This window comes from Streptomyces sp. NPDC051567, from assembly GCF_044454165.1.
Classification (GTDB): domain Bacteria; phylum Actinomycetota; class Actinomycetes; order Streptomycetales; family Streptomycetaceae; genus Streptomyces.
In genome coordinates, this window is sequence record NZ_JBITDK010000004.1 from 106319 (window position 1) to 162387 (window position 56069).

At 75.4% G+C, this 56069-nt stretch carries 49 protein-coding genes (2 of these 49 running past the window's edge); 17 read left to right on the forward strand and 32 right to left on the reverse strand.

The genetic code is table 11. The features are described 5' to 3' along the window. Positions 1-893: the 3' portion of an aldo/keto reductase gene (locus tag ACIA5F_RS06460; RefSeq protein ID WP_399349775.1), read on the forward strand. The gene continues 88 nt to the left of window position 1, outside the view; the window shows 893 of its 981 coding nt (coding positions 89-981); its start codon lies off the left edge, out of view; its stop codon occupies positions 891-893. A gap of 71 nt (positions 894-964) precedes the next feature. On the opposite strand, the gene ACIA5F_RS06465 is transcribed toward ACIA5F_RS06460, so the two are convergent. After that, a complete protein-coding gene (locus ACIA5F_RS06465) occupies positions 965-3103 on the reverse strand; it encodes a tetratricopeptide repeat protein (protein WP_399349777.1) in 2139 nt (712 codons plus the stop codon). Between the two features lie 344 nt (positions 3104-3447). On the opposite strand from ACIA5F_RS06465, the gene ACIA5F_RS06470 reads away from it, so the two are divergent. Together ACIA5F_RS06470 and ACIA5F_RS06475 are read left to right on the forward strand one after the other, a co-directional pair. Further along, positions 3448-5223, forward strand: a complete 1776-nt coding sequence (locus ACIA5F_RS06470) for a sigma-70 family RNA polymerase sigma factor (RefSeq protein WP_399349779.1) — start codon at positions 3448-3450, stop codon at positions 5221-5223. Positions 5224-5351: 128 nt separating this feature from the next. Beyond that, the gene (locus ACIA5F_RS06475) at positions 5352-7841 is read left to right on the forward strand and encodes a Helicase associated domain protein (protein WP_399349781.1); all 2490 of its coding nucleotides are present in this window, start codon (positions 5352-5354) and stop codon (positions 7839-7841) included. Between the two features lie 68 nt (positions 7842-7909). Here the strand turns inward: ACIA5F_RS06475 and ACIA5F_RS06480 are convergent, their stop codons facing one another. The 3 genes from ACIA5F_RS06480 to ACIA5F_RS06490 form a co-directional block, all read right to left on the reverse strand. Continuing rightward, a complete protein-coding gene (locus ACIA5F_RS06480) occupies positions 7910-9301 on the reverse strand; it encodes a glutamate decarboxylase (protein ID WP_399349783.1) in 1392 nt (463 codons plus the stop codon). Between the two features lie 115 nt (positions 9302-9416). Next, entirely contained in the window at positions 9417-10124 is a 708-nt protein-coding gene (locus tag ACIA5F_RS06485) for a response regulator (protein WP_399349785.1), read from the reverse strand. Beyond that, complete coding sequence (locus tag ACIA5F_RS06490; protein WP_399349787.1) at positions 10121-11845, reverse strand: ATP-binding protein; 1725 nt, start codon at positions 11843-11845, stop codon at positions 10121-10123. The genes ACIA5F_RS06485 and ACIA5F_RS06490 overlap by 4 nt, the downstream gene beginning before the upstream one ends. A gap of 105 nt (positions 11846-11950) precedes the next feature. Between ACIA5F_RS06490 and ACIA5F_RS06495 the strand changes: the two genes are divergently transcribed. Continuing rightward, on the forward strand, positions 11951-13396 hold the full coding sequence (locus ACIA5F_RS06495; protein WP_399349789.1) for a cation:dicarboxylate symporter family transporter: 1446 nt from the start codon (positions 11951-11953) through the stop codon (positions 13394-13396). Positions 13397-13662: 266 nt separating this feature from the next. Then, positions 13663-15438 carry a S8 family serine peptidase gene (locus ACIA5F_RS06500; RefSeq protein ID WP_399349791.1) on the forward strand — a complete coding sequence of 592 codons (1776 nt, stop codon included), beginning with the start codon at positions 13663-13665 and terminating at the stop codon, positions 15436-15438. 281 nt (positions 15439-15719) lie between these two features. Here the strand turns inward: ACIA5F_RS06500 and ACIA5F_RS06505 are convergent, their stop codons facing one another. Both ACIA5F_RS06505 and ACIA5F_RS06510 read right to left on the reverse strand, forming a co-directional pair. Next, the gene (locus ACIA5F_RS06505; RefSeq protein ID WP_399349793.1) at positions 15720-16394 is read right to left on the reverse strand and encodes a (2Fe-2S)-binding protein; all 675 of its coding nucleotides are present in this window, start codon (positions 16392-16394) and stop codon (positions 15720-15722) included. A gap of 77 nt (positions 16395-16471) precedes the next feature. After that, positions 16472-16651: a hypothetical protein gene (locus ACIA5F_RS06510; protein ID WP_399349795.1), complete on the reverse strand. Its 180-nt coding sequence runs from the start codon at positions 16649-16651 to the stop codon at positions 16472-16474. Positions 16652-16791: 140 nt separating this feature from the next. Between ACIA5F_RS06510 and ACIA5F_RS06515 the strand changes: the two genes are divergently transcribed. Together ACIA5F_RS06515 and ACIA5F_RS06520 are read left to right on the forward strand one after the other, a co-directional pair. Further along, positions 16792-17478, forward strand: a complete 687-nt coding sequence (locus ACIA5F_RS06515) for a GNAT family N-acetyltransferase (protein ID WP_399349797.1) — start codon at positions 16792-16794, stop codon at positions 17476-17478. A 299-nt stretch (positions 17479-17777) separates the two neighbouring features. Then, the gene (locus tag ACIA5F_RS06520; protein ID WP_399349799.1) at positions 17778-18917 is read left to right on the forward strand and encodes an alpha/beta hydrolase; all 1140 of its coding nucleotides are present in this window, start codon (positions 17778-17780) and stop codon (positions 18915-18917) included. On the opposite strand, the gene ACIA5F_RS06525 is transcribed toward ACIA5F_RS06520, so the two are convergent. Beyond that, complete coding sequence (locus tag ACIA5F_RS06525) at positions 18895-20400, reverse strand: carboxylesterase/lipase family protein (protein WP_399349801.1); 1506 nt, start codon at positions 20398-20400, stop codon at positions 18895-18897. The genes ACIA5F_RS06520 and ACIA5F_RS06525 overlap by 23 nt on opposite strands. A gap of 148 nt (positions 20401-20548) precedes the next feature. Here ACIA5F_RS06525 and ACIA5F_RS06530 point away from each other — a divergent pair, with 148 nt between their 5' ends. Together ACIA5F_RS06530 and ACIA5F_RS06535 are read left to right on the forward strand one after the other, a co-directional pair. Continuing rightward, positions 20549-20905, forward strand: a complete 357-nt coding sequence (locus ACIA5F_RS06530; protein ID WP_399349802.1) for a hypothetical protein — start codon at positions 20549-20551, stop codon at positions 20903-20905. Between the two features lie 94 nt (positions 20906-20999). Continuing rightward, positions 21000-21275: a chaplin gene (locus ACIA5F_RS06535; protein WP_399349804.1), complete on the forward strand. Its 276-nt coding sequence runs from the start codon at positions 21000-21002 to the stop codon at positions 21273-21275. A gap of 114 nt (positions 21276-21389) precedes the next feature. Here the strand turns inward: ACIA5F_RS06535 and ACIA5F_RS06540 are convergent, their stop codons facing one another. From ACIA5F_RS06540 to ACIA5F_RS06575, 8 genes are all read right to left on the reverse strand, one after another. After that, positions 21390-22247 (reverse strand): tyrosinase family protein, encoded by an 858-nt coding sequence (locus tag ACIA5F_RS06540; protein WP_399349806.1) that lies wholly within the window; start codon positions 22245-22247, stop codon positions 21390-21392. A gap of 13 nt (positions 22248-22260) precedes the next feature. Beyond that, a complete protein-coding gene (locus ACIA5F_RS06545; RefSeq protein ID WP_399349808.1) occupies positions 22261-22629 on the reverse strand; it encodes a tyrosinase family oxidase copper chaperone in 369 nt (122 codons plus the stop codon). Between the two features lie 59 nt (positions 22630-22688). Further along, positions 22689-23216: a GNAT family N-acetyltransferase gene (locus ACIA5F_RS06550; protein ID WP_399349810.1), complete on the reverse strand. Its 528-nt coding sequence runs from the start codon at positions 23214-23216 to the stop codon at positions 22689-22691. Between the two features lie 160 nt (positions 23217-23376). After that, positions 23377-24495, reverse strand: a complete 1119-nt coding sequence (locus ACIA5F_RS06555; protein WP_399349812.1) for an acyl-CoA dehydrogenase family protein — start codon at positions 24493-24495, stop codon at positions 23377-23379. After that, positions 24492-25682 carry an acyl-CoA dehydrogenase family protein gene (locus tag ACIA5F_RS06560; protein ID WP_399349814.1) on the reverse strand — a complete coding sequence of 397 codons (1191 nt, stop codon included), beginning with the start codon at positions 25680-25682 and terminating at the stop codon, positions 24492-24494. The genes ACIA5F_RS06555 and ACIA5F_RS06560 overlap by 4 nt, the downstream gene beginning before the upstream one ends. 253 nt (positions 25683-25935) lie before the next feature. Continuing rightward, entirely contained in the window at positions 25936-26700 is a 765-nt protein-coding gene (locus ACIA5F_RS06565; RefSeq protein ID WP_399349816.1) for a PIG-L deacetylase family protein, read from the reverse strand. Between the two features lie 90 nt (positions 26701-26790). Next, positions 26791-28101, reverse strand: coding sequence for an alpha/beta fold hydrolase (locus ACIA5F_RS06570; protein ID WP_399349818.1), 1311 nt, complete (start codon positions 28099-28101; stop codon positions 26791-26793). Positions 28102-28487: 386 nt separating this feature from the next. Then, the gene (locus ACIA5F_RS06575) at positions 28488-29573 is read right to left on the reverse strand and encodes an S-(hydroxymethyl)mycothiol dehydrogenase (protein ID WP_399349820.1); all 1086 of its coding nucleotides are present in this window, start codon (positions 29571-29573) and stop codon (positions 28488-28490) included. 166 nt (positions 29574-29739) lie between these two features. Here ACIA5F_RS06575 and ACIA5F_RS06580 point away from each other — a divergent pair, with 166 nt between their 5' ends. Continuing rightward, a complete protein-coding gene (locus ACIA5F_RS06580) occupies positions 29740-30759 on the forward strand; it encodes a DUF5954 family protein (protein ID WP_399349822.1) in 1020 nt (339 codons plus the stop codon). Positions 30760-31153: 394 nt separating this feature from the next. Beyond that, positions 31154-31684 (forward strand): transglycosylase SLT domain-containing protein, encoded by a 531-nt coding sequence (locus tag ACIA5F_RS06585; protein ID WP_399349824.1) that lies wholly within the window; start codon positions 31154-31156, stop codon positions 31682-31684. A gap of 99 nt (positions 31685-31783) precedes the next feature. Here the strand turns inward: ACIA5F_RS06585 and ACIA5F_RS06590 are convergent, their stop codons facing one another. Then, positions 31784-33424 (reverse strand): peptide-N4-asparagine amidase, encoded by a 1641-nt coding sequence (locus ACIA5F_RS06590; RefSeq protein ID WP_399350235.1) that lies wholly within the window; start codon positions 33422-33424, stop codon positions 31784-31786. A gap of 366 nt (positions 33425-33790) precedes the next feature. Here ACIA5F_RS06590 and ACIA5F_RS06595 point away from each other — a divergent pair, with 366 nt between their 5' ends. Continuing rightward, the gene (locus ACIA5F_RS06595) at positions 33791-34384 is read left to right on the forward strand and encodes a response regulator transcription factor (protein WP_399349826.1); all 594 of its coding nucleotides are present in this window, start codon (positions 33791-33793) and stop codon (positions 34382-34384) included. A gap of 27 nt (positions 34385-34411) precedes the next feature. On the opposite strand, the gene ACIA5F_RS06600 is transcribed toward ACIA5F_RS06595, so the two are convergent. The 7 genes from ACIA5F_RS06600 to ACIA5F_RS06630 form a co-directional block, all read right to left on the reverse strand. Next, a complete protein-coding gene (locus ACIA5F_RS06600; RefSeq protein ID WP_399349828.1) occupies positions 34412-36295 on the reverse strand; it encodes an ATP-binding cassette domain-containing protein in 1884 nt (627 codons plus the stop codon). After that, entirely contained in the window at positions 36292-38262 is a 1971-nt protein-coding gene (locus tag ACIA5F_RS06605; RefSeq protein ID WP_399349830.1) for an ATP-binding cassette domain-containing protein, read from the reverse strand. The genes ACIA5F_RS06600 and ACIA5F_RS06605 overlap by 4 nt, the downstream gene beginning before the upstream one ends. Positions 38263-38328: 66 nt before the next feature. Beyond that, positions 38329-38460, reverse strand: a complete 132-nt coding sequence (locus ACIA5F_RS06610) for a SapB/AmfS family lanthipeptide (protein ID WP_399349832.1) — start codon at positions 38458-38460, stop codon at positions 38329-38331. After that, positions 38457-41144 (reverse strand): class III lanthionine synthetase LanKC, encoded by a 2688-nt coding sequence (gene lanKC, locus ACIA5F_RS06615; protein ID WP_399349834.1) that lies wholly within the window; start codon positions 41142-41144, stop codon positions 38457-38459. The genes ACIA5F_RS06610 and lanKC overlap by 4 nt, the downstream gene beginning before the upstream one ends. Positions 41145-41299: 155 nt before the next feature. Then, positions 41300-41566: a GlsB/YeaQ/YmgE family stress response membrane protein gene (locus tag ACIA5F_RS06620; RefSeq protein WP_399349836.1), complete on the reverse strand. Its 267-nt coding sequence runs from the start codon at positions 41564-41566 to the stop codon at positions 41300-41302. Positions 41567-41607: 41 nt separating this feature from the next. Further along, positions 41608-42579 carry a DMT family transporter gene (locus tag ACIA5F_RS06625; RefSeq protein ID WP_399349838.1) on the reverse strand — a complete coding sequence of 324 codons (972 nt, stop codon included), beginning with the start codon at positions 42577-42579 and terminating at the stop codon, positions 41608-41610. Beyond that, entirely contained in the window at positions 42576-42770 is a 195-nt protein-coding gene (locus ACIA5F_RS06630) for a hypothetical protein (protein WP_399349840.1), read from the reverse strand. The genes ACIA5F_RS06625 and ACIA5F_RS06630 overlap by 4 nt, the downstream gene beginning before the upstream one ends. A 192-nt stretch (positions 42771-42962) precedes the next feature. Here ACIA5F_RS06630 and ACIA5F_RS06635 point away from each other — a divergent pair, with 192 nt between their 5' ends. After that, positions 42963-43565: a TetR/AcrR family transcriptional regulator gene (locus ACIA5F_RS06635; protein ID WP_399349842.1), complete on the forward strand. Its 603-nt coding sequence runs from the start codon at positions 42963-42965 to the stop codon at positions 43563-43565. Between the two features lie 265 nt (positions 43566-43830). Here the strand turns inward: ACIA5F_RS06635 and ACIA5F_RS06640 are convergent, their stop codons facing one another. Continuing rightward, positions 43831-44382, reverse strand: coding sequence for a TerD family protein (locus tag ACIA5F_RS06640; RefSeq protein WP_399349844.1), 552 nt, complete (start codon positions 44380-44382; stop codon positions 43831-43833). 349 nt (positions 44383-44731) lie between these two features. Here ACIA5F_RS06640 and ACIA5F_RS06645 point away from each other — a divergent pair, with 349 nt between their 5' ends. Then, positions 44732-45550, forward strand: coding sequence for a glutamate ABC transporter substrate-binding protein (locus tag ACIA5F_RS06645; protein WP_399349846.1), 819 nt, complete (start codon positions 44732-44734; stop codon positions 45548-45550). A gap of 169 nt (positions 45551-45719) precedes the next feature. Here the strand turns inward: ACIA5F_RS06645 and ACIA5F_RS06650 are convergent, their stop codons facing one another. Next, positions 45720-46286 carry a DJ-1/PfpI family protein gene (locus ACIA5F_RS06650; RefSeq protein WP_399349848.1) on the reverse strand — a complete coding sequence of 189 codons (567 nt, stop codon included), beginning with the start codon at positions 46284-46286 and terminating at the stop codon, positions 45720-45722. Between the two features lie 257 nt (positions 46287-46543). Here ACIA5F_RS06650 and ACIA5F_RS06655 point away from each other — a divergent pair, with 257 nt between their 5' ends. Beyond that, positions 46544-47362, forward strand: a complete 819-nt coding sequence (locus ACIA5F_RS06655; protein ID WP_399349850.1) for an endonuclease I family protein — start codon at positions 46544-46546, stop codon at positions 47360-47362. Between the two features lie 60 nt (positions 47363-47422). On the opposite strand, the gene ACIA5F_RS06660 is transcribed toward ACIA5F_RS06655, so the two are convergent. The 5 genes from ACIA5F_RS06660 to ACIA5F_RS06680 form a co-directional block, all read right to left on the reverse strand. Next, on the reverse strand, positions 47423-49027 hold the full coding sequence (locus tag ACIA5F_RS06660; protein ID WP_399349852.1) for a glycoside hydrolase family 20 protein: 1605 nt from the start codon (positions 49025-49027) through the stop codon (positions 47423-47425). Positions 49028-49355: 328 nt separating this feature from the next. Further along, positions 49356-49904: a hypothetical protein gene (locus ACIA5F_RS06665; RefSeq protein ID WP_399349853.1), complete on the reverse strand. Its 549-nt coding sequence runs from the start codon at positions 49902-49904 to the stop codon at positions 49356-49358. Next, on the reverse strand, positions 49901-50575 hold the full coding sequence (locus tag ACIA5F_RS06670) for an RNA polymerase sigma factor (RefSeq protein WP_399349855.1): 675 nt from the start codon (positions 50573-50575) through the stop codon (positions 49901-49903). The genes ACIA5F_RS06665 and ACIA5F_RS06670 overlap by 4 nt, the downstream gene beginning before the upstream one ends. A gap of 8 nt (positions 50576-50583) precedes the next feature. Continuing rightward, positions 50584-51024, reverse strand: coding sequence for an LAETG motif-containing sortase-dependent surface protein (locus ACIA5F_RS06675; RefSeq protein WP_399349857.1), 441 nt, complete (start codon positions 51022-51024; stop codon positions 50584-50586). 244 nt (positions 51025-51268) lie between these two features. Next, positions 51269-52858: a PLP-dependent aminotransferase family protein gene (locus ACIA5F_RS06680; RefSeq protein WP_399349859.1), complete on the reverse strand. Its 1590-nt coding sequence runs from the start codon at positions 52856-52858 to the stop codon at positions 51269-51271. Positions 52859-52971: 113 nt separating this feature from the next. On the opposite strand from ACIA5F_RS06680, the gene ACIA5F_RS06685 reads away from it, so the two are divergent. After that, positions 52972-53847 carry an EamA family transporter gene (locus tag ACIA5F_RS06685; RefSeq protein ID WP_399349861.1) on the forward strand — a complete coding sequence of 292 codons (876 nt, stop codon included), beginning with the start codon at positions 52972-52974 and terminating at the stop codon, positions 53845-53847. Positions 53848-53869: 22 nt separating this feature from the next. Here the strand turns inward: ACIA5F_RS06685 and ACIA5F_RS06690 are convergent, their stop codons facing one another. Continuing rightward, the gene (locus ACIA5F_RS06690) at positions 53870-54244 is read right to left on the reverse strand and encodes a YbjQ family protein (protein ID WP_399349863.1); all 375 of its coding nucleotides are present in this window, start codon (positions 54242-54244) and stop codon (positions 53870-53872) included. A 432-nt stretch (positions 54245-54676) separates the two neighbouring features. On the opposite strand from ACIA5F_RS06690, the gene ACIA5F_RS06695 reads away from it, so the two are divergent. Beyond that, entirely contained in the window at positions 54677-55495 is an 819-nt protein-coding gene (locus ACIA5F_RS06695; RefSeq protein WP_399349865.1) for an SAM-dependent methyltransferase, read from the forward strand. A gap of 63 nt (positions 55496-55558) precedes the next feature. Here ACIA5F_RS06695 and ACIA5F_RS06700 read toward each other — a convergent pair whose 3' ends face one another. After that, on the reverse strand, positions 55559-56069 hold the 3' portion of the coding sequence (locus ACIA5F_RS06700) for an arylamine N-acetyltransferase (RefSeq protein ID WP_399349867.1). It continues 488 nt past the right edge of the window; only the last 511 of its 999 coding nucleotides appear in the window; its start codon lies beyond the right edge, outside the window; its stop codon occupies positions 55559-55561.

Sequence of the window (56069 nt, forward strand, 5' to 3'; positions counted from 1 at the left end):
CGGTCACCGCGGCCGTCGCGGGTACGTGGCGGCTCGGCGACCTGACCGTCAACCGGATCGGCCTCGGCACGATGCGGCTGACCCGTCGCGCCGACGGTTCGCCCAGCGACCGCGAGCGGATGACGGGCCTGCTGCGCCGGGCCGTCGAGCGGGGCGTGAACCACATCGACACCGCCGCGTTCTACTTCTCCGCCCTCCGCTCCGCCAACGAACTGATCAACCGGGCCCTCGCCCCGTACGCCGACGAGCTCGTCATCACCACCAAGGTCGGGCCGGGACGCGACCCAGCCGGGGAGTGGTGGTGGGCCGGGCCGGGGCAGTTGCGGGGGCAGGTGGAGGAGAACCTGCGCCAGTTGGGCCGGGACCACCTGGACGTCGTCAACCTGCGCGTCCCGCGCCGGGAGACGACCGGTTCGGTCGCCGAGCACTTCGGGGCGCTGGCCGAACTCCGCGCGGCCGGACTGATCCGGCACCTGGGAATCTCCAACGCCCGGCCCGACCACCTCGCCGAGGCCCTGGCCATCGCGCCCGTGGTGTGCGTGCAGAACCCTTACGGGATCGGTTCCCCGGCCGAGGACCACGCCTTCGTGGACGCGTGCGCGCGGCAGCGGATCGCCTTCGTCCCCTTCTACGCCATCGCGGGCGCGGGCGAGGACGCGGGCGTGGTCGCGCCGGACGGGGCACGGGTGCGGGCCGTGGCCGAGGCCCACGGGGTGTCGACGGCGCAGGTGCGCCTCGCGTGGACGCTGAGCCGGGGACCGCACGTCCTGGCGATCCCGGGCACCGGGAACCCGGACCACCTGGACGAGAACATCGCCGCCGGTGCGCTACGGCTGTCGGCGCGGGAGATCGCCCTGCTGGGCAGCACGGCCGGGGAGGCGGCGGCCCCGTAGCGCGTGGCCGCGCCGGCGGACCCCGGCCGCCCCCCGGCTTCCCTCCGGCCGGCCGGTCGTCCGTCCGGCCGTCACCGCCGGGGCCGGGCGGGCCCCGGGTCGGGCGCCCGGAACGCGGCGTCGAGTTCGCGGGCGAGGCGCAGGTGGGGGTGGCCCGGTTCGAGGAACGGCGTGGCCTCGGCGAGGACACGGGCCGCCAGCGCGCCGGCTTCCGCGCGCCGTCCCCCGGCGGCCAGGGCCCGGGCCCGTTCCAGCCGGGTGTGGACGACGTGCGGGTGGTCGGGGCCGAGGACCCGGGTCCGGTCGGCCACCAGAGCGGCCCAGGCCCGTTCGGCCTCGGCGGCCCGGCCCGTGCGCGCCACGAGGGCGGCCCGGCTGCCACGGACCGCCAGGGTGTGCGGGTCGTCGGGGCCGAGCGCGCGTTCGGTGTCCGCGAGCAGCCCGGCCAACTGCCGCTCCAGCTCCGTGGAGTCGGCGGGGTCCGCGGGCCGGAACCAGAGCAGGCCGCGCCGGACGGCCAGGCTCTGCGGGTGGGACGGGCCCTGGAGGCGGAGCCGGTCGCTCAGCAGCGCCTCCAGTTGCCGGGCGGCCGACCGGCGGTCGCCCGCCTGGCCGGTGAAGTACGCCAACTGGTGGCGGGCGGCGAGGGTGTCGGGGTGGCCGGGTCCCAGCGCGGCCACGGCATCGGCCGCCAGGGCGGTGAACCGGGCGGCGGCGGCCCGGGCGCTGCCCGCCTCACCGGTGAAGAAGGCGAGGTGGTGGCGGGCGGCGAGGGTGTCGGGGTGGTGGGGGCCGAGCCGGACCTCGCGCCGCCGGGCGATCCCGGCGAGGTCGGCGGCGGCCCGGCGCGGGTGTCCGGCGTCGCCGACCGCGACGGCCAGCGGCAGTTCCGCGCCGGTCAGGCCGGAGCGCCGGGCCCGGGCGAGGGCCTCGGCGGCGCGGGCCAGCCGCCCTTCCCGGTGGGCGGCGAGCCCCATCTCGTAGGCGTCCTCGGGGTCCGTCCGGGCCAGCAGGGACCGCCACAGGTGGTCGGGAACCGGGGCGAGGCCCGGCGCGTTGAGCAAGTGACCGAGGGCGGTGTACCCGCAGGCACGGTCCCCGGTCAGCAGCCCCGGCCGGGCGTACGCCGCCGCGCACGCCCAGTCCATCGCCTCCGCGAAGGGTTCCGGGCGCAGCTCCGCGCCACCGCGCCCGGACAGGTAGCGCGGGTGGAGTTCGCCCAGCCACTCGCGGCGGACCGGGCGGCGCAGCCCCGCCCGGCGGCAGTCCACGGCCGCGGCGACCACGGCCGCGCCGCGCGGGTGCGTGCCCGGGGCCCAGCCGCTCTCCCAGGCGGCCAGCGACCGGGGCCCCTCGGCGAGGAGTTCGGCGATTCCGGACCGGGTGCCGGACCGGGTGCCGGAGCGCAGGGCCCTGGCGATCCTCGGGTCCTCCCGGTGGGCCTCGGCCCGGCGGCGTTCCTCCGGTGACCAGCGCCGGGCGAGGTGGACGACGGCCGCGCGCCGGAGCAGGTCGCGCTGGGCCCGCCAGACGTCCCCGTCGGAGCCGGTGAGCCGGCTGCCCTCACGGGCGGTGTAACGGCGGTACTCCTCGGCGCGCATGGTGGCGACCACGACGGCGGCGCGCGCCCCGGCCAGCCGGGCCTCCGTCAGGCCGTCCGCGCCGAGGTGTTCCTCCAGGTCGTCCAGCCACAGGACGGCGCGCCGCCGCCGCGCGGCGGCCCGTACCGCCCCGGGCAGGGCGGCCCGGGTCAGCGGGTGGACGAAGGCGTGCCGGGGGTGGAGGGCACGGGTCACCTCGTAGGCGAGCCGGGTGCGGCCCGCGCCGGGCTCCCCCACGACCAGGACGAACCGGGAGCCCCCGGTCAGGGCCGCGCGGAGCCGGGGTGCGGCGTCCCGTTCGATGTACGCGGGTGGCGGGTCCGGGCCCTCGGCCGGGCCGGGACCGTGCGTCTGCCCGAGCACCGGAATCCGCCCGTCCGGGGTGCGCAGCAGTCCGTCGTCCGGCCGTGCGCGCCGGAGCCGTCCGGCCACGGTCCCGGCCGGTGCGCACAGCCCCGCGGCGGTCACGAGCACGGCGGTCACGAGCAGGACGGTCACGAGCAGGGCGACGCCCACGCCCACCGCCCCGGCCACGCCCACCGCCGTGCCGATCTCGGTGGCCTCGACCCCGCAGGCCCACAGGGCGGCCGACAGCAGTGCGCCGGTCACCGGTCCGGGCGCCAGTGGCCCCCTGGTCCGGCCCCGCGCACGGCGGGATTCCCGCAAGAGCAACGTCGCCATGCCGCCCCCAACACGCCCCGGAGTGGCCCCCCATTGTCACCCCGCGCGCCCGTACGGGCACCCCTGCGGAACCGGACAGACCCGGAGCGCGCCGGGCCCCGCGCCGGCCGCTGGGGAGAGCGGTGCGGCCGGGTGTCGCGGCGGGTCCCCGCACCGCCTTCCGGATCATCGTTCTTCGGAAAGTGTTTTCGGATAAGTGTTATCGGGGGCGCCCTCGACGGTCTCCCAGGTATCGGGCATCATCGGCCGCCGGTACGAACAGGGATCATCACATGAGTACTCAGCACACCGCAGCTCTGGTGGCAGCGGCCCGCGCGGGCGACCCCCGCGCACAGGACGAACTCGTCGGCGCCCACCTGCCGCTCGTCTACAACATCGTCGGGCGGGCCCTGAACGGCTCCTGCGACGTGGACGACGTGGTGCAGGAGACGATGCTGCGGGCACTCGACGGGCTGGGCGGTCTGCGCGCGGACGAGAGTTTCCGGTCCTGGCTGGTGGCGATCGCGATGAACCGGATACGGGCGCACCGGCAGCCCCGGTGGGACGGCTCCGGCGTCGCTCCGGAGGGGGCGCGGGACGTCGCCGACCCGGGCGCCGACTTCGTCGACCTGACCGTCATCCGCCTGGGCCTGGCCGGGCAGCGGCGCGAGACGGCCCGCGCCACGCGCTGGCTGGACCCCGACGACCGGGCGCTGCTGTCGCTGTGGTGGCTGGAGTGCACCGGGGAGCTGACCCGGGCGGAGACGGCGGCGGCGCTGGAGCTGTCGCCGCAGCACACCGCGGTGCGGGTGCAGCGGATGAAGGCCCGGCTGGACGCGGCGCGGGTGGTGGAACGGGCCCTGGACGCGCGGCCGCCGTGCGGGGAGCTGCGGGCGCTGACGGCGGGCTGGGACGGCGGCCCCTCGGTCCTGTGGCGCAAGCGGATCGCCCGGCACGCGCGGGAGTGCGTACGGTGCTCCGGGCTGTGGAGCGCTCTGGTCCCGGCGGAGGGGCTGCTGGCCGGGCTGGCCCTGGTGCCCGTCTCGGCGGCCCTGCCGGCGGGGGCGCGGACGGCGGCGGCGGCCGGTCCCGCCCCCACGGGCGCGGCCTCGGCGGGCGGCCCGGCGGGCGGGGCCGCCGGGCCCGCGTCGGCCGGATTCACCGGCGGGAGCCCGGCCTTCGCCGACGGGGCCGCGGCGCGGGCGGCGGCTCCCGCCGGGCCCGGTCCGGGGCGGGCCGCGCTCCGGCGCGCGGGCGGGGAGCGGGCCGGGGGGCCGGGGGTGGGCGGCCGGGGCGCGTCGCGCAGGCGGCGGCGCGCCCGGCGCCGGGTGATCGGCGGCGCGGTCGTCGCGGTGTGCGCCGTGGGGGGCGGCCTGTTCCACCTCGGCGCGCTCCCCGGTTCCGGGGGCCCCGGGACGGGTGGCGCGGTGGCGGCCTCGCCGCTGGGAGCGCTCTCGGCGACGCGCTCCACGGGGAATCGCCCCTCGCCGTCCCCTTCTTCCCCGGCCTCGCCGTCCGCCCCGTCGTCCGTACCGGCCTCCGCGTCCGTACCGGCTTCCGCCCCGCCCGGCCCGTCCACCCCGGGCAAGGCCACCGCGGGTCCCGGTACGGGTACGGGTGCTCCGCGGAAGCAGGCGGCCTCCCCGGCGCCGCGTGCTTCCCCGCCCGCCGCGCGGTCCGTCCCGCAGGGTGCGGCGGGCCAGGTCCTGGCCCTGGTCAACGCCGAGCGGGCGGCGGGCGGATGCGGCCCGCTCAAGGAGGACTCGCGGCTGCGTGCAGCGGCCCAGGGACATTCCGAGGACATGGCGCGGCGGGACTTCTTCTCGCACACCTCTCCCGACGGCACGGACCCCGGCCGGCGCACGACCGACGCCGGGTACCGCTGGTCGGCGTACGGGGAGAACATAGCGAAGGGGCAGCGGACCGCCGAGCAGGTCATGGACGCCTGGATGAAGAGCCCCGGCCACCGCGCGAACATCCTCAACTGCGCCTTCGAGGACCTCGGCGTGGGCATGCACACGGGTGCGGGCGGCCCCTGGTGGACGCAGAACTTCGGGGCGCGGGGGTAGCCGGGGGGCGGCCGGGCTCCCGCCGGGCCCGCGCGCCCGGTCGCGCCGCTGGTTCATTGTCCGGGCAGGATGGAGACTGGAACGGAACGGGCAGATCACAGCGGGCGGAACGGCGGGACGGCGGCGGCATGACGCGCAGAGCGAAGAAGGAACTCCGGCCGCACCAGCGCGAAGCCGTCGACGCCGTCGTGCGGGCGCTGGAGCTGCCCGCCGGGGGCCGGGTGCCCGGGAGCGGGCTGCGCACCCAGGTGATCATGGCGACGGGGTCCGGGAAGTCCCTGGTCGCCGTGGCCTCGGCCGAAGAACTGCGGGCCGGGCGGGTGCTGGTGCTGGTGCCCTCGCTGGACCTGCTGACGCAGACCGTCACGGCCTGGCGGGAGGGCGGCCGGGCCGGCCGGTACCTCGCCGTGTGCTCGTTGCGCGGTACGGACGCGGGCGTGCCCACCACCACCGATCCGGCCGAGCTGGCCGACTGGGCCGGGGCGGCGGAGCGGGTGACGGTGTTCGCCACGTACGCCTCGCTGGGGCTGGGCACCGTCGAGGAAGCGCACCGGGCGGGGCTGCCGGGCTGGGACCTGGTCGTGGTCGACGAGGCGCACCGCACGTCCGGGCGGATCGGCAAGCCCTGGGCCGTGGTGCACGACAACACCCGGGTGCCCTCGCTCCGGCGGCTGTACCTGACGGCGACGCCCCGGGTCTGGCAGGACGGCGAGGAGGGTGAGGAGGGCGGTCCGCGGCGGGGCGGGCTGGTGGCGTCGATGGAGGACGACCCGCGGGGGCCGTTCGGGGCGCGCTGCTACACGCTGTCCCTGTCCGAGGCCATCGACCGGGGGATCTGCGCCCCGTACCGGGTGGTGTGCGTGGACGTCACCGACCCGGGGTTCCGGGCGGCCGTACTACTGGGTCCGGACGGGCGTTCGGACGCGGTGCGCGGGGCCCGGCTCGCGGCCCTGCAGACGGCGCTGGTGAAGGCCGCCGCAGACCAGGGTTTCCGGCGGACCCTGGTCTTCCACCAGCTGACCCGGGAGGCCGAGGCGTTCGCCGCCGGGCTGCCCGCGGTGGCGGCGCGGCTGCGGCTGACCAGCCGGAGTCCGCTGCCCGTGTACCCGCGCACCGTCTGGGCGGACTGGCTCTGCGGGCAGCACCCGGCGGCCCACCGGCGGCGGGTGCTGGACGCGTTCGCCTCCGCCCGGGTGGCCGAGAACGCCTTCCTCGGCAGTGTCCGGGTGCTGGGCGAGGGGGTGGACACCAAGGAGTGCGACTCCGTCTACTGGGCCGACGTACGGGGCTCCATGCCCGACCTGGTGCAGGCGGTCGGGCGGGCGCTGCGCATCCGGCCCGGGGAGGGCAAGGTGGCCTCTCTGGTGGTGCCGGTGCTGCTGGGGCCGGGTGAGACCCCGGAGACGATGCTGACCTCGCGGGCGTACGGGGACCTGGCGCGGCTGCTGGAGGCGTTGCGGGCGCACGACACCCGCCTGGTCGAGGCCCTGGCCCAGCCGCAGGCGCCGGGAGGTCCGTCCGGGGCAGGGGCCCCGGGTGCGCGGGGCGGCGCCGAGGCGCTGCTCAGCTTCTCCACGCCCAGGGACCCGGCGCTGCTGGCGGCCTTCGTGCGGCTGCGGGTGCTGCACCCGGAGCGCGAGCACTGGCGGCGCGGGGTGGAGGCGGCGCGGATCTACGCGGCCACGGCCGGGGACCTGAGGGTGCCGTTCGCCTACCGGGTGCCCGGGGCCGCGGCGGCGGACGGCCCGGTGGACGGCGGTGCGGAAGGCGCGGCGGACGGCGGTGCGGCGGACGAAGGCGCGGGCGGCGGTGCGGGGTGGCCGCCCGGGCCGGCCCGGTTCCCGCTCGGCCAGTGGATCGCGGACGTGCGGCGCACCCACCGCCGGGGCGCCCTCGGCCAGGAGCGGACGGCGCAGCTGGAGGCGCTCGGCATGGTCTGGAGCCACTTCGACGTGGCCTTCGAGGAGGGGCTCGCGGCGGCCCGTGGCTGGGCGGCGGCCCACGGTCACCTGCTGCCGCCGGTGGATGCCACCTGGCACGGCGCGCCGGTCGGGGTGTGGGTGAAGAACCAGCGGGCCGCGGCCCGCCGCGAGGGTCCGGGGGCGCTGCCGGAGGAGCGCCGGCTGGCACTGGAGGAGATCGACCCGGCCTGGTGCCCGGCCTGGAGCATCGCCTGGCAGCGGGCCTTCCACCTGACCCGGCTGCGGCTGGACGCGGGCGGCACTCTCCCGCTCGGGCCCGGCGGGGCGGTGGTGCAGGGCGAGGACCTGGGCGGGTGGGTCCGTCACCAGCGGCTGTCCTGGGAGCGGTTGTCCTGGGCCCAGCGCTGGCTGCTGGAGCACGTCCTCGGGGTGACCCCGGCGACCGGGGAGGAGGGGGACGGGCGGGCGCGCGGGAGCCATGCCGCCGCCTGGGCGGCCCATCTGGAGGCGGCCCGGCGGTTCCGGGACCGCGAACGGCACCTGCGGGTGCCCCGTACCCATGTGGAGCGGGTCGACGGCCGGGAGGTGCGGCTGGGTTCCTGGATCGCCAACCAGCGGGCCCGCGCCGCCTCCCTCGCCCCGGAGCGGGTCGAGGCGCTGACGGCGCTGGGCATGCGCTGGCCGGGTTCCGCCTGACGGCCCGCCGGACCGGCGGTTCAGTAGACCGGGCGTTCAGCGGACCGGGCGTTCAGCGGACCGGCGGTTCAGTGGTGGAAGCCGGAGCAGGGTGTGGTGGCCGGGACCGGCGGGGGCGCGGCCGTGAGGTGTTCCACGGCCCGGCGCAGGTCGGTGACGAGCAGGGCGATCTGGTCGCGGGTCACCCCGTGCCGGATCAGGACGCGCTGGACGACGGTGTCGTCGCGGTCGGCGGGCAGCGGGTACGAGGGGACCTGCCAGCCGCGCATCCGCAGCCGGTCGGAGAGGTCGTAGAGGCTGAACCCGGCCGCGGCCGGGTCGGTGAGCGTGTAGGAGACCGCGGGCAGGGCGCCCTCCCCGTCGTAGAGCAGGGTGAAGGGGCCCATCGCGGCGATCTGGCCCGCCAGGTAGCGGGCGGTGTCGGCGCAGGCCTGCTGGACTCGCCGGTAGCCGCCGCGGCCGAGGCGCAGGAAGAGGTAGTACTGGGCGACGACCTCGCCGCCGGGCCGGGAGAAGTTGAGGGCGAAGGTCGGCATGTCGCCGCCCAGGTAGTCCACGTCGAAGACGAGCTCGGCGGGGAGCAGGTCGGCGGTGCGCCAGACGATCCAGCCGACGCCGAGGGGTGCGAGCCCGTACTTGTGGCCGGAGGTGTTGACGGAGGCGACGCGCGGCAGCCGGAAGTCCCACACCGCTTCGGGGTGGAGGAAGGGGGCGACGAAGCCGCCGCTGGCCGCGTCCACGTGGACGGGGACGTCCCAGCCGTGCTCGGCCTGGACGCGGTCGAGGGCGGCGGCGATCTCGGCGACGGGTTCGTAGTCGCAGGTGTAGGTGACGCCGAGGATGGCGACGACGCCGATGGTGTTCTCGTCCACGTACGCGGCGAGCTGGTGGGGGCGCAGGCCGGTGGCGCCGGGTTCCAGGGGGACCTGGCGCAGCTCGACGTCGAAGTACCGGGCGAACTTCTCCCAGCAGATCTGGACGGGGCCGCAGACCAGGTTGGGCCGGTCGGCGGCCAGGCCCTGGGCGTGGCGTCGGGCGCGCCAGCGCCATTTGAGGGCGAGGCCGCCGAGCATGGCCGCCTCGCTGGAGCCGGTGGTGGAACAGCCTGTGGCCGTGGTGCCGGGCGGCGCGTTCCAGAGGTCGGCGAGGATGTTGACGCAGCGGGCCTCGATCTCGGCCGTCTGCGGGTACTCGTCCTTGTCGATCATGTTCTTGTCGAGGCACTCGTTCATCAGGCGGTGCACGCCGTCGTCCGACCAGGTGGTGCAGAAGGTCGCCAGGTTCTGGGCGGCGTTGCCGTCGAGGAGCAGTTCGTTGTGGATGAGGGAGTAGACGACCTCGGTGGGCGAGTGGTCCTCCGGCATCCGGTACTTGGGCAGGACCTGGCCGCTCAGGGCGGACGCGAAGATGTCCGTCCCGGGGTCGTCGACGGGTGCTTCCTTCGTCTTATGGAGAGCCATATTCGGACTATAAGTGACATATCATCCCGAAGCCGGTCCAGAAACCTGACGAACGGCGGTCCGGAAACCTCATGGACGGTGGTCCGGGAAGGTCACGGACGGTGGTCCGGGAACGTCACGGACGGCGCGCCCCCGGACCGGCCTGTCCCGCCAGCCAGCGGTAGCGCAGTTCGGGGCGGCCGACCTGGCCGTACCGGGGGGTGCGGTCCGCGCGCCCGGTGTCCACCAGGTGTTCCAGGTAGCGGCGGGCGGTGATCCGGGAGATCCCGGCCGCTCCGGCCGCCCCGGCGGCGGTCAGCCCCCCGGCCGCCGCCCGCAGCAGCGCGGCGACCCGGTCCAGGGTCGGCGCGCTCAGCCCCTTCGGCAGCGCGGCGGGGCCGGGCGCGCGCAGGGCGGCCACGGCCCGGTCCACGTCGTCCTGCCCGGCCGCCTCCCCCGCCGCCGCGCGGAACTCCGCGTAACGCAGCAGCCGTTCGCGCAGCGTGGGGAAGGCGAAGGGCTTCAGCACGTACTGGACCACGCCGAGCGAGACGCTCTCGCGGACCATGGCCAGGTCCCGCGCCGAGGTCACCGCGATGACGTCGACGGGGTGTCCGGCGGCCCGCAGCCCGCGCGCGAAACGCAGCCCGTGGCCGTCCGGCAGGCCGAGGTCGAGCAGGAGCAGGTCGACGCGGGTGCGCTCCAGGGCCCGGGTCGCCCCGGCGAGCGAGTGGACCGTCCCGGCGACGGCGAAACCGGGCACCCGGCCGACGTACAGCGCGTGCGCGTCGGCGGCGACGGGGTCGTCCTCGACGACGAGGACCCGTACCTCGGCGGCGCTCACGCCGGCCCGCCCACGGCGGACCCGCCCGGCGCGCCCGGCCCGGCGACGGCGCCCTCGCCGACCTGACCGCCACCGCCCGGCACCTCGCCGCCCGGGCCACCCGGGCCCTCCTGTCCCCCGGCCTCCGGCCGCCGCCGCGCAGGCAGCCGTACGGTGAACTCCGCGCCGCCGCCCGCCGCCGGGGCGGCCTCCGCGCTGCCGCCGTGCCGGTGGGCCACCTGGCGGACCAGCGCGAGGCCGAGGCCGCGCCCCTCCCCCTTGCCGGACCAGCCGCGCCGGAAGACCTCGGCCCCGGCCCCTTCCGGCAGCCCGGGGCCGTTGTCGGCGACGCGGAGCAGCACCCCGTCCCCCTCGGGCCGGACGGTGACGGCGATCCGGCCGCCCGGGAGGCCGGTGAGCGCCTCGACGGCGTTGTCGACGAGGTTGCCGAGCACGGTGACCAGGTCCCGGGCCGGCGGGGCCCCCGGCCCGGTGTCGACGGCGCGGCTGTCGGGGGTGACGACCAGTTCGACGCCCCGCTCGTGCGCCTGGGCGGTCTTGCCGAGCAGCAGGGCCACCAGGACGGGTTCCCCGACCGAGGCGACCACCTCGTCGGTCAGGGCCTGGGCCAGTTCCAGTTCGGCGGTGGCGAAGTCCACCGCCTCCTGGGCGCGGCCGAGTTCGATGAGCGAGACCACGGTGTGCAGCCGGTTGGCCGCCTCGTGGGCCTGGGCGCGCAGCGCCTGGGTGAAACCGCGCTCGTGGTCCAGTTCCCCGGTCAGGGACTGGAGTTCGGTGTGGTCGCGCAGGGTGACCACGGTGCCCCGGCGTCCGCCGCCCGCGACGGGCGAGCTGTTGACGACGAGCACCCGGTCGGCGGTGAGGTGCACCTCGTCCACCCGGGGCCGGTCGGCGAGCAGGGCGCCGGTGAGCGGCGCGGGCAGTCCGAGGCCGGCGACCGGGGCGCCCCTGATCTCGCCGCGCAGGCCCAGGAGTTCCCGTCCCGCGTCGTTGACCAGGGTGATCCTGTGGCGTCCGTCGAGCATCAGCAGCCCCTCCCGGACCCCGTGCAGGGCCGCCTGGTGGTAGTCGTACATCCGGCTGAGCTCGGCCGCGTTCATACCGTGAGTGTGACGGCGCAGCCGGGCGTTGACGACGTACGTGCCCACACCGCCGAGGACGAGGGCGCCCGCCGCGACCCAGCCGAGGGCGGAGAGCTGCGCCGCGAGCCGGTCGCTGATCGCGCGGACGGTGATGCCCGCGCTGACCATGCCGACGACCCGGCCCTCGTCGGTCAGCGGGGTGACCACGCGGATCGAGGGGCCGAGGGTGCCGGTGTAGGTCTCGCTGAAGGTCTCGCCGCGCAGCGCGGGGGCGGTGTTGCCGAGGAAGGGCTCGCCGATGTGGCGCGGGTCGGGGTGGGTCCAGCGCCGCCCGTCGGGGGCCATGATCGTCACGAAGTCCACCCCGGAGTCGGCCCGGACCCGTTCCGCGTAGGGCTGGAGCGCGGCCGAGGGGTCGGCCCCGCGCGCCTGTCCCCGTACCGCCTCGTGCACGGAGGGCGAGTCGGCGACGGTGCGGGCGACGGCGCCGGCCTGGCGGCGGGCGGCCTCCTCGGCCTGGCCGCGGGCGGTCGCGTAGGCGTAGACGGCGCATCCGGCGACGACCACGGCGACCAGCAGCACCTGCATGGCGAAGAGCTGGCCGGCGAGGCTGCGCGGCGGCCGGGGGAAGCGGAACATGGCGCTCAGTGTGCACCGGCGCGTGAACTCAATGAACGCAAGGGTGACCGGGGTCACAGAGTTGGCGATGGTCTCCCGGAACGCATTTCACCAGCAGGAGGCATCGTGGCCGCCAGACGCGACAGAACCCACTATCTCTACATCGCGGTGATCGCCGCGGTCGTCCTCGGCATCGCCACCGGCTTCGCCGCGCCCGGCGTGGCCGTGGAGCTCAAGCCGCTCGGCACCGGCTTCGTGAACCTCATCAAGATGATGATCTCGCCGGTGATCTTCTGCACGATCGTGCTGGGCATCGGTTCGGTCCGCAAGGCCGCCAAGGTGGGCGCGGTGGGCGGTCTCGCCCTCGGCTACTTCATGGTGATGTCCACGGTGGCGCTGGCCATCGGACTGCTGGTCGGGAACCTGCTGGAGCCGGGCAGCGGGCTCCAGCTGACCGAGGCGGCGCGCAGCGCGGGCGAGGCGCAGGCCAAGGCGGGCGGGGCCGAGAGCACGGTGGACTTCCTGCTCGGGATCGTCCCGACCACGCTGGTCTCCGCCTTCACCGGGGGCGAGGTGCTCCAGACGCTGCTGGTGGCGCTGCTCTGCGGGTTCGCGCTCCAGGCCATGGGGCGGGCGGGCGAGCCGCTGCTGCGCGGGATCGGGCACACCCAGAAGCTGGTGTTCCGGGTCCTGGCGATGATCATGTGGGTGGCGCCGGTGGGCGCGTTCGGGGCCATCGCGGCGGTGGTCGGGGCGACCGGCATCGACGCCCTGACCTCGCTCGCGGTCATCATGATCGGTTTCTACGCGACCTGTGTGCTCTTCGTCTTCGTGGTCCTGGGCACCTTGCTGCGGGTCTGTACGGGGATCAGCGTCTTCGCGCTGCTGCGCTACCTGGGCCGGGAGTTCCTGCTGATCCTGTCCACCTCCTCGTCCGAGTCGGCGCTGCCGCGGCTGATCGCGAAGATGGAGCACCTGGGGGTGTCGCGCCCGGTCACCGGGATCACGGTGCCGACCGGGTACTCCTTCAACCTGGACGGGACCGCGATCTACCTGACGATGTCCTCGCTGTTCGTCGCGGAGGCGATGGGCACGCCGCTCGCCCTGGGCGAGCAGATCTCCCTGCTCCTGTTCATGGTCATCGCCTCGAAGGGCGCGGCCGGCGTGACCGGCGCGGGTCTCGCCACGCTCGCCGGGGGGCTCCAGTCGCACCGGCCGGAACTCGTGGACGGGGTCGGTCTGATCGTGGGCATCGACCGGTTCATGAGCGAGGCGCGGGCGCTGACCAACTTCGCGGGCAACGCCGTCGCGACCGTGCTCATCGGGTCCTGGACGAAGGAGCTCGACCGGGAGCAGGCCACCGAAGTCCTCGCGGGACGGCGGCCGTTCGACGAGAGCACGCTGACCGACGACGGGCACGGAGCCCACTCGGCGGACCCCGGCGAAGGCCCGGACGCACCCGCCGACGGGGGCTCGGGCACGGGCGGGGACCGGCCCGGCGCCACAGCACCCTCCGCACCGGCCGCGGTGCCGCTCCCGGCGGGCGGCGGCAAGGACGGCGTGCCGGTCTGACCGGTGGGCCCCACGAGTTCCGGCCGGACCGGGCGCGCCCCCGCGGTGCCCGGTCCGGCCGGTTTCCACACCTGCGGCGAGGGGCGTTTTCCAGCCATCCTCAGGGGAACTGGCGTGCGGTAAAAGGTACTTCCCTACCGGCGTACACGTCTGACATCTTGCGTCCACCACTCGTTTCGTACGACCCGGCAGGTGCCGACCGCCCCACCGGGTCATCGGAGGACGCATTGATACCCCACATATCCAGCCGACCCCGACGCACCCTCGTGCTGGCCGCCGCACTCGGCGCCGCGCTGACCCTCGGGGCGCCCGCCGCACTCGCCGGCACCGTCCCGGTCCCTCCGGCCGGCTCCTTCCCCGCCGCCACACCCAAGGCGGCGGCGCCCGTCCCGGCGGCCCCGGACGCGGCCTGGGCCGCCGGGACCCGCGCCTACCTGGTGATCACCGCCCCCGGTGACAGCTCGGCGGTGCGCGCGGCCGTCGCCGCCAACGGCGGCACGGTCTTCTCGTCCTACGACGCGATCGGCGTGATCGTCGCCCACTCCTCCTCCAGTGGCTTCGCCGCCGCCCTGCGCGCGGTCGGCGGGGTCCAGCAGGTCGGCGCCACCCGTACCTCGGACGTCCCGGCCGACGCCTACAACCCGGCGCTGCCCGCCAGCCCGGCGCAGTCCACGACCCCGGCGGGCGAGCCCGTCCGCGTCGACATGACCCAGATCAAGGCCGACCAGGCCTGGGCCGTCACCACCGGCTCCGCCTCCGTCAAGGTCGGCATCCTCGACACCGGCGTGGACGACCAGCACCAGGACCTGGCCCCGAACTTCAACGCGGCCGACTCCGTCTCCTGCGCCTACGGCAAGCCGGACACCCGGGCCGGCGCCTGGCGGGACGTGGACACCCACGGCACGCACGTGGCCGGAACCGTCGCGGCGGCCAAGAACGGCAAGGGCGTCATCGGGGTGGCCCCCGGCGTGAAGATCTCCTCGGTCCGCATCGCCGAGCCGGGCTCGAACCTGTTCTTCGCCGAGAACACCGTCTGCGGCTTCATGTGGGCCGGTGACCGCGGCTTCAAGGTCACCAACAACAGCTACTACACGGACCCGTGGCAGTTCAACTGCCCGGACAACGTGGACCAGGCCGCCATCATCGAGGGCGTCCGGCGGGCCCAGGAGTACGCGCAGAGCAAGGGCTCCCTCCAGGTCGCGGCGGCCGGCAACTCCAACCTGGACCTGGCCAACAAGACGACCGACTCGGCGAGCCCGAACGACTCGACCCCGGTCACCCGCCCCCTCACCAACGCCTGCCTGGACATCCCGACCGAGCTGCCGGGCGTCGTCACCGTCTCGGCCATGGGCACGGCCACCTCGAAGGCGTCCTACTCCAACTACGGCCGGGACGTCATCGACATCGCCGCCCCGGGCGGCGACAGCACGGGCATCTACAGCACCCTGCCGGGCGGCAAGTACGGCAGCATGAGCGGCACCTCGATGGCCTCCCCGCACGTCGCGGGCGTGGCCGCGCTCCTCGCGAGCACCAACCCGGGCATCACCCCGGCGCAGCTCCGCGACAAGCTGGCCGTCCAGGCCACCGACATCGCCTGCCCCTCGGACACCCGCTGCACCGGTACCGCCGCCAAGAACGGCTTCTTCGGCGAGGGCCGCACCGACGCGCTCAAGGCGGTCGGCGGCTCCACCCCGCAGCCCGGCACATACTTCGAGAACCTCGGTGACTTCGCCATCGGCGACAACGCCACCGTGGAGAGCCCCCTCGCCGTCACCGGCGTGACCGGCAACGCGCCGGCCACCCTCAAGGTCGGCGTGACCGTCGCGCACACCTACATCGGTGACCTCAAGGTGGACCTGGTCGCCCCGGACGGCACCGTCTACACGCTGCACAACCGGACCGGCGCCGGCGCGGACAACATCAGCCAGGTGTACACGGTGAACGCCTCCTCCGAGGTCGCGGCCGGCACCTGGAAGCTGCGGGTCAACGACAACGCGGGCGGGGACACCGGCAAGATCGACGCCTGGAACCTCACCTTCTAGTTCCCGCCGGTTCCCGCGCCGAAGGAGCGTCCTCCCTCCGGCACGGCCGGGGCGGACGGGGCGGGTGGGGGTGGACGGACGGGCCGGACCGGCGGGTCCGGCCGGGACGTCCGCCCCCGCCCGCCCCGCCGGTCGGCCGGAGAGGACGTCCGGGCACCACCAGGGGCCACCGGGGAGCGGCACGACCGCGCCCCGGTGGCCCCCACCCGTTCCCGCCGCCGCCCGTTCCCGCGTCCGCGCGGGACCGGGCGGCGGGCCGTACGCGCGGGCGCGCCCCGGACCTACCGGGTGCGCAGCACGCAGTCCCCGCAGAAGCCGCCCCCGGGCACCCGGTAGTAGAGGCAGCAGCTGCGCCGGACGAAGGCCGTGCCGAGCCCCTCCTCGTGGACGAAGGTGCCGGTGCGGGCCAGGGGCCCGTCGTCGGCCAGCAGCTCCGCCGCCCGTAGCACGGCCACCCCGCCCCCGGGCCGGTCGGCCAGCGTCCGCGCCGCGGCGGCCAGCGCCGAGGCCGAATTGCCGCGCAGGACCTTCGGCGACACCCCGAACCGCTCCCGCAGGGCCGCGTCGAGCGGGGCCAGACTGCCCAGCACGGTCGGCGCCAGCGCCCCGGCCGGCAGCCCGGCGGGCTCGGGCAGCCACAGTTGCAGCGAGCCCCCGGCGGGCATCCGCCACCACAGCCGGTCGGGGGCCAGGTCCGGCACCCGGCCGCCCAGCGCGACGCAGCCGAGGCCGAGCGACCACAGCCGCGCGGCGATCCCGAACTGCGCGGTCGAGGCGGCCACCCGCCCCGGCCCGCTGTCGGTGCGCCGCCCCACCTCCGCGACGTACGGCCCGAGGTGCTCCCCGTGGAGCGTGGTCAGCGGCCGGAAACCGGGCCCCGGCGGACCGGCGCCGAGGGCGACGGTGAAGAACGGCCCGGCGGAGGCGAGCCGGCCCAGCAGGTCGTCCATGTCCATGCACGGATGATCGCAGGCGCCGCCCCGCACCCGGCGCCCCGGGTGGGGCGCACCAGCGGGCCGGGCTGGTGACCGCCCTACCGTCCGCGCAGGTCAGAGGTGATCGCACGGGCCGGTGAGGTCCGTGCCACCACCGCCCGGAAGGCCTCGACGGCGCGGTCGCGGGGGCATCCGCCGGTCAGGAGGGCGGGAGCCGTGCCGCGGGCACCCGGCCCGTCGGAAATCCGTGCCGCGTCGTTGCCCTCAAGGGGGTTCATCAGATCTCCCCGAGGAGCTGCATCGAGCCACTCGCGTTCATCTGACCGCCTATTGCCTTTCACCCGCGTTCTGCTCGGGGGGCGACGTCACGAGCGCAGACTGTGCAACCACCCCACCGCCCAGAAGGACCGAAGGCTCCGTGCCCGTACCCGTACTCCTCGCCGGCCGCACCGTGCGGCTCGAACCCCTCGCCCCCCACCACGCCGAGGCCCTGGCCACGGCCGGGGCCGAGGATCGTAGGACTTACGCCTTCACTCCCGTGCCCCACGGTGTGCGGGCGGCCCACGCGTACATCGACCGCGCCCTCTTTGATCAGGCGGCGGGCCGGTCCCTCCCGTTCGCGGTGGTCAGGGCCACCGACGGACGGGTCGTCGGGTCGACCCGGTTCCTGGATCTCGACTACTGGCAGGGGCCGCTGGTGTGGCCCGCCGTGCCGGGGGTCCCGTTCGGCGATCCCACGACGGCCGTCCCCGACGCCGCCGAGATCGGCAACACCTGGCTGTCCCCGGCCGCCCAGGGCACCGGCATCAACACCGAGGCGAAGCTGCTGCTGCTCCGCCACGCCTTCGACACCTGGGGCGTCCGGCGGATCTCGCTGCGCGCCGATGCCCGCAACGGCCGTTCGCGGGCGGCGATGGAACGGCTGGGATTCACCTGTGAAGGGGTCCGCCGGGCTCATTCGCGGGGGCTCGACGGGGCGGTCCGCAGCACCGCCTTCTACTCGGTCCTCGACGAGGAGTGGCCCGCCGTGCGGTCGGTCATCGAGCTGAGGATGTCGGCGGGCGCGCAGCGCAAGCGGCGCCGCAGGACACTGGTCCCGGCATAGGGCCCTGTCGCGGAAGCGGCCCCCGGCCCGGGCCTGGGGCCGGGGCGATGAACCGGACGGGGGGAATCCGGGCGGGCGCGACCGCACCGTACCGGCTTCGCGTGCGGGGACCGGGGATACTCGGCGCACAGGACACGAACGCCGCGGACCTTCCCCGTACCGGGCAACGAATGCCTCTCAAACGGCCCAAGAGAAGGGAAAACGCGGAACCCGGGCATTCTTCCGTTCATCCTCCGAATGGCAAGGACCAGTCGTCGGACGCCCCCCACGGGGCAGTACCAGCCGGAGAGCCACCGCAGATGTCGTACGCACCCGACAGGCAGCAGTACCCGCCGTACCGTGAGCCGGACCGGGAGGAGGAGGGCCGGGACCCCGGCCCCCGGCGGCCGGGGCGGCTCCGGCGCCTGGCGCTCTCGGGGGTCTGCGTGCTCGCGCTCGCGGGGGTCGCCGCGCTCGTGATGAACCACTACGAGATACCCCCCTTCACCGACAAGGGCGAGGCCGTGTCCTTCGGGAAGGCTCCCGGCGTCGAGCAGGGCACGGGCGCCGGGAGCGCGCGGGCGGCGACCTCGAAGATGCTGATGCCCACGGGACCGGCGGCCGACTTCAAGAACGCGATGACCCTGCCCGACGGCACGCACGTCGCCGTCGCCACGCTGGACGGCCCGAAGTCCGGTTTCAAGGGCAAGGTCTGGGTGTGGGCGCCCAAGGAGTACGACGACCCCCGGTTCGCCAGGAGCGGCTTCCCGGTGATGATCGCGCTCCCGGGCGGCGCCGGATACCCGAACAACTACTGGATGGGCACCGACCTGGGACTCCAGAACAGCATCAGCACCTGGTACGGCGAGGGGAAGAGCAAGCCCTTCATCCTGGCCATGCCGGTGCTGAACCCCGGCCCGGACGACAAGGGCGTCTACTGGGACGGCTCCGACATCCCCGGCCAGCCCCGGATGGGCACCTGGCTGACCGACGACGTCCCGGACTTCGTGCGGGCCAACTTCCGTACCGTCAAAGCCCGTGACGGCTGGGCCTTCATGGGCTCCTCCACCGGCGGTTTCGCGGGCCTGAAGGCCGTACTGAAGTACCCGGAGAAGTTCAAGGCCGTGATCGCCTCGGGCCCGGACATCGCCCCGGACTCCCCGCTGTGGAAGGGCCACGACAAGGAGAAGGCCGAGAACGACCCCGGGGTGCTGGCCCAGCGGCTCATCGCACGCAAGGGGCCGGAGGTGTACCTCGCCTTCCAGGTCGGCACCGCCGAGAGCGACAGGAACACCCTGCCGAACGTGCGGAAGTTCATCGCCACCTACGGCAAGGGGCCGGTCCACACCGAACTGAAGGTCATCCAGGGCGGCCGGCACAACGCCAAGACCTACGTCCCGAACATGGGCCAGGGGCCGATCCAGTACATCAGCCAGGTCATGACCGGACCGGTCGAGTGAGCGGCCTCGGCCCCGTGTCCCGGTGCTCCGGCCCGCCGAACGCCTTCGGCGGGCCGGAGCCGTCCCAGGGCGCCCAGCCCGGGTCCCCGGTCACGGCGAAGGAGACCCAGGCCGCGTGCATCTCCCCGGCCAGCGCCCGCGGGGCGTGCGGACCGGCCAGCCAGGACGTCTCGGGCGCGTCCAGCGTGTCGAACACGAAGCCCAGTTCCAGGGCGTGGCAGGCGCCCAGGCCCGGGACCCCGGAGGGCCAGCCGAACTCGTAGAGGAAGCTCGGCGCTCCCCGCCGCGCCCCGGCGAGCCTGCGCAGCGGGTCGCGCAGCAGCCGGTCGGTGAGCAGTTGCCCGGCGAGTTCGGCCGGGCTCGCCCCGGGGAGCGCGGCGCGCAGCGCCCGTACGGCGGTGCGGTCCTTGCCCGTGCGGCGGCGGGCCAGTTCCACGGCGAGCGGGCCCAGCCGGTCCAGGAGCCGCATCCCGCCGGTGGGGGCGAGCCAGAGCCGGTACTCCTCGGTGGTCCAGCCCAGCAGCAGCGGTACGGCGGTCCCCGCCCCGGCGTCCGTGAGGGCGTCGAGGGGGTCGGCGGGGACCGTGTCCGGGTCGGTGACCAGCCCGAAGGAGGGTCCGCCGAGGAGCGGCCCGGAGCGGCGCGAGGCGGCCGACTGGGCGGCGAGCAGCGCGGGCAGGCCGACGGTGGCGAAGGCCGCGGCGGTGGCGGGCACCTTCAGCAGCGAGGCCATCCGCCGGACCACGGCGCGCACCTGTGCGCGGGGCAGCACCTCGGGGGCCCCGCTCTGCAGGACGGCCCGGGAGAAGAGGCCGGCGGCCCGGGGCGCGGTGAGGAGCGAGCCGATGCTGATGGCCCCGGCGGACTCGCCGAAGACGGTGACCCGGTCCGGGTCCCCGCCGAAGGCCGCGATGTTCTCCCGGACCCAGGTGAGGGCGGCGATCTGGTCCAGCAGGCCCCGGTTGGCGGGGGCGTCGGGGAAGAGGCCGTAGCCGAGGACGCCGAGGCGGTAGTTGACGGAGACGAGGACGACGCCGTCGCGGGCGAAGGCCGAACCGTCGTAGACGGGGACGGCCGAGGAGCCCCGGGTCAGTGCTCCGCCGTGCATCCACACCATGACGGGCAGCCGGGCCCCGGGGGCCGGGTCGGGGGTCCAGACGTTGAGGCCGAGGCAGTCGTCCCCGGGGATCTCCGGGTCGGGCAGCAGGGCCGCGAACGCCGGCGGGTAGGGGGCCTTGGGCGCGGTGGGGCCGTACGCCCCGGCGTCCCGTACGCCGTCCCAGGCGGCCGGGGGCGCGGGCGCCGCGAAGCGGAGGGCGCCGACGGGCGGCGCGGCGTACGGGACGCCCCGGAAGACCGCGGTCCCGCCCGCCCCGGTCCGGCCCTCGACCACCCCGTACGCGGTCCTGACCCGGGGCCGGCCACCGGTTCCCGTCCCCGTACCGCCGGTGCCCCTGCCGCCCGTGGTGTCCGCTGCGCTCATCGCGTCCTCCCGCTGCCTGTCCGTAGCCCGTACGCGGGCGTCCGCGCGCCCGGGTGTCCACGCCGCCCGGTGCGGCGCGCACGGTCGCACAGCCTTTCAACGGGTGACAAGGCGTGACCGTGCCCGGGGGCGGCCGGGTTGGACCGGCATGCGATTCCTGTCTCCGCGCCCCGGCGCCCGCCGCCTCTTCCGGACCCGTGCGGTCCCCGCCCTGCTGCTGGCGGCCACGGCCGCCACGGCCCTCTCCTCCGTCCCGGCCCTGGCCGCCGGTCCGGACTTCCAGTACGTCGGCCAGGACGACCGGGTCCACGGGCTCACCGCGCCCCGGGGCTGTGTCGGGGCCGAGGGCGGTGGCGGCCGGGCCGTCACGAACAACACCCCCGCGACCGCGACGTTCTACCGGGAGCCGGGCTGCTCGGGCCGTGTGGTGCAGGTGCTGCGGCCGGGCGCGGTCGCCCAGGTGAAGCCGTATTTCGCCTCCGTGCGCTTCGCCGTCACCGGGTAGGCCCAGCGGCCGTGACCCCTGGGCCTCCCCCGCGTTGTATGCCATGTCAAACGCCGCAGATTCTGTGGCTCCCCATTCTCACGAGGAGATCTTGATGTCGCGTATCGCGAAGGCACTCGCCATCACCGCTGTGGCCGGTACCGCTGTGGCCGCCGGTGCGGGTCTGGCCGTCGCCGATGCCGGAGCGCAGGGTGCGGCGGTCGGTTCCCCCGGTGTCCTGTCGGGCAACCTGCTCCAGGTTCCGGTGCACGTCCCGGTCAACGTCTGCGGCAACACCATCGACGTGGTCGGCCTGCTGAACCCGGCGTTCGGCAACACCTGCATCAACAAGTCCGGTGGCCACCACGCCGCCCCGGGCTACGGTCACTGACCGTCGCCCCCACCGCTACACCGAGGGCCCCCGCCACGGCGGGGGCCCTTCCCGTGCGCCCGGACCGCCGTACCCCGCCCGCCTTCCGGAGGGCGGGGCGCGGCGCACGCGGGGTCACTCGTAGCGGTAGAGGCGCTGGTGGCCGGACATCTCGCGCGGGCTGACGTCCCACGGGGGCATCGGCTCGTCCAGGGCGATCACCCGGCCGCGCTGGAAGTCGCCCAGCGGGGGCGGGACGGCGGGCAGGTAGCCGGAGTCGGGGTGCTTCTGCTGCCAGCGGTCCCAGATCAGGTCGACGAAGGCGTGGTGCAGCCAGAACACCGGATCGTTGGGCGCCGTACCGCCCGTCATGTGGCCGCCGATCCACTGGTGGACCTTGTTGTGGTTGCGCCAGTGCTCGCTGCGGGGCGCGGCCCACCCCTCCAGCTTGTTGCGGAAGCCGCCGACGGTGGAGTCCCAGGGCGAGACGTCGTAGACCGGGTCGCCGAGCGCCCACCGGAGTTCGGCGGGGGTGGGCAGGGAGACCGGGTCCTGCGGCCGTCCGAGGTTGCGGGTGAGGAAGCGGGCCTCCCGGACGCCCACGGTGACGTTCCAGCCGCCCCTCTCGTGGGCGAAGGGACCCGTCATCACCTGCCGGTCGCCGTCGCGGCCGGTGCCGCCGAGGAAGTCGTCGGCCCAGAGGGAGGAGACCGGGCTGGTGTCGGTGGTCCAGTCCCAGTAGGGGACGCAGACGCCCGGGTCGACCGTCCGCAGCTGCTTCTCGAACTCCAGCAGGTAGCGGCGGTGCCAGGGGAAGAAGGACGGGGACATGTGCCCGACCCGGAGCTTGCGGTCCCGGTCGGGCACGAAGTACGTGTCGTGGGTGCGGACGAAGGCGTCGTAGACGCCGTTGCGCTTGAGTTCCAGCACCGCGGCCGTGAAACGCTTCTTCTGGGCGCTGGTCAGGTTCTTCTGGTTCTGCCGGGTGTACAACGGGGCTCCTCCGTCAGCCGTGGTGCGGGGCCGCCGCCATCGCCAGCCGGGCCGTGCCCAGTTCGTCGACGGCGGCGCGGGCCAGTTCCAGTGGGGTCGCGAAGGACTGGAAGTGGTTGATCCCGCTGAGGTAGCTGCCGTCGGCACGGCGCATGACGTGCAGCGGACGGCCGTCGACGCGGATGCCTGCGGGGTCCACGGCGATGTGCCGGCCCCGGTAGGTCTCCTCGGTGAACGGCGCCGGGGTGAGGGTCTGCCGGGGGCGCCGGGCGCGCAGTACGGGGGCCAGCGCCGCGGCCGTGCCGGCGAGCACGGCCGCGGTGAAGGCGGTACGCAGGAGCGCGCGGCGGGTGAGTGGTGCGGCGGCGGACGCTGCGGACATGCGTTCTCCCTCGTTCGGTGGCCGGGGCCGCCGGGTCTAACGCGGCGCGGCGGACGAGGTCACCCCTGGGGGTGCTTGTAGAAGAGGGTCGTGGGGTGCAGGCGGCCCTGCGGGTCGGCGGCGTAGTCGGGGATGGTGCCGGCCTCCGTCCAGCCCGCCGAGCGGTAGACGTGTTCGGCGCCGCTGCCGGTCTCGGTGTCCAGGAAGAGCAGCACCACCCCGGACCGGGCCGACGCCGCCTCCGCCTCGGCGAGCAGCGCACGGGCGGTGCCCCGGCCGCGGGCCGCCGGGTGGACCATGAGTTTGCGCAGCTCGGCGCGGTGGCGGCCGTTGGGCTTGGACTCCCGGTAGCAGCTCACGGTGCCGTCGACACGGCCGTCGCCGCCCCGGGAGACCCAGAGCGCGAGGGAGCCGTCCTCGACGGCGGGCGCCAGGGAGTCCCACCAGGCGGCGGCGGAGGGGTGGTCGAGGCCGGCGAGGAAGCCGAGCGAGGAGCCGTCGGCGACCACGTCGTGCAGGAGGGCGGCGAGTTCGTCGCGGTGCGCGCGGAGCGCGGCGGCGGAGAGCGCGGTGATGGTGGACGTCATGCGCCGAGGATAGGAACCGTCCGGAGCCGGGCCGGAGGGGGGGCGGCGCACCTTCCTGGTCACAGCGCCGGCCCGGGGGCGGTGGAGGAGCGTGAGGAGAGGACGAGGCGGCGCAGACGGCCCGGCGGGCGGCGGGCGGTCACGGGTGCGTGGCGGGCGGTCAGGGGGCCGGGAGGTCCGCGAGGCCGACGAGGAGGCTCCGGTGGTGGCCCGCCGTGCCGAGGGCGAGGGAGTCGGCCTTGGCCCGCTTGAGGTAGAGGTGGGCCGGGTGTTCCCAGGTCATGCCGGTGCCGCCGTGCAGTTGGACGCACTCCTCGGCGGCGCGGACGGCGACGTCGGAGCAGTACGCCTGGGCGACGGCGACCGTCAGGGGCGCGTCGGGGGCGGCCGTGGCCAGCGCGTCGGCCGCGGCCCTGGCCGCCGCGCGGGCGGAGGCCACGTCGAGCCAGAGGCGGGCGAGCCGGTGCTTGAGGGCCTGGAAGGAGCCGACGGGCCGGTTGAACTGGTGGCGCGCCGTGACGTGCCCGACCGTCCGCGTCAGGCACCACTCGGCGAGACCGAGCTGTTCGGAGGCGAGCAGTCCGGCCGCCGGGAGGAGGGCTCCGGTGACCGCCGCGCGGGCCGTGGCGGCGTCGGCGAGGCGGGTCGCGGCCGTCGCGTCGAAGGTGACGGTGGCGAGCGGGCGGGTCAGGTCCAGCGGGACGAGCGGGGTCAGCCGGGGCAGGGCGGCGGGGACGGCGTACAGCCCGGTGTCGGCGAGGACCAGCAGCACGTCCGCGGCGACCGCGTCGGCGACGGAGGTGACCCTGCCGGTCAGGGTCCCGCCGCCGGTGTCACGGACGGTCTCCGGCAGGGGTGCGCCCGGGGCCAGGGTCAGGGGCACGGCGGGTACGCAGATCCGGTGGCCGAGGGCCACCTCCCGCAGCAGTGCGGACGCCTCGGCGCTCTCGCACCGGAGCAGGATCTCGGTGGCGAGCACCGCGCTGGTCAGGTACGGGACGGGGGCCACGGCCCGGCCCAGCTCCTCCAGGACCACGGCCGCCTCGCGGTGGCCCGCGCCCTGGCCGCCGCGTTCCACGGGCACCAGGAGCCCGGCGGCGCCGATGTCCACGGCGAGGGTGTGCCACAGGGCCGGGTCGTGCGGGCGTCCGGTCCCGGCGCGGGCGAGGGTGTCCGCGGGGGCGCAGCGGGCGGTGAGGAGGGAGCGGACGGCGGCGCGGAGTTCCTCCTCGGTCTCGGAGTGGAGCAGGTCGAGGGGGGTGTGCGGGGCGGTCGTCATCGGCTCAGGTCCTTCCAGGGGGTGTCCTTGTCGTCGCGCGGCTCGGGGGGCAGGCCGAGGACCCGTTCGGCGACGATGTTGAGGAGGACCTCGCTGGTGCCGCCCTCGATGCTGTTGCCCTTGGCGCGCAGGTAGCGGTAGCCCGCGTCGCGGCCGGTGAAGTCGACGCGGTCGGGGCGGCGCAGGGTCCAGTCCCCGTACAGCAGGCCCTCCTCGCCCAGGAGTTCCACCTCGGTCGCGCTGATCTCCTGGTTGAGGCGGGCGAAGGTGAGTTTCATCCCCGAGCCCTCCGGGCCGGGCGCTCCGGCGGCGAGCTGCTGGCGCAGCCGTTCGGCGGTGAGCCGGGCCACCTCGGCCTCGGTCCACAGCTCCAGGAGCCGCTGGTGGAGGGCGTGGGTGCGCAGCTCGGGGCGTTCGCGCCAGACGGTGGCGAGCCGGGCGATCATGCCGCCCTCGCGCGGGACGTCGGCGCCGCCGATGGAGACGCGTTCGTTCATCAGGGTGGTGCGGGCGACGGCCCAGCCCTGGCCCACGGCGCCGAGGCGGTGGGAGTCGGGGACGCGGACCCCGGTGAGGAAGACCTCGTTGAACTCGGCCTCGCCGGTGAGCTGGCGCAGCGGGCGGACCTCGACGCCGGGGGCGCGCATGTCGCAGAGGAAGTAGGTGATGCCCCGGTGCTTGGGGAGTGCCGGGTCGGTGCGGGCGAGCAGGAGGGCCCAGCGGGCGGTGTGGGCGCTGGAGGTCCACACCTTCTGTCCGTCGACCACCCAGTCGCCGGAGCCCTCGTCCAGGACGGCGCGGGTGGCGAGGGCGGCGAGGTCGGAGCCGGCGCCGGGCTCGCTGAAGAGCTGGCACCAGACCTCGTCCCCGGCCCACAGGGGGCGCAGGAAGCGGCGTTTCTGTCCGGGTGTGCCGTACGCGAGGATCGTGGGCGCGGCCATGCCGAGGCCGATGCCGATCCGCCGCGGGTCGTTGCCGGGAGCTCCGGCCGCCTCCAGGGCGGCGTCCACGACGCCCTGGAGGGCGCGGGGCGCGCCGAGTCCGCCGAGGCCCTCGGGGTAGTGGACCCAGGCGAGTCCGGCGTCGAAGCGGGCGTGCAGGAAGGCGGTGGTCCCGGTGGTGGCGGGCGGGTGCGCGACGAGCAGTTCGCCCGTACGGTGCAGCAGGTGCGCGGCGGTGACGGTCATCGGGCGGCTCCGTCCGGGGCCGGGACGAGGACCGGTCGGCCGGTGGTGGCCCCGGCGGCGTGGGGGCCGGGCGCCGGTCCGGGAGCATCCCCGGGGCGCGGGGCCTCGTGTGGTGCGTCGGGGGTGGGTACGCGCCGTGCCTGCATCCGGGGCCTCCAGCCGCCGTCGGGGTGTCACACTCCGCGCGCATGCTAGTGCCGTGACGGGCCGGGGGACCGCCCGGTCCGGTGGCCCCGGGCGCAGGGGTGCCCGGTCAGCGGGGGAAGAGCTCGAACGGGACCGTCGGACGGCCGCCGAACCGGGCGGCGTCCCGCTGGGCGTAGCCGGTGAGGAAGGTGCGGACGTACTCCTCGGGGTCCTTGTCCGTCAGGACCTTGAGGTAGGCCCGGTGTTCCAGCAGGGACCGCACCGAACGTTCCAGGCCGGGGCCCGCGTCGACCGCGTGCGTGGGCGTGTTGGAGCCGGCGACCGCGACCCACCGCACGCCGTCCCACGGCTCCAGGCCCTGTTCGGCGAGGAGTTCGGGGAAGATCCACCGGTTGCCGGCGTCGGAGGCCGCGTCCAGGGTGGCCAGGCCCACGGCCTTGTGGTCGGGGGTGTTCCAGGCGCCACCGCCGCCCAGCCCGCCCCAGGTGTCACGGTGGTTGAGGGTGATCACCAGGTCGGGGCGGTACCGTCGGACGGCCGCCGCGATGTCCCGGCGCAGGCCGAGGCCGTACTCGACGACGCCGTCGCGGTAGTCGAGGAACTCCACCGACGACACGCCGACGACCGCCGCGCTCGCGCGCTGCTCGGCCTCGCGCAGCGGGCCGCAGTCGGCGGGGTCGACGGTGTCGATGCCCGCCTCGCCGCGGGTCGCGAGCAGGTAGGCGACCTCCCGGCCGCCGTCCGTCCACTGCGCGACCGCCGCGGCGCAGCCGTACTCCAGGTCGTCGGGGTGGGCGACCACGGCGAGGGCGCGCTGCCAGTCGGTGGGCATGGGCTGCAACGGCGCGGGCTTGTCCAGGTGTCCGGTCATGCGTCGCACCCTAAGCGTACGGACCGGTACGGGCGGGGCACCGGACCCGCCCGTACGTCACCTCCGGCCCGGGGCGCCGGGCGGCCGGTGCTACGCCTCGTCGCGCACCAGGGCCAGCAGCCGGTCCAGGACGCGGGGGCCGCCCGCGCGGACGCCGTCGTGCTCGAACTCGTCGGTGACCCAGGTCCGCAGGCCCCGGATCGCGCGCGCGGTCTCCAGGGAGTGCGCGGTGTCCACGTACAGGTCGTCGTGGTAGACGGCGGCGGCCACCGGCACCTCGTTGGCGGCGAGCCGCGCCGGGTCGTAGAGGGGGCCCCAGCCGGTACGGGCGGCCAGCAGTTCGGCGGTCTCGCGCAGCGGGACGAGGGCCGGGTCGGTGGTGAAGTGCCAGGGGTGGACGTCCTCGGCGGTGAGGAGCAGGGGCTCGTCGCCCGCGAGGGTCCTGGCGGCGTCGAAGCGGGGGTGGCGGGCGCGCACCCGGTCGGCGGCCCAGCCGGTCGGGGCGGCCGGGTCCTGGGCGTAGATCGACTCGTGGACCAGCGCGTAGAGGGGGTGTCCGGCGAAGGAGAGGAGCCCCCGGACCTCCTCCAGGAAGGCGTCGCCGAGGGCGGGCCCGGCCGGGGTCGGGACGAAGGCGTCCTCCAGGAGGTAGTGCAGCTGGTGGCTGCCGTCGCCCGAGCCGAGGAGGATGCCGAGGGACTGGAACGCCGCCACGGTGAGGAGGTGGCCGCCGGGGAGCCCGGCCGGGTGCGCGGCGAGGTGGGCGGCGATCCGGCGGGCGCGCTCCACGTCCATGGGATAACGGGCGTAGTGCGCCAGGCTCTTGTGCTCCATGCGGGGGTAGGCCGCCTCGTACACCTCCTCGGCGGTGGCGGTCAGCGAGGGCAGGCCGCCGGTGATCAGGGCCGCGGCCAGGCCCTCGGGGGCGGTGGAGAGGTAGTGGACGGTGCAGAAGCCGCCGTAGCTCTGGCCGAGGACCGTCCAGGGCGCGCCGCCGGTCAGGGCGGGGCGGATCGCCTCGGCGTCGCGCACGATGGAGTCGGCGCGGAAGTGGGCGAGGTGGTCGGCCTGCTGGGCGGGGGTGCCGCGCAGGGGCAGGGTCTGCCGGTTCAGCGGGGTGGAGCGGCCGGTTCCGCGCTGGTCGAGCAGGAGGACGCGGTACTCGGTGAGGGCCCGTTCCAGCCATGCCTGCCGTCCGATGAACCGCCTGGCGCCGAAGCCGGGTCCGCCCTCAAGGTAGAGGAGCCAGGGCAGGGTCTCGGGGTCCTTGCCCGCGGCGACGACCTCGCGGGCGTACAGCTCGATCTGTTCGCCGTCCGGGCGTCCGTGGTCGAGCGGGACGGTGAACCGGTGGTCGGTGAGGACGACACCGGGCTGACGGTAACTGCGGGCGAAGCTCACGGACGGCCCCTGGGTGGTGGGAGGGCTGCCCCGTCGTCCCGGCCGGGGGGCGGGGGGGGGGGGGGGGGGGGGTGGCGCGCGGGCGGAGGGGGGGGGGGGGGGGGCGGCGCCCCGCCCCGCGATGGGGTGCGCCCCCCCGGGGGCGTCGTTAAGGGGGGGCCCCCCCCCCGGCCGCGCCCGGGGGGGGGGGGGGGGGCCCCCGCCGGCCGGGCGGGGGCGGCGGCGGGCACGACGGGTGATGTCCCGGCCGATCCTAGGTCGTGCTGTGACGTACGGGGTCCGGCGGGGGCCCGGGGCTTACGGCCGGTCGGGCGGCCCCGCCCGACCGGGCCCCGGGCCGCCACCGGACCCCGGGCCCCGGCGGGGCCTCCGCCCGCGGTGGTCCGTCAGAACTCGACCACCGAGCGGAGGACCTCGCCGCGTTCCATCCGGGCGAAGGCGGCCTCGACCCCGTCGAGCGGGACGGTCTCGGAGACGAAGGCGTCCAGGTCGAGGCGGCCCTGGAGGTAGAGGTCGACGAGGAACGGGAAGTCGCGTTCGGGCAGGCAGTCCCCGTACCAGGAGGACTTCAGGGCGCCGCCTCGGCCGAAGACGTCGAGGAGCGGGAGTTCGAGGGTCATCTCCGGGGTCGGGACGCCGACCAGGACCACGGTTCCCGCCAGGTCGCGCGCGTAGAACGCCTGGCGGTAGGTCTCGGGGCGGCCGACGGCGTCGATGACCACGTCCGCGCCGTTCCCGCCGGTCAGTTCCCGGACGGCCTCGACCACGTCCTGGGTGCGGCCGTTCACGGTGTGGGTGGCGCCCAGCCCCCGCGCCCACTCCAGCTTCCGGTCGTCCAGGTCCACCGCGATGATCCGCGAGGCACCGGCCAGCCGGGCGCCGGCCACCGCCGCGTTGCCCACTCCGCCGCAGCCGATGACGGCGACGGAGTCGCCGCGGCCGACGTTGCCCGTGTTCAGGGCGGCGCCGAGGCCCGCCATCACCCCGCAGCCCAGGAGTCCGGCGGCGGCGGGCGCGGCGGCCGGGTCGACCTTGGTGCACTGCCCGGCGGCGACGAGGGTCTTCTCGGCGAAGGCGCCGATCCCGAGCGCCGGGGAGAGGGGGGTGCCGTCCTCCAGGGTCATGGGCTGGGTCGCGTTGTGCGTGGCGAAGCAGTACCAGGGGCGGCCCCGGCGGCAGGCCCGGCAGGTGCCGCACACCGCGCGCCAGTTGAGGACGACGAAGTCGCCGGGTGCGACCGAGGTGACGTCCGGGCCGACCGATTCGACGATCCCGGCGGCCTCGTGGCCGAGCAGGAACGGGAACGCGTCGTTGATCCCGCCTTCGCGGTAGTGCAGGTCGGTGTGGCAGACCCCGCACGCCTGGACCCGGACGAGCGCCTCGCCCGGCCCCGGGTCGGGCACGAGGATCGTCGTCGTCTCCACCGGTGCGCCCTTGCTCCGGGCGATGACCCCTCGTACGCGATGTGTCACGTCGTACCCCGTTCTCGTCGGCTCTCCGCAGAACGTACTACGGAACCACGGGCGCGACGGAGGCGCTCCCCGGTGGAGCGGGTCCCTTTAGCAGAACGGCCGGTGGAGCGGGCGGAGCTCGGCGAACTGGTGCCGGGCGGGTGCCCGTTGTGTTGGTCTGTGGCCCATGAGCAGCGAGGTACCGCCCGGACGTGAACACCTCTACATGAACGTCGAGCACCCGGAGCATCCGGTGGCCGCGGCGCAGGAGGCCGACGCCTCCGACGCGGCGCGCAAGTACGCGCACTACGTCATCCGCGGCCCGCTCTTCGGGGTGGCGGCCCAGGGCGAGGGCGACGGACGGCGGTGGCGGGTGATCAGTGCCGTGAACGACGGCTCCGCCCAGGAGTCCCGCGACGGCCTCAACTCGTACCTGTGGTTCCGGGCGCTGAACGACACCGACGACCGGTCGGTGCGCCGGGAGCTCCTGGCGGCCGTGGCCCGGCTGGAGACCGATCCGGTCAACGAGGTGACGGCGGCGGGCACCCGCTACCGGATCGTCCGGTGCGACGAGTTCCTGTACCGCAACGACGAGGGCCCGGAGCCGCCGCGCCCCACCGACGAGGAGCCCGGTGAGCGCAACTGGGACCTGTGGGCCAAGGGGCCGCGGCTCGACGACGGTTTCGTGATCGACCACATCGCGGCCACCAGCGCGATGACGGCCGCCGAGCGGCTCGCGCTGATGGGGCTGCGGTACCGCAGCCCCCGGTACCCGGCCGAGGTGCGGGACGACTCGCGGCGGGCGGTCGTCTCCCATGCCGGGGTCGTGCTGCTGCCGCCGGCCTTCCGGGTCCTGGAGAGCACCGGGACCGGCTGGGAGCCGGCCAGCGCCATGCAGGCGGGCCCGCACAGCGCGCGCAAGGCGCTGGTGTACCTGCTGACCCAGGCGTGGCCGGTCATGTACGACCTGGACGAGGCCGGGCGGGCCTCGTACGCGCGGGCGGCGCGGGAGTTCCAGGCCGCGGGCGAGGCGGACGTGCTGCGGCTGGACGACGGCCGGGACCTCTGCATCGCGCGGATGCGGCGGCTGGTGCGGATGGGGCCGGACGGGCCCGAGACCGCGCGCCCGTCGGACGAGGACCCGTACGGGCCGACCAGGATGCACCCGCCGATGGACGAGCACGGGACGGTCACGCACGAGAGCTGAGGCCCGGGGCGTCCGACCTGACCACGCGCCCGAAAGGTAGCACTATGGGTGATTTGCATCAGAAGAGCGGATCGCCCATACAGCTCCCCTTAAAGGGCTACTTGCGCATATCAATGCGTGGGATTCCGCAGCCGTGATGTGCGTCACGCGGACCGGTCGGGCGCCCTTCCCGTCAGGGAGCCGGTTCCCTTTCCGCAGAAAGGGAACCGGCCTCTTTCCCCAGGCGCCATCAAGGTCATTCACCGGGCCGGCCGGGGGAAGTCGATCTCCCGGCGGAATACGTGTCTTGTTCCGGCCCCCGGGCTCGCCTACGGTCACCCTCATTCCCGGCTGCCGCCTGCCGAATCCGGCCGCCGCCCGGATGCTCCCGTACCCCCACGTGAGGAATTCCGCCATGCCCGCACACGGTAAGCCCCGCAGGCCGAAGCAGCGTTCGATCACCCGGAGACTGGCCCTCGTCTGCGTCGGCGGAGCGGCCCTGGCCCTCCCGCTGATCGGCGCGACCGCCTCCGTGGCCGCCACCTCCGGGACCACCGCCTCCGTGGCCGCCGGTGGCCCGCTCGCCAGGACCGCGGCGGCGCCCTCCCTGCCCGGCAACACCTACACGGACAATCTCGACGGCTGGATCAGGGAATCGCTGGACATCATGGAACGCCACGGAATTCCCGGCAGCTACGACGGAATTCTTCGCAATGTGATGCGGGAGTCCTCGGGCAATCCGATGGCGATCAACACCTGGGACTCGAACGCCGCGGCGGGTACCCCGTCCAAGGGGCTGCTCCAGGTGATCGACCCGACCTTCCGGGCCTATCACGTCCCCGGCACCCCGCTGGATTCGTACCACCCCGTCGCCAACATCACCGCCGCGTGCAATTACGCGGCCGACCGCTACGGCTCGATCGACAACGTCGACAGCGCTTATTAGCCGCATGCCCCTGTCACGGGGCCGAGGGCGCCCGGCCGGGTCGTGGGCCGGGCGCCCCCGTCGTGCCGCCGGGGCGCGGCGGGCGGGCCCCGGAGGGGGTCAGCAGCGGCGGCGGTCCGCCGTGACCGTGCCCTGCACCGTGGTCACCTCGCGGTCGTAGCAGCCCGCGCCCGTCCCGGACCCGTACATGCGGTGGCGGGCGGAGGTGGTGGCGACCGCGTGCCGCTGGTCGCGCGGGACGTTCGCGGTGTAGGTGGCGTCGCCCGTGTACCGGTCGTCCGTCCGGGTCCGGGAGAGCTGACGGCCGCCGCGCAGGGTGACGGTGTCCGCGCGGTCCCCGAGGGTCAGCACGGTGCGCAGCCGGTCCCCGGCGCCGAGCGTGGTCTCGCCGTCCATCGTGTAGGTGCGCGCGGTACGGGTGGCGGTCGCCCCCCGGGTCACGGTCTCCTCGTCGGTCCAGGTGGCCGTGAGGGCGTCCCGGTCCTCGCCGTCCGTCCAGCGGTGCGCGGAGGTGTTGCGCACGGCCCGGGTGACGGTGGTGGTGACCCGGCCGCGGGAGGTGTCCAGGTGGCCCGCGACCGTCAGCCGGTGCCCGCCCTCGGTGTCCAGGCGGTGTTCGGCGCCGGGGGTCCAGTGGGAGGAGTTGACCGGATCGCTCTCCTCGTGCCGGGTCAGGGCGCCGGTGACGACCTCACGGGCCTCGTCCTGCCACAGCAGCAGGTTGACGGGGGTGCTCCAGCCGCTCTGCCCGGCCGGTACCCCGGCGACGGACACCTCGATCCGGTGCGGGCGGCCGTCGTTGAGCAGGGCCGCCCAGGGGGTGAGGTCGTAGCGGACCGGCTGTACGTCGAAGGCGCGGGGGCCGGGGGTGACGTACCAGAGGAAGGGGTTGGACCAGCCGCCGGTCCAGACGGTGGGGAAGGGCGCGGCGATGCCCGCGAGGCGGCCGTCGACGAGGACGCGGATCTCGCGGTAGGGGCCCCCGGCCGCCTTGCAGGAGTACGGGGCGGCCTCCGGAGTGGTCATGTACCAGTACTCCTCGCAGCCGCCGCCCGAGCCCGTCGCGTACACCTCGGCGACGATCCGTTCCGTGTTGCGGGGCGTGGTGACGGACGGGGAGGTCAGTGGCAGTACCCGGTCGGGGATCTCGGAGGCGGCGGGGGACGCCGGGGCGCCCGCGCGGCCGGCGGCGGCGTAGAAGGTGAGGGTGACCTTGACGGCGATGACGCCCGTGTACGTCTCGTTGACGACGTTGCCGATGAGCATCTCGACGGGCTGCGGGCGGGCGAGGGTGTCGCGGTAGCGGGTGACGTCCTTCTCGACGGACCAGGTGATGCCGTCCGGCGAGGGCTGGGGCGTGGAGGTGCGCAGGATCTCGACGCCGCCGAGGGAGAGGTGGCCGAGACGGTCGTACTGGCGGCCCTTGACCGTGCCGTCCAGGCGCAGGACCACCGTGGACCAGTCGGCGGGACCGCACCGCGTGGGCGGGGCGTAGCTCCCCCGGTACGGGGTGAAGTCCCGGAACTGCGCCTCGGCCAGGGTGACCTGGCAGGACCGGGTGGCGGGGCGGGCGACGGGCGGGGTGACGGTGAGCGGGTCGTGCCAGTCGGTGCCGAACTCGGCGGGCGGCTCCGCGGCGGTGGCCGCCGCCGCACCGGAACCGCCGGGGGCACCAAGGGTGGTGGGGGCGCCGGGGGCGGTGGCGTTCGCGGGTGCGGCCGTACCGGCCAGGGTGAGCATGGCCGTGGCCAGTGCCAGGGCCAGCCGTACCCCGGCCGCGCCGGGCGGGCCCGTGATCCTGTGTCGTCTCATGGGCCCGCAGTGAAACCCGGTGCCCCGGATCACGCCAGACCCGGGGGGCCGATCTGGCCTGATCCGGTCCCCGCGCGGGGTCCGTCGACGGCTCCGGGGGCACATCGCATGCCCGACGTGCCCCACCCGTCCGCCCTGCCCGGGGCGTTTCGGCGCGGACCGGCAACCTGCGGTCCGCAGGAGCCCTTTTACGCCGCGCACTCCTTCACGCCCCCTGCAGATACGTTCCAGCAGTCCGGTACCGGGGCAACCGGATGGTGCCGTCCGTTTCGAAACCGGAAGGAAAGTCTTGTGATGACAAAAATCTTGGTGTTGCACAGCGTGAACCTGGTGCGATCGGCGCTGACCGCGCTGCTCAGGTCCGAGGAGTCCTTCGAGGTGACCTCTGCGGGTCCGCGCACCGCCACCCGGTGCGCGCAGACCTTGCGACCGGACGTGGCGGTCGTGGACTCGGACTGTCCGGGGGCGATGGCGTTACTGGGGGGAGAGGGGGGGCTCGGGTTACGCACTCCGGTCCTCGTGCTCGCCACGGCGGGCCGGCCCGCGTCGCTGCGGCAGGCATTTCAGGCCAAGGCGCTCGGCTATGTCGACAAAGACGGTTCCCCCGGCCGGCTGGTGCGGGCCATACGGCAGGTGTCGGCCGGTGAGCGGTTCGTGGACGCCTCGCTGGCCTCCGCCTTCCTGGAGGCGGAGCGGATGCCGCTCAGCCCGCGCGAACTCAGTGTGCTGGCGCGGGCGGCGGAGGGCGACTCGGTCGCGGAGATCGCCCGAGCCCTGCACCTGACGAGCGGGACGGTGCGCAACTACATGGCGGCGGCCACCCGCAAGACCGGTGCCCGCAACCGGATCGACGCGATACGCATCTCCCGGCGGGCCGGCTGGGTATGAGGGCACACCACCCGCGCCGGTGGTGTGTCAGTCGTGCGTACCGTCCTTCGGGTGGGTGTCGTCCTGCCGGTGGATGCCGTCCTCGCGCCATACGCCGACCAGGTCGCGGTAGAGCTCCGAGCGGGCGGTGAGTTCCGGGTGCGTGCCGCACACGGCCCGGACGCCGTCCAGCAGGAGGACCCGGTCGGCGCGCAGCGCGGAGGAGATCCGGTGCGCGACGACGACGAGGGTGCCGGGGCGGGCGGCCAGGGCGCGTTCGGCCCGTTCCTCGGTCTGCGGGTCCAGGTGACAGGTGGCCTCGTCGAGCAGGAGCAGCGGGGCCGGTGACAGGTAGGCGGCGGCGAGCGCGAGCCGCTGCCGCTCACCCTGCGACAGGCGCGCCGGGTCGACGAGGGCGTCGGGGCCGCCGAGCGCGGTCACCAGCGCGGTGAGGTCCAGGGCGGCCACCGCCTGCGCCAGCCGCGCCGGGTCGAGGCCGTCCGGGGAGAACTGGCCGAGGTTCTCCCCGAGCGTGCCCGTGAACACGTACGCCTGCTGCGGCAGGAGCGTGCGCCGCGGGTCAGGGCCCCGGTGGTCCTGGGCGGCGGGGCGGCCCGCCACCCAGGCGGTGCCGGAGCCGGGCGGGAGGAGTCCGGCCAGCAGGGCGGTGAGCGTGGACTTGCCGATGCCGCTCGGCCCGACCACGGCCAGGTGCTCGCCGGGCCGGACCACCAGGTCGAGGCCGTCCAGGACCGGCTGCGCGTGGGGGCCGTACGCGAAGGTCACCTGCCGCAGCTCGGCGGCGGGACGGACGGCCCGGGCGTCCGGCGGCCGGTCGGCCCGGGGCGCGCCGCCCGCTCCCCCGGCGGCGGGTCCCGGAGGGGAGGCGGGCGGGGAGGCCGGGGGGAGGCCGCCGGAGGGGGCGGGCGTGGCGAAGCGGGCCAGGACCACCAGGAGCCGGGTTCCCGCCGAACCCACCGCCGCCATCAGGGTGTTCAGCGCGGGCAGCAGCGCCTGCACCAGGTAGGTGAGCGCGCCGGCCAGGACGCCCGCGGTGACCCCGCGGCTCAGCAGCCAGGGCGTGGCCACGAGCAGCGCGACGACCGGCAGCTGTCCGGCGACGCCCAGCGCGAGCGTACGGAGGGCAGCCCACCGGGCCAGCCGCTGGGTGAGCTGTTCCTGACCGGCGATCAGCGGTTCCACGGCGCCGGTGGCCGCCGCCCCGGCGCCGCAGGCCACGATGTCGCGGAGCCCGGACGCCAGTTCCCCGACCCGGGCGGACAGGGCCTCGTCGGTGTCGAGGAACGCGCTCTGCGCGGCGGCCATCGGGCGCAGCGTGAGGAGGAACAGGCCCAGCCCCAGCAGCAGCGGAGGGAGCACGACGAGGAGCAGGACCGGGGCGAGCGAGGCCATGCCGAACAGGGCGCCGAGGGCGGTGAAGACGAAGGAACGGGCCGTCAGGACCAGTCCGGCGAAGGAGTCCCGGGCCATCTCGGTCTGCTGGGTGAGCCGGGAGACGGCTCCGGTCCCGGGGGCGCGGGCCGGGTCGGCCACGGCCGCGCCGAGCGACTGGGTCACCGCCCGCCGGACCAGTCCGTCGCGCAGGGGCTCCACCAGGTCCGCGAGGACGGTGAACACCCCGCGCAGCGCGAACGCTCCGGCCAGCGCGGCGACGGCGGCCACGGCCAGCCAGACCAGTCCGGTGCCGGTGCGCCCGGCGAGGAAGCCGTCGTCGAGGGCGCGGGCGACTCCGTAGCCGCCGAGGAAGGTGTGCGCGGACTCCAGCAGCGACCAGAGGGCCAGTACCGCCAGTGGACGGCGGCGGCCCCGCAGGAAGCGGCGGCCCTCGGGGGCCACCAGCCGCCAGGTGCCGCGCTCGGTGGACACGGGCGCGGGCGTGGGCGCGGGCGTGGGTACGGGCGGGCGGGTCATCGGACCGCCTCCGTCGGCCCTGCTGCCCTTGCTGTCCCTGCCGTGCCTGCTGCCTCTGCCGTCCCGGCCGTCGGTGCGGTCGGCCGCGCCGTGCGTACCGCGAACACCGCGCGGTACTCCGGGTCCCGCCACAGCTCGGTGTGGCGGCCGGTGGCCCGGACCCGGCCGGCCTCCAGCCAGACGACGAGATCGGCGCGGACGGCGGAGGAGAGGCGGTGGGCGACGACGATCCGGGTCCCGGGCCGGACCTCGTGGGCCAGGGCCCGTTCGATCTCGCGGGCGGTGACGGTGTCGAGGCTGGAGGTGGCGTCGTCGAGGAGCAGCAGCCGGCCCGCGTGGCAGAACGCCCGGGCCAGGCCGAGGCGCTGGATCTCGCCGCCCGACATCGGGGCGTCGGCGAGCGGGGTGTCGTAGCCGAGCGGGAGGCGCCGGACGAACGGGTCGGCGCCCGCGGACCGGGCCGCGGCCCGCACGGCGTCCGGGCCGGGCGCGGGACCGGCGCCGAAGGCGATGGCGTCGGCGACGGTCGTCCCGAACAGGGCGGGCCGGTCGAAGGCGTGGCCTGTCTCGCGGCGCAGCACGTCCTGGCCGAGGGCGGCCAGCGGGACCCCGTCGAGCAGCACCTGACCGGCGTCCGGGTCGGTGAGACGGCCCGCGACGGCGGCGAGGAGGGACTTCCCGGAGCCGGAGCGGCCGACGACGGCCACCGTGGCCCCGCCGGGAACGGTCAGGGTGACCCCGCGCAGGACGGCGGTCCCGGCGCGCTCGACCCGTACGTCGCGCAGCTCCAGGGTGCCGGGGCCGCCGGGCGGCAGTTCGGCGTCCCCGTGGCCGAGTTCGGGCAGGCCGAGGAGGGCGGCGGTCCGTCCGGCGGCGGCCCGGCCGCGGATCACGGCGCCCAGCAGCCCGGTGACGGCACCGATCCCGGCGGCGAGGCCCGCGTACCGGACGGCGGCGAGCAGCTCGCCCACGCCGAGGGAGCCGGTGGCCAGCCGGAACCCGCCGACGGCGAGGACGGCGTACAGCAGCAGCGGCATGAGGGCGGCGGAGCGGGCCGCGGTGGCGCCGTGGACGCGCCACATCCGGCGCCCCTCGGCGCCGAGTTCGGGCAACTGGCCCAGGACACGGTCCCGTTCGCGGGCGGCGGTGCCTGCGGCGGCGATCGTGCGGGCCCCGGACAGGGCCTCCACCAGCCGTCCCGCCATGGCGAGCTGCACCTGCTGGTAGCGGGAGACGCTGGCGGAGGAGGCCCGGGTGAAGGCCCGCAGCAGCAGGAGCAGCAGCGGCAGTCCGGCGACGAAGACGGTCCCCGTCCAGGGGTCGATGAGGAACAGGGCGACGAGACCGCCCAGCGGCGGGAGCACCGACGCGACGGCGGTGGCCGCGGTCGCGGGCACGGCTCCGGCCTCGGTGGCGTGCGCGGTCAGCCGGGCGGCGAGGTCGCCGGGGGTGTGGCGGGCGGCGAGGTGCGGGGCCGTCAGCGGCAGCCGGGCCAGTGCGAGGCGGCGCAGCAGGCCGGTGGAGCGGGCGTTCACGCTGCCGCTCAGGCGGGCCGTGACGGCGTCGAGGAGCACCCCGGCGGTGATGACGGCCGCGCACAGAAGGGTCCACAACGGCCCGTCCGGGTCGCCGCGCAGCAGCAGTTCGAGGGTGTGCCCGAGGACGGCGGGCTCGGCGAGGGTGGCGAGGGCGGCGCCGACGGAGCATCCGAGGACGCCCGCGGTCCGGCCCGCGCTGTGCCGGACGGCCCTGGTCAGCAGCCGGTCGGCGGTCCGGTCCCGCTCCGGCCCGGGAGAACCGCCCCCGGGCGCACGGGACCCACCGGCCGCACCGGTCCCGGGCGCCCCGGGGCTCCCCCCGGCAGGGGCCGGTGGTCCGGTGCCCCGCAGCGGGTTCAGGTCCGGGTCCGGGTTCAGGTTTTCCGGGTTCAGGTCCGGGTTCGGGTTCCGGTTCGGCGGCGCGGTCATCCGCATGCGCTCCTGCGATGGGCGGGGCCCGGACGGCGAACCGTCCGGGCCCCGGAGAGGTACCTGTCAGAGACAGGTGGTCACGCTGAGAACGCTGTGACCGCCGCAGAGCAGCAGGCTGGCGGTGCTCACGGCCTGGCCGGCCTCCGTCAGCTCTTCCGTGGGGGTCTCCATCGACTGCAGGTCAAGAAGGGTCATGTCCGCTTCCTTTTCTTCGTCTCGGTGGTGCGAGGGGTCACGGCCCCGTTCGGGACCGGCTCTGGGGCCGCCGTGGCGCTGGGCCGCGGCGGCGGGAGGAACGGCAGTCGCGCGCGCCCGCCGGGCGCCGCGCCGCCGAGGGCGAGCAGGACGCCCGCGGTGCCCGTGGACAGGTCCATGGACAGGCGCATCATCTGCTCGCCGGGGAAGGCCAGATGGCCTTGGTACGGCACGGCGTGCCGGGCCAGGCTGTCGATCTGGCGGGCGAGGTCGGCGGAGCGGCTGCCGGCGCCGGGCGTGGTGGTCCGGGCCAGGTGCAGGACCATCCCGGCGACGCCCCGGAAGAGTCCGGGCTGCGCGTAGAAGGAGGCCTGCGCGGCCTTGACGGTCTCCCGGCGGGCCTGCTCGAAGCGTTCGTCGCGGGCGTGGGCCGACCAGTCGTCGAGCACCATTCCGATGCCGACGCTGCCGGCGCCGAGGTAGGGCATCGCGCGCCAGCCCTCGTTCACCTGCAGGGTGCCGGACCCGGTGGTCACACAGCGGTCGAGGTCCCGGTGCAGGGCCTGGCCGGCCAGGTCGAGCAGCTTCGGCTCGCCGGTCCGCTCGTAGAGCCGCAGGAACAGCAGGGCGGGCCCGGCCGATCCGTGGAGCAGTCCGGCGCGCTTGAGCTTCGGTGCGCCGAGCGCGACGAGTTCCGCGCACCGCTGCGCGCCCGCGCTCAGTTCGGCCTCGCCCGTGGCCGCGCCGAGGGCGTCCAGCGCGAGACCGACCCCGGCGAGTCCGCCGTGCAGGTCGACCCCGGCCCCTTCCCAGGGCTGGCGCAGCAGGAGGTGGGCGAGTTCGAGGGCGCGCTCACGGTGGCCGAGCCGGTCCAGGGTCCAGGCGGTGCCGGCCAGGCCGTCGTAGAAGCCGAGCGGGGTGCCGGACCCGGGTTCCCCGGTCCGGGCGAGCAGCCATTCCTCGGCCTCGGGCCAGGGCTCGTCCCCGGTCTCGGCGAGGGCGTAGAGGACACCGGCGGCGCCGTTGCCGAAGCCGGTGCCGCCGCCCGGGGCCGTGAACTGGGCGAGGTCGCCGGGGAAGAGCCGGTCCTCGCGGGCGAAGGTGGCCGAGGCCCGGATCGCGGCGGTCATGGAGGCGCGGGCCACCGCCCGGTCGCCCGGTTCCACGGGCAGGTACGGCCGGACCGGCGCGGCCCGCCGGGGGGCGCGGCCGGTTCCCGCGGTCGCCCCGGTCCCCTCCTGCTCCCCTGCTTCCCCTGTTTCCCCGGGCTCGTCCGCGAGGATCTCCGCGACGGCCTCGTCGAAGAAGGCGCGCGGGACGGGGAACTCCCGGGCGGCGAGGTCGGCGAGGTGCGCGGCCTTGGCCCGGTCCAGGACGAGCAGGCTGGTCAGCGGCAGGAACAGGGTGAGCCGCAGGCAGGCCAGGGCGTACCGGTCGACGGAGAATCCGCGCCGTCCGCGCGGGGCGACGAACGCCGGGCTGGCGACGGTCTGGCGCAGCCCCTCGTCGATGTGCGCGGCGGCCTCGAAGTCCAGGAGCGCCACGGACGGCTCGCCCGCCTCGTCCTCGGTGACCATGATGTTGAACAGGTGCAGGTCGTTGAAGACCACCCCACGGGCGTGCACGGCCTCGACGGCCTCCGTCACCAGGCGGTGGATCTTCAGCGCCCATGCGGTGTACGCGGCGAGGGCGGCCGGGTCGGGGTCTTCCTCGATCAGCGGGTGGCGGTGGGCGAAGTAGGTGTTGAGGGGTTTGCCGGCGAGGTGTTCCAGGACCAGGAAGCGGTGGTCGCCGAGGCCGAACTCGTCGAGCACGGCGGGTACGCAGTCCAGTCCGGCCAGCCGTTCCAGTGCGGTCCGTTCGCGCTGGAGCCGGGCCACGGCGTCGGCCCCGTCGGCGGCGAGCCCCGCGTGGGGCCGGCCCTCCTTGAGCACCACCCGGGCGCCGGTCCGGGTGTCGCGGCCCTCGTACACGCCGCCGCCGTTGGAGAAGTGCAGGGCCCGCTCGACGGTGTAAGGGAGACCGGCGAGGGTCAGGGCGGAGCGCGCCTCCAGGTGCGGTGCGAGGAAGGCGGGCGGGGTCACCCACTCCGGGAGCTGGAAGACGGGGCCGCGCAGGTCCGGCACGAGCCGTCCGTCCGGGTCCTCGACGGCCGGGCACAGCGCGCCGTGCTCGTCGTAGCAGTGGCGCAGGGTGAAGCCTCCGTAGCGGAGGTACACCGGCCCCCGGGACCAGCGCAGGTCGCTCAGGATGTACGGGCCGGGCTCGCCCGCCAGCAGGGCGTCGAGGTCCTCGGCGATGCTCCGGCACTGTTCCTCGTCGGCCGGGTAGACCGTGAGGAACTTGCCGCTGACGGCGCGTTCGGCGTACTTGGCGTTGCGCTGGTGGAGCAGGTAGGCGCTCGGGACGAACTTGAAGGAGATGTCCCGGGCCAGACAGTAGGCGTGGACCCGGTCGAGTACCTTCTCGGCGTTGTCCAGGCAGGCGGACACGTGCAGTTTCCAGCCCTGGGCGGGGAGTTTCACGTCGTCGGGGCTGAGCGCCAGCCAGTCGCCGCTGCGGTGGCTGCTCCAGCCCGGCGGCACCGGGGCGGACGCGGCGGCGTACTCCTGCCCGGCCCGCCGGTACGGCGCGTCGTAGAACCAGTGGTCGGCGTCGCAGAACGCGGCGTAACCCTTGTTCACCCCTGCTCCCTCGGTCGGCGGCGTGACCGACGTTGTCACGCCGCGCGGGGGCGGCGACAGTCACGGTTGTCACCGATGAGGGGTGCGGAACGCACAGGTAACCTGCGGGGTTCCGTACGGGGTTCCCGGCGGGCGGCCGATACCGTGCGGGCCGGTCAGTCGCGCGAGTTGCCGAACAGGACGCGGTAGCCGATGAGCAGGACGAGCGACCCGGCGATGGCCGATCCCCAGGTGGCGAGGTCGAAGAACTGCTCCTGGACCGGGCGGTCGAGGAAGGTCGCCGAGAGCCAGCCGCCGACGAAGGCTCCGGCCACACCGATGAGGGTGGTCCCGATCAGGCCGCCGGGGTCCCGGCCGGGAAGCAAAATCTTGGCGATGACGCCGGCCAGCAGTCCCAGGACGATCCAGCTGACGATGCCCATGGCACTCACTCCGCTTCTTGAGGTTCTTGAGGTTCTTGAGGTCACGACGTACACGGGGCGCGTGACGTGCTCGGCACGTGCTCCACGCGCTCACCAGGGAGGACGCGGGGAAGGGCGCGGCGGTTCTCCGGGCCACCCGGGCCACCCGGCCCGCCCGGCCCGCCGGCGCGGACCGGGGCGGTGGCCGGGTCCGGGTCCGGGGCGGTGCGGGTGAGCAGCAGGACGCCGCGCGTCGCCGCGAAGGCCCCGGCCACGGCCAGCAGCACTCCCGGCGCGCCGCCCTGGAGCCGTTCGCCGAGCAGGATCGCGCCGATGGCCGCGGCGGCGAGCGGGTTGGCCAGGTTCACCACGGCGAGCGGGGCCCCGAGACCGCCCCGGTAGGCGCGCTGCGACAGCAGCATCCCGCCGACGGCGAAGACGACGACGAGCACGGCCACCGTGACGACCCGTGCGCTGAGCAGGGTCCCGCCGCGTCCGGCGGCCACGGCGACGGTCTGGGTGAGGGCGGAGGCGACGGCGGAGGCCAGTCCGGAGGCCGTCGCGTGCCGCAGCCCCGAGCCCGGGTCCCGGCGGGCGGTCAGCACCCCGATCACGGCGGCCGTCGCGGCGCAGACGCCGAGCGCCTCGGCCAGGGTGAGGGTGTCCTCGGGGGCCGGGCCGGAGGCGGGGACCAGCAGCAGGCCCAGACCGGTGACGGTCGCCAGGGTGCCGCGCCATTCGGTGAGGGCGACGCGCCGGCCGGCCGCGCGCGCCCCCAGCGGGACGGCGGCCACCAGGGTGAGCGCGCCCAGGGGCTGGACCAGGGTGAGCGGCCCGTACCGCAGGGCCGCGGCGTGCAGGAGCGCGGCGGTGGCGTTGAGTCCGGCCGACCACCACCAGGCGCGGGAGCCGAGCAGGGCCCTGGCGCCGCGGGTCGCGGCCCCTCGGGCCAGGCGTTCCTGGGCGACGGCGGCCGTCGCGTAGGCCACGGCCGAGGCGAGACAGAGGAGGACGGCGAGGACGGTGTCGTTCACCGTGCGGCCCCTACGGCCGCCGGGGCCCCGGCGGCGCGCGGGCACGGCACCCGGCGTACGGCGGGAGCGTCCGGGCGCGCGGGAGCGTCCGGGCGCGGGAGCAGCGGCAGCGCGGCGCCCCCGCCGGGCAGCAGGACGCGCGGGAGGGTGCGCAGGAGGCGGCGCGCGTCGGGTCGGGTGTGGGAGGTCATCCCCCGGTCTCTTTTCCTCATGCACGGGGTGCGCGGGAGAAAGGGCCACGCACATCGACACGCCAGTGTATCGATACGCAGATGTACCGATACGGTCGTGTACCGATACGCTCACGTTCCCGTAGACTCGGCACCCGTCCCGAGCCGTCGGGGAGCCCCGTCGAAGACACGCCCCAGGAGAGCCGCACCCCCATGACGTCGACGCCGCCGCCCGCGCGCCGCTCCAAGATCACGCCGGAGCGGGAGCAGCAGTTCTACGACGCCGTCCTGGAGCAGTTGCGCGCGCACGGCTACGAGGCGCTGACCATGGAGGGCGTCGCCGCGCGGGCCAGTTGCGGCAAGTCCACGCTCTACCGGCAGTGGCGGACCAAACCGCAGCTCGTCGCCGCCGCCCTGCGCGCGGCCCGGCGGGGCACGCTCACGGCGGTGGACACCGGGACGCTGGCGGGCGATCTGCGCGAGGCGGCCCGGATCGCGGCCGGCACCTCGGGGCGCGACACCCTCCTCGCCCAGGCCCTCGGGCACGCCGTCCTCAGTGACGGGGAGCTCCAGGCCGCGCTGCGCGAGGCGCTGGTCGAGCCGGAGCTCGCCGCCTTCGGCGTGATGGTGGAGCGGGCCGTGGCGCGGGGCGAGATCGCCGCGGACCATCCGGCCGTGGAGTTCCTGCCGGCGCAGCTGATGGGCGTGGTCCGCATCCGGCCGGTCCTGGAGGGGCGGTACGCGGACGCCGACTACCTGGTCCGGTTCGTCGACGCGGCCCTGCTCCCCGCCCTGGGTCTGGCACCGGCCCCCTGAACCGGTGGGCGGCCGTCCCCGATGACCGGACGGCCGCCCGCCCGCGCCGCCTCGTGGGGACGGCGGCGGCGCGGCACCGCCCGGTCCGGGCGGCGGTCACTCGCGCACGCGTGCGGTGGCCGTCGCCCGGACCGGACGGAGCCGGAGCCGGAGCCCGGAAGCGGGAACCCCGGAATCCGGACCCGGGCGAAACCGGGCGGCGGCGTCCCGGACCACCCGTTCCCGTCCCCCGTCCGGACCGCCCGGCCCGTCCGGGTCCGGACCGTCAGCGGGCGGCGCCCATGGTCCGGGTGAACTCCTGCGGGTCGGCGTCGAAGCCGCGCAGCTCCGCGTGGAACGACCAGCCGCCCTCCGTGTCGCGGGTGAACTCGGCGACCGTGGCCGCCGTCGCGGCCGGTATGGCCTCGAAGCCGTGCTGCGCGAGTTCGGTGTAACCCTCCCGGATGCGCACCCCCGCGCCGGAGACACCGGCGAAGTTCTTCGTCAGCGCCCCGCCCGCGCCGGAGTCCTGGCCCGGGTCCTGGATGACCACGCCCACGACCACCCGCCCCAGCGCGGGCGCCATGCGGTCGAGTTCGATGGTCACCACCTCGTCGTAGCCGAAGCCCTGGCCGGTGTGGCTGTCCCGGTTCAGGGTGACGGTGCCGTCGGGGGAACGGCTGCCGAAGTGGACGACGTAGGCGGGCTCCCCGTACCGGTCCGCCGTGCCGTAGACCGCGACGACGAGGTCGAGGTCGTTGGCGGGCGCGCCGAAGCCGCTGGGGTCCCACCTCAGGGCGACCTCCACCTTGGCCAGGCTCTTGCGTACACCGGTCACCGAACTCCCCCTTCGTCCACCGCGTATGGCCCGGTCATGGTCCCACGTGTCCGCCGTCACGGGACGGGCGACCGCATGTTCCCGGCCAGTTCCGGCCCGCGGCGCGGAGCGGCCGGCCCGCTCCGGCGTCCTCCCCGGCGCTGTCGGACCGGATCGTTATCCTTAAGTTTTGCTCAGATCTAGTGACGTGGCGCCGATCACCTTCCTAGCTTCCTCGTACATGTACACGCGTACCGGCCCTCCCGTTTGGCCGCGCGTGCCCGTTCTCCCGCCCACGCGTGCGCGCGCCCGTGTCCCCCGTGACCGGGCGCCCGCCGTGTGCCAGGCGTACCCGAGGAAAGAGTGCAGCATGAAAGTTCCCCAGGCCGGCGCGGTCGCCGTAGTGATCGCCCTCGCCCTGACCACCTCCGGGTGCGGCGGTGGGGACGAGGCCAAGGGGACTCTCTCCATCGGCATCAAGTTCGACCAGCCGGGCATCGGGCTGCGCGAGGCCGACGGCACGTTCTCCGGTTTCGACGTGGACGTCGCCACCTACGTCGCCAAGCAGCTCGGCTACACGCCGGACCGGATCGACTTCAAGCAGGTGTACAGCAACGACCGCGAGCTGCTGATCCAGTACAACGAGGTGAAGTTCGTCGTCGCGAGCTACTCGGTCAACGACAAGCGCAAGGAGAAGGTCGACTTCGCGGGCCCGTACTTCCTCGCCCACCAGGACCTGCTGGTCCGCTCCGACGACAACACCATCGCCAAGGCCGAGGACCTCAACACCAAGAAGCTCTGTTCGGTCACCGGCTCCACCTCGGCGGAGAACGTCAAGAACACGCTGGCGCCCAAGGCGAGCGTCCTGGAGCTGGGCAGCTACACGGAGTGCGTCATCGCCCTCCAGGACAGGCTCGTCGACGCCATCACCACGGACGACTCCATCCTGGCCGGGTACGCCGCCAAGAAGGGCAACGAGGGCAAGTTCAAACTGACCGGCCAGAAACTGAGCAACGAGAGCTACGGCATCGGTCTGAAGAAGGGCGACAAGGACCTCCGGGCCAAGATCGACGCCGCGCTGGTGAAGATGGTGGAGGACGGCTCCTGGGAGACGGCCGTCAAGAAGAACTTCGGCCCGGCCAACTACAAGTACGAGCCCGCCCCGCGGGGGCTCACGTCGGGCGGCTGAGGTCGTGGGGGGGGGGGGGGGGGGGGGCGGCCGCCCGGGGCCGGGGGGGGGGGGGGGCGGCGCGCGGGGTGGGGGGGGGGGGGGGGCGGGGGGGCCGCGCCGGCGCGACGGAGGCGAGCACGGGCCCGTACGGGGGCGGGCCCGTGTCCGCCGGGTCGGGCCGGCGGGGTCAGGCAAGCGGCGCCTTGACGCGCAGCACCTTGAGGAACTCCCGCATCCAGCCCGGGTGGTCGGGCCAGGCCCGCGCGGACACCAGCGTGCCGTCGACCACGGTCTCGGCGTCCTCGAACTCGGCCCCGGCGGCCTTCATGTCCAGTTCCAGCGCCGGGTAGGCGGTCACCCGGCGGCCCGCCAGGCTGCCGGTGGCGGCGGTCATCAGGGGGCCGTGGCAGATCTGGGCGACCGGCTTGTCGGCATCGCTGAAGGCGGCCAGAATCCTGCGCACCTCGGGGTCGTTGCGCAGGTACTCCGGCGCCCGCCCGCCCGGGACGACCAGGGCCGCGTACTCCTCCGGGACGACATCGGCGAAGGCCACGTCGGCGGGCCAGGTGTAGCCGGGCTTCTCGGTGTAGGTGTCGAAGCCGTCCTCGAAGTCGTGCACCACAAAACGCAGCTTCTTCACCGTCGGCGCCGCGATGTGGACCTCGTACCCTTCCTCGCGCAGACGCTGGTAGGGGTAGAGGACCTCCAGCGACTCCGCCGCGTCACCGGTCACGATGAGGATCTTCACTGTCACGAGCTGCTCCTGGTAAGGCTGTTCAGGGTGTTCACGTCCGCTTCGGCCCTGCTGGGCCCCCGCCACCCTGCCCCGCGCCGGGCCTCCTGCCAAGGGCGTTCCCTCATGGCGGAACTCCGTGGTACGCGCGCCGGACACGTGACTTTAACCTGTTGGGCACATGACAATGTGAACCTCGCTCTGCCACCTGACGCCCCGCCGACCTCACCGGCGGGGGCGGTGCGTGCTGGAGAGGTACCCACGTCATGAGAGTCGTCATGAGCATCTCCCGCCTGACCCCCTGGGCGTCCGGCCTCGCGGCCACCGTCCTGCTGGCCGTCCCGGCCACCGCCTCGGCCGGCCAGCGGCCGACGGCCCTCCCCCGCACCGCCCCGGCCTCCGCGGCCGGTCCGGTGGACGCCTACTACGCGGCGGCCGAGGGCAAGACCGGGGCCGCGCTGAAGACCGCCCTGCACCAGATCGTCAGGACCCAGTCCAGGCTGTCCTACGACGGCGTGTGGAACGCCCTGAAGGTGACCGACCAGGACCCGGCCAACGCGGGCAACGTCATCCTGCTCTACTCCGGGCGCTCCCAGTCCAAGTCCACCAACGGCGGCGGGGCCGACAACTGGAACCGTGAGCACGTGTGGGCCAAGAGCCACGGCAACTTCGGCACCGCCACCGGTCCGGGCACCGACCTGCACCACCTGCGGCCCGAGGACGTCACCGTCAACAGCACCCGGGGCAACAAGGACTTCGACAGGGGCGGCAGCCCCGTCGGCGAGGCGCCCGGCAGCTTCACCGACTCCGACTCCTTCGAGCCGCGGGACGCCGTCAAGGGCGACGTGGCGCGGATGCTGCTGTACATGGCCGTGCGCTACGAAGGCGGTGACGGCTTCGCGAACCTGGAGGTCAACGACAAGGTGAACAACGGTTCCGCCCCTGCCACGGGCCGGATCAGTGTGCTGAAGCAGTGGAACCAGCAGGACCCGCCGGACGCCTTCGAACTCCGCCGCAACCAGATCATATTCGACACCTACCAGCACAACCGGAACCCGTTCGTCGACCACCCGGAGTGGGTCGACTCCATCTGGTGACCTGCCCGGAGCCACCGGCCCCACCGGTGCCGCCGGTGCCGCCGGAGCCGCGCACGCCGGTCACAGCCGGCCGGCGAGGGCCGTGAACTCCGTCCACGACAGCTTCGGCGGGCGGGGGTCCCAGACCTTCTGGGCCAAGGCCGCCAGCGGCAGCCGGATGCCTGCGGCCACCTGCGCCGGGGTCTGGGCGCCCGCCAGATCGCACCAGACGGCGAAGCGGGCGCCCAGGATCTGGCCGCCGTAGCGCGCGGGCACGGCGGTGGTGCCGCGCAGCACCAGCGGGGTCCACTGCTCGTATATCCGCCGGCCGGTGGGGTAGACGAACCGGTTCGGTTCGCCCAGGACGTAGTAGAGGTACTCGTCGTTCAGGTTCACCACCCGGCGCCCCTCGCGCAGGTACTCCAGCGGCGGGCGGGCGCCGAGTTCCTTGCCGGTCCAGTACTCGGCCTGGATGTCCCCGGCCGCGCGGGCCGCCCCGCCCGCGAAGAAGCCGTCGTTCCACGCCTTCAGCGCCTTGCCCGAGGGACGGACCACCTCGGCGCGGTCGTTCAGCCAGCCCGTCGCGAGGTCCTGGACGCGCGCGGTGGGCCCGTACCGTTCCCGGGCCGCGCCCGCGAGCTGCGGGAAGGACGCCTCGGGGTCGCGGACGACCAGGGCCTGGTACTCGTCCGCGCCCAGGTGCCAGGCCCCGCCGGGGAAGAGCGGCAGGTACTCGCGGAGCAGTTCGTCGACGAGCCGGGCCGCCGCCGGGTCGGATATGTCCACCGCTCCGCGCACCGCCCTGCCCTGGACGTCGCGCAGTTGCAGGCCGGGGTGGGCGCGTATCACGGCGCCGAGGTGTCCGGGCGAGTCGATCTCCGGGACGACGGTGATGTGCAGGGAGGCGGCGAGCGCCGTGATGCGGCGGACCTCCGCCTTGGTGAGGTGCGGGGTGGAGACGATCTCGGGGTGGCTCTCGGACTCGACGCGGAACGCCTGGTCGTCGGAGAGGTGCAGGCCCAGCTCGTTGAGTTTCAGGTCGGCCATCTCGCGCAGCCGGGCCTCTATCCAGCCGGGGGTGAAGTACTTGCGCGCGATGTCGAGGTTGAGGCCGCGCTGGGGGCGGTCCGGGCCGTCGCGCACGGTGCCCTCGGGGGCCGAACCGGCGGACCGGACGGCCTGCTTGAGGGTCCGGGTGCCGTAGAAGACCCCGGCCTCGTCGGGGGCGGTGATCCGGACCTGGCCGTTCCCGACGGTGAGGCCGTACGACTCGGGCTTGCCGGAGTCCGGGGCGCCGAGGGCGAGCTGGACGTCCCCCCGGCGCGGGGCCTGCGCGTCCGCGAACCCCATGCCCAGTTCACCGGCGAGCAGCCTGGCCTCGTCGGAGAGGGTGTCCGTGTCCCCCGCCGCGACGACCACCCGGGCGCCGGGGGCGGGCTTCCAGCCGGGGCCGCGGGCCGGGGCGAACTCCCGTACGGCCGGGACGGTGCGCGGGGCGGTGGAGAGGGGGTGGGAGGGCGTCGGGGAGGGGGCTGCCGGGGCGGTGGTGGCGGCCCCGGCGGAGGCCGGGGAGCGGGCCCCGTCCGAGGCCGTCGTACAGGCCGGGAGGACGAGGGTGACGAGCACGGCGGCCGTGGCCGTCGCGTTCGCGTGGACTCTCCTGTGCTGCCGTGGCTCGCGCGTCATGTGGTCCGGCCCGTCCGTCCGAGGGTCGCGGGTGCGAGGTCGTGGGTCCGGTGCCACGGCGGTGCGGTGCCGGGTGCCCGGGTCCCCGCACCAACGTGGCACGGGGGGCGAGGGCGCGCGAGCGGGGACCGAGGGAGCGGTCCGGGGCGGCCTCGCCGGCCGGCGGGTGACGGCGGTACGGGGAGCGGTACGGGTGGTGCCGGACGGGGGTGGCGGACAGCGGGCGCCGGACGGGGCGCTCTCCCCGGGGGGTGCGTACGGACGGGTGACGCGGGGCCCTTCCGCGGGAGCGGGTCCTGCGGAAGGGCCCCGGGCCGGGCCGGTCGCCTCAGCGGAGGCTGGGGGTCGGGGACGACCGGGGGTCGGTGCCCGGGTTGCCGGAGGGGGTGGCCGACGGGCCCGACGGGGACGACGGCACGGGCGGGGCCGACGGCGGCGAGATCGTCGCCGTCGGCCGGCCGACGGCCGGGCTGGGGCTCGCGCTCGGCGAGAGGTACCGGCTCCGGATCGGGCCCGGGTGGGTCGCGCTCGGCGAGACGGGCGGCATCAGCGAGGGTCCGACCGGTCCCGAGGGCTGCGGGGTCCCCGGGTCCGGTACCGGACCCGGGGCCGTGAACTCCGGCGGGGAGGCGGGTGGCACCGGCCGGAGCGGTGCCGGGTCCGGGGCGAGCACCAGGTACCCCACCAGCGCGGCGGCCGTGGCGGTCAGCCCGGCCAGGGGCAGCGTGAACCGCCGCAGCCGCTCCACGGAGAACCGTCGTACCCCGGGCCCCGGTGGACGCGCGGGGCGCAGGTCACGCACGGTGATCTCCTGCGCGCGCGCGTCGAGGGCATGCCGCAGCCGGTGTTCGACCGGCCGCTCGCCGTCGCGCGTCATATCCGTCCCTCCAGAATCCGTTCCAGCGCGTCCAGGCCACGGCTCGCGTTCGATTTGACCGCGCCCCGGCTGATGCCGAGGGTCGTCGCGATCTCCGCCTCGCTGAGGTCGGCCCAGTACCGCAGCACCAGGACCTGTCTGCGGCGCGGGGTCAGGCGGCCGAGCGCGGCGACCACCTCGCGGTGTGCCTCGTCCAGGACCACGTGGTACTCGGCGGAGGGTATCTCGGCCTCCCGCGGCGGGGTCCAGGCCCGGACGGTGCGCCTGCGGCGCAGCACGGAGCGCGAGGTGTTCACGACGGCCGTGCGCAGGTAGCCGAGGGCGTTGTCGACCTCGGTGATGTCCTCGCCGTGGCGGCGGTACAGGGCGGTGAAGGCGTCCTGCACCACGTCCTCGGCGGTGGCCAGGTCGTCGACGAGCAGCACCGCCAGCCGGACCATGCGCAGCCGGTGCGCGTGGTAGAGCCCGGTGACGGTGGGCCGCTCCTCGTCGGCGCCCGGACCGTCCGCCGGGTCGTGCCCGGCGGAGAAGTCGTGGGTGTACGGGTGGCCGTGCGGGCGCCGCGGGGCCGCGGGGGCCTGGCCTTCGCGGCGCAGCAACGCCCACAAGCCCCGCCACGCCCGGGGGAAACCGGGCGTGGCGGGGCCTATGGCTGGTGCGAGACGGAGCACAGGTGTCCTCAGCCGTTGGCGCGGCGCCGCACGGCGTACAGGGCGCCGGCGCCCGCGACGACCAGCACACCGGCGCCGGTCGCCACCGCGGTGGTGGTCGGGGAGGAGCCGGTCTCCGCGAGCTCTCCGGCCTTCCCGGCGGGCGAGACGGCGGGCGAACCGGAGGGCGCGGGACGCTCACCCGGCGTGCTGACGGAGGGGCTGGGGACGACGCCGCCCGGCGTGCTGACGGAGGGGCTCGAAACGGGGCCGCCGGGCGTGCTCGGCTGGGCGGTCGGGGCCGCGCTGGGCGCGGCGCTCGGGGCGGCACTGGGCTGGGCGCTCGGGGCGGCACTGGGCTGGGCGCTGGGCGACGACGCGGCGAAGGCCGGGACCGCGAGGGCGAAGATCGCTCCGGCGGTGGCGACGGCGACGGCGGCCGGACGGACGGCGCGCTTCAGGTTCTTCACAGGGGTTCTCCACGATCGGGACGGCGGGAACGGTCGGACCGTTCGGGTCGGTGGCCGGCCGTCGGACGGTGGGTCGGACGGACGGCCGGGTGAAGGGCCTCTGATCACGCCCTTCACCCCGCACGACGCGCGACCCCCCGGGAGGTTGCCGCTGTTCCCGATGTTTCCCGAAAAACTTTTCCGCGGGCTGCGGACCGCGGGCCGCGATCCGTGTCCGGGGCGCCCGTGTCCCGCCCGGTTCACCCTACGGTGCCGGTCGGACGGGGCGGGCGGGGCGGCCGGGCCGGTCTTGCGGCAGCCGGGCCAGGGCCCGGGACAGGAGCGTCACGCCCTCCTCGATCTCACCGGCGGTGCCCGCCGCGTAGCCGAGGACCAGGCCCGGCGGGCCGGGCCGCAGCCGGTGCCAGGAGAGGGGGTGCGTCCGGACCCCGAGGGCCAGGGCGGCCTCGGCGAGGTCGGTGTCGGCGAAAGCGGCCCCGTCGAAGGTGACCATGAGGTGCAGGCCCGCCGCGGCGCCGTGGACGCGCGCCCCCGGCAGCCGGTCCGCGACGGCCCGGAGCATCACGTCGCGGCGGCGGCGGTGGCGGCGCCGGACGAAGCGCAGGTGGCGTTCCAGTTCGCCCGATTCCATCAGCCGGGCCAGGACGAGCTGGGCGAGGACCGGGTTGCCGAGGTCGGCGTAGCGTTTGGCGGTGACCACCGCGTCCCGGTGGCGCGGCGGGACCAGCAGCCAGCCCAGGCGCAGCGCCGGGGCGAGGAGCTTGGACACGCTCCCGGCGTAGCAGACCCGGTCGGGCAGCAGGGCGCGCAGCGCGGGGACGGGGGCGCGGTCGTAGCGGTGTTCGGCGTCGTAGTCGTCCTCGACGACCAGGCCCCCGTCGGCGGCCCAGCCGAGCAGTTCCCGGCGGCGTTCGCCGTCGAGCACGACGCCGGTCGGGAACTGGTGCGCCGGGGTCAGCAGCGCCACCCGGGCGCCGCTCGCGCGCAGGGCGGCGACGTCGAGTCCGGCCTCGTCCACCCGGACCGGCACCGGTTCGAGGTGCCCGTACTCCAGTTGCCGGCGGGCCCCGAGCGAGCCGGGGTCCTCCACGGCGACCCGGCGTACGCCGTCCTCGTGGAGGACCCGCGCGAGGAGCCCCAGGGCCTGGGCGACGCCCGCGACGACGACGACCTCCCCGGGGTCGGCGCGGATGCCCCGGTTGCGGGCCAGCCAGCCGACGACCGCCTCGCGCAGCGCGGGCGCGCCCTGCGGGTCGCCGTAGCCGAAGTCGGCGGGGGTGAGGTCCGCGAGGACCCGGCGTTCGGCCTGGAGCCAGGCGGTCCGGGGGAAGGCTGTCAGGTCGGGCACACCGGGTGAGAGGTCGATCCGGCAGGGCCGGACGTGCGGCGCGTCCACGGGGCCGGCGGGTGCGGGGGCGCGGGCCGGACCGGCCGGGAGCGGCGGGGCGGCGACGACGACGGTGCCGGACCGGCCGCGCCCGGCCACCTGCCCGGACTCCGCCAGCCGCTGGTACGCCTCGGTGACCAGGCCCCGGGAGACCTGGAGTTCGGCGGCGAGGACCCGGCCGGCCGGAAGGCGGCTGCCGACCGGCAGCGTGCCGTCGGCGATGGCGGCGCGGAGCCGGTCGGTCAGCCATTCGGTGCGGCGGCCCGCCGGGGCCCGGCCGATGTCGAGCTGGAGGAAGTCCGAGCCGACCGCGCTCCCGGCCGGTGCGGGGCCGGGCGGCGGGCCGGCCGGGGGCGAGGGGGCTCCGGTCTCCGCCGGGTGCGGTTCCCCGGCCGGGGAGCCGCGCACTTTGGACCCCGTGATCGCACCCTTATTGGACCTGCTCATGGGTCCATTGTGGCCGCAGGCTGATCCGCGTGAACACCTCCCCGGCGCCCCCTTCCTCCTCCTCCCGTTCTCCTTCCTCCCGTTCTTCCTCCCTCCGGGACCTGGCTCCCGGCATGGTGGGTATGGCGCTGGTCGGGGGCAGCGTCACCGTCTCCCGTTCCCTCGTCGACGCCCCGCTCTTCGCCACGCAGGCCGTCCGGTACGCGGCTGCCGCGCTCCTCCTGGTCGCGCTGGCGCGGGCGGTCGGGGTGCCGGTCCTGCGCCCGCGCGGGCGGGAGTGGCTCTGGCTGGCCGGGATCGCGGCGGTCGGGCTGGTCCTCTTCAACGTGGCCGTCGTCCGCGGTGTCGCGCATGCCGAGCCGGCGGTGATCGCCGTCGCCGTGGCCGCCGTACCGGTCCTGCTCGGGCTGGTCGGTCCGCTGCTGGAGCGGCGGCGGCCCAGCGGACAGGTACTGCTGGCGGCCCTCGTCGTGGTGGCCGGGGCCGTCCTGGTCGAGGGGACGGGCCGGACGGACGCCACCGGGGTGGCCTGGGCCGCGCTCGCGCTGGGCTGCGAGGCCGGGTTCACCCTGCTCGCGGTCCCGGTGCTCCGGCGCCACGGCGCCTGGGGGGTTTCGGTGCACGCGGTGTGGATGGGCGCGGTGATGCTGGCGGGGCTCACGCTGGTCACCGAGCGGCCCTCGGACCTGGCGGGGCTCGCGCCGGGGCAGTGGGCGGCCGTCGGGTACCTCGCCGTCATGGTGACGGCGGTGGCGTTCGTGCTCTGGTACCGGACCGTGGCCGCCGTGGGCTCCGGCCGGGCCGGTCTGCTCGCCGGGATCGTCCCGGTCGCCGCGGCCGGCGGCGGGGTCCTCGCGGGCGGCGGGGTCCCGGGGCCCGCGGTGTGGGTGGGCCTGGCCCTGGTGGTCGCCGGGCTGGCGCTGGGGCTCCGGCCGGTCCGCCGCCGCGGGCCCGCGCCCCTGATCCACCGGGAGAGCGTCTCCCCCTGAGCCACGGGGCGGGCCGGTGCGGTCAGGTGGAGGCGGGGACCAGGACGACGGCCGTCCCGTACGCGCACACCTCGGTCCCGGCGTCGGCGGCGTCGGTCACGTCGAAACGCATCATCAGCACGGCGTTCGCGCCCCGCGCCTTCGCCTGCTCGATGAGCCGGTCCATGGCCTGGTTGCGGGTCGCCACGAGCGTCTTGGTGAGTCCTTTCAGCTCGCCGCCGAGCATCGACTTCAGACCCGCGCCGATCTGGGTGCCCAGGTGACGGGAGCGCACGGTGAGGCCGAAGACCTCACCGATGACCTGCTCGACGCGGTAGCCCGGCACGTCGTTGGTCGTCACGACGAGAACGCCCGTCCGCTGCGCGCCGGAGCCGCCGCCGTATTCTTCGATACCCATGTGCCCCACTGTGGCGCCGTGCTCGACGGCCCGCATCCGGAGGGCGCCACGTCGGTATGGGCCCGGTGGGCCGGTGGCGCGGGACCCCGTTGCCGGACGGCGCCGACGCTGGCATCCCCCTTGCGTACCGGTCCCGTTGCCCGGCCTCCGTCGAACGGAGGAGGCCGGGCTCAGCCCCTGGGCGGGTGAGCCGGTCGCCGTCCACCGGTAGATTTCCTCCTGCCGGCCACCCCGCCGGCACCGGCCCTGCCCGCAGGGTCTCTCCGCGTGGCCGTGCCCGTTCGGGGGCGAGCACGGCCGCGCGGACCGCCCGGCCCGGACGGCCGTACCGTCCTGAACCCCGCCGGGCGATTGGCAGGCCGCCGATCGGCTCCTTACGATGAGCCGTCACCCGTATCCCGATGCCTCTGACCAAGGCCACGAGGAGGGCTCATGGAGTTAGGGCAGGACCCCCGTACACCTCTCATAGACATGCACACCCCGAGCGTCGCCCGGATGTACGACTGGCTGCTGGGCGGGGTGGAAAACTACGACAGCGACCGCAAGGCCTGTGCGCAGTTGCTGGACATCGCTCCCAGTACGCAGCTGCTGGCCCGCAACAACCGCGCCTTCCTGCGCCGCGTCGTGCGCGTCCTCGTCGAGGACTACGGGATACGGCAGTTCCTGGACCACGGGTCGGGCCTGCCCACGCAGGACAACGTGCACGAGGTCGCGCAGCGGTCCGACCCGGCGTGCAAGGTCGCGTACATCGACAACGACCCCATGGTGCTCGCGCACGCCCAGACCACGCTGCACGAGAACCACGGCACGCTGGTGATCCCCAAGGACATGCGGCTGACCGGGGAGATCCGTGCGGACACGGACGGTTTCCTCGACTGGAGCCGGCCCGTCGCCGCCCTCTTCGTCTCCGTCCTGCACTGCCTGCCGGACACGGACGACGACAACGACCCGGCCGCCGTCGTCCGCCGGACCGCGGCGCTGCTGCCGCCGGGGAGCTTCATGGTGATCTGCCAGCTCGTCAGTGACGACGCCCGGGTGCGGCAGGACGTGACCCGGCTCATGGAGGTCACCACGCACGGCAACTGGGGCCGGGTCCGGGAGCCCCACGAGGTGCGGCGGTACTTCGACGGCCTGGACATCCTCGCGCCGGGCCTGGTCGACGTGGTCGACTGGCATCCCGACACGCGGCCCCCGCCCCCGGAGAACCGCCCTACGGACTGGGTCGAGTGGGGTGGGGTCGGCCGGCTCTGAGGCCGCCGCGACCGGCGCCGTCGCCCGCCCCGGCCACCGCCGGGGCCCCGCGCCGGCGCCGGTTCACACCAGCGAGGCCGGGGCCTTGCGCGCGGCGCGGTGGGCCGAACCGCCCGAGGCCCACAGCGGCTGCACGCGCGGGGCCTGCGGCGGCGCGGGCTGGTCCCGGACCGTCGCCGGGTACATCGTCGGGGCCTGGTGGGCGGCGCAGACCCGTGCGACGAGCCGGGCGTGGTCGGCGCGGTCCACCTCCACCTCGAACAGGTCGTCCAGGAGTTCCGGTATCTCCTGCGGGGTGTAGCGGCGCGCGGTGGCCGTGCCGTCGGGCAGCGTGGTGGTGAGGGTCGTGCCGTCCAGGAAGTGGTGTTCGCGCTCGTTCATCCGCTGGGCGACCAGCCGGCCCGCGAACGGCGAGCGGGCGTGGGTGGACAGGAAGTGGTTGGCCACCAGCCAGTCCTGCGGGTAGCGCTGGTCGAGGGTGAAGGCGTGCAGGTCGAACCAGCCGTCGGCGCCCCGCGTCTGCATCGCGTACTCGCTGTCGCCGGTCGCCGTCGTCGCGCGCCGCAGCCGAAAG

Bases quoted from the DNA above. Each gene is read 5' to 3' on its own strand.
- ACIA5F_RS06470 (WP_399349779.1), top strand. From the start codon at position 3,448: ATGAGTACTCAGCACACCGCAGCTCTGGTGGCAGCGGCCCGCGCGGGC.
- ACIA5F_RS06475 (WP_399349781.1), top strand. From the start codon at position 5,352: ATGACGCGCAGAGCGAAGAAGGAACTCCGGCCGCACCAGCGCGAAGCC.
- ACIA5F_RS06480 (WP_399349783.1), bottom strand. From the start codon at position 9,301: ATGGCTCTCCATAAGACGAAGGAAGCACCCGTCGACGACCCCGGGACG.
- ACIA5F_RS06490 (WP_399349787.1), bottom strand. From the start codon at position 11,845: ATGTTCCGCTTCCCCCGGCCGCCGCGCAGCCTCGCCGGCCAGCTCTTC.
- ACIA5F_RS06505 (WP_399349793.1), bottom strand. From the start codon at position 16,394: ATGGACATGGACGACCTGCTGGGCCGGCTCGCCTCCGCCGGGCCGTTC.
- ACIA5F_RS06510 (WP_399349795.1), bottom strand. From the start codon at position 16,651: ATGAACCCCCTTGAGGGCAACGACGCGGCACGGATTTCCGACGGGCCG.
- ACIA5F_RS06520 (WP_399349799.1), top strand. From the start codon at position 17,778: ATGTCGTACGCACCCGACAGGCAGCAGTACCCGCCGTACCGTGAGCCG.
- ACIA5F_RS06525 (WP_399349801.1), bottom strand. From the start codon at position 20,400: ATGAGCGCAGCGGACACCACGGGCGGCAGGGGCACCGGCGGTACGGGG.
- ACIA5F_RS06530 (WP_399349802.1), top strand. From the start codon at position 20,549: ATGCGATTCCTGTCTCCGCGCCCCGGCGCCCGCCGCCTCTTCCGGACC.
- ACIA5F_RS06535 (WP_399349804.1), top strand. From the start codon at position 21,000: ATGTCGCGTATCGCGAAGGCACTCGCCATCACCGCTGTGGCCGGTACC.
- ACIA5F_RS06545 (WP_399349808.1), bottom strand. From the start codon at position 22,629: ATGTCCGCAGCGTCCGCCGCCGCACCACTCACCCGCCGCGCGCTCCTG.
- ACIA5F_RS06550 (WP_399349810.1), bottom strand. From the start codon at position 23,216: ATGACGTCCACCATCACCGCGCTCTCCGCCGCCGCGCTCCGCGCGCAC.
- ACIA5F_RS06555 (WP_399349812.1), bottom strand. From the start codon at position 24,495: ATGACGACCGCCCCGCACACCCCCCTCGACCTGCTCCACTCCGAGACC.
- ACIA5F_RS06560 (WP_399349814.1), bottom strand. From the start codon at position 25,682: ATGACCGTCACCGCCGCGCACCTGCTGCACCGTACGGGCGAACTGCTC.
- ACIA5F_RS06565 (WP_399349816.1), bottom strand. From the start codon at position 26,700: ATGACCGGACACCTGGACAAGCCCGCGCCGTTGCAGCCCATGCCCACC.
- ACIA5F_RS06580 (WP_399349822.1), top strand. From the start codon at position 29,740: ATGAGCAGCGAGGTACCGCCCGGACGTGAACACCTCTACATGAACGTC.
- ACIA5F_RS06585 (WP_399349824.1), top strand. From the start codon at position 31,154: ATGCCCGCACACGGTAAGCCCCGCAGGCCGAAGCAGCGTTCGATCACC.
- ACIA5F_RS06590 (WP_399350235.1), bottom strand. From the start codon at position 33,424: ATGCTCACCCTGGCCGGTACGGCCGCACCCGCGAACGCCACCGCCCCC.
- ACIA5F_RS06595 (WP_399349826.1), top strand. From the start codon at position 33,791: ATGACAAAAATCTTGGTGTTGCACAGCGTGAACCTGGTGCGATCGGCG.
- ACIA5F_RS06600 (WP_399349828.1), bottom strand. From the start codon at position 36,295: ATGACCCGCCCGCCCGTACCCACGCCCGCGCCCACGCCCGCGCCCGTG.
- ACIA5F_RS06605 (WP_399349830.1), bottom strand. From the start codon at position 38,262: ATGACCGCGCCGCCGAACCGGAACCCGAACCCGGACCTGAACCCGGAA.
- ACIA5F_RS06610 (WP_399349832.1), bottom strand. From the start codon at position 38,460: ATGACCCTTCTTGACCTGCAGTCGATGGAGACCCCCACGGAAGAGCTG.
- ACIA5F_RS06620 (WP_399349836.1), bottom strand. From the start codon at position 41,566: ATGGGCATCGTCAGCTGGATCGTCCTGGGACTGCTGGCCGGCGTCATC.
- ACIA5F_RS06630 (WP_399349840.1), bottom strand. From the start codon at position 42,770: ATGACCTCCCACACCCGACCCGACGCGCGCCGCCTCCTGCGCACCCTC.
- ACIA5F_RS06635 (WP_399349842.1), top strand. From the start codon at position 42,963: ATGACGTCGACGCCGCCGCCCGCGCGCCGCTCCAAGATCACGCCGGAG.
- ACIA5F_RS06645 (WP_399349846.1), top strand. From the start codon at position 44,732: ATGAAAGTTCCCCAGGCCGGCGCGGTCGCCGTAGTGATCGCCCTCGCC.
- ACIA5F_RS06655 (WP_399349850.1), top strand. From the start codon at position 46,544: ATGAGCATCTCCCGCCTGACCCCCTGGGCGTCCGGCCTCGCGGCCACC.
- ACIA5F_RS06660 (WP_399349852.1), bottom strand. From the start codon at position 49,027: ATGACGCGCGAGCCACGGCAGCACAGGAGAGTCCACGCGAACGCGACG.
- ACIA5F_RS06665 (WP_399349853.1), bottom strand. From the start codon at position 49,904: ATGACGCGCGACGGCGAGCGGCCGGTCGAACACCGGCTGCGGCATGCC.
- ACIA5F_RS06680 (WP_399349859.1), bottom strand. From the start codon at position 52,858: ATGAGCAGGTCCAATAAGGGTGCGATCACGGGGTCCAAAGTGCGCGGC.
- ACIA5F_RS06685 (WP_399349861.1), top strand. From the start codon at position 52,972: ATGGTGGGTATGGCGCTGGTCGGGGGCAGCGTCACCGTCTCCCGTTCC.
- ACIA5F_RS06690 (WP_399349863.1), bottom strand. From the start codon at position 54,244: ATGGGTATCGAAGAATACGGCGGCGGCTCCGGCGCGCAGCGGACGGGC.
- ACIA5F_RS06695 (WP_399349865.1), top strand. From the start codon at position 54,677: ATGGAGTTAGGGCAGGACCCCCGTACACCTCTCATAGACATGCACACC.